Here is a 54,392-nt window from a genome sequence, read left to right as displayed (position 1 = left end):
CCGACAGCCAGGTCACCCTCCTCACCGAAGCCACACCCTGGCCCGACACCGGCCGACCCCGCCGCGCCGCCGTCTCCTCCTTCGGCATCAGCGGCACCAACGCCCACGTCATCCTCGAACACGGCGACGCCGTCGACACCGGGACCGGGACCGTTGCACCGGGCACCGCCGTGGTGCCGTGGCTGCTGTCCGGGACCAGCCGGCAGGCGCTCACCGCGTACGCGCGGCTGCTCGGGGAGGTCGACGCCGCGCCCGTGGACATCGCCGCGACGCTGGCGCTGGGCCGCAGCCCGCTCGCCCTGCGGGCGTCCGTGGTCGGCCGGGACCGCCCGGAGTTTCCCACCGCGCGGCTGCAGCCGGTACAGCCGGTGGACGGGCCCACGGCGTTCGCGTTCACCGGCCAGGGCAGCCAGCGCGCCGGAATGGGGCTGGGACTGGCCGCCCGGTTCCCTCAGTTCGCCGACGCGCTCGCGTCCGTGGCCGAAGCCCTCGACCCGCACCTGCCGTCGCCGCTGCTCGACGTGCTCGCCGACGGCGACCTGCTGGAACGCACCGAGTACGCCCAACCGGCCATCTTCGCCGTGGAGGTGGCGCTGTTCCGGCTGCTGGCCCACTACGGAGTCACCCCGCACGTGCTGCTCGGGCACTCCGTCGGCGAGCTGGCCGCCGCGCACGTCGCCGGGGTGCTCGACCTACCCGACGCCGCCACGCTGGTCGCCGCGCGGGGACGCCTGATGGGAGGACTGGCCCCGGGTGGGGCCATGGCCGCCGTCCGGGCAGGCGAGGACGAGGTACTGGCGCTGCTGGTGCCCGGTGCGGAGATCGCCGCCGTCAACGCCGACGACGCGGTCGTCGTGTCCGGTGACGCGGAGGCCGTCGCAGCGGTCACCCAGGCCCTGCGCGACGCGGGCCGACGGGTCACCCCGTTACGGGTCAGCCACGCCTTCCACTCCGCCCGGATGGACCCGGTGCTGGAGGAGTTCCGGGCGGTGGCGGCCACGCTGCGGTTCTCCGAGCCCACCATCCCGCTGATCTCCCTGCTGCCCGGTTCCCCCACCGACCCCGGGTACTGGGTGCGGCACCTGCGCGAGGCGGTCCGCTTCGGCGACGGCGTACGGTCGCTGGCCGAGTGGGGCGTACGGCGCGTCCTGGAGGTGGGTCCGGACGCCGCGCTGACCCCGGTGACCGGGCCGACGGGAATCGCCACGCTGCGGCGCGACCACGACGAGGAGAGCGCCTTCGTCACGGCGCTGGCCGCGCTGCACGACACGGGCGCGACCGTGGACTGGGCGACCTTCTTCGGGGAGCTGGGCGCTCGGCGGGTGCCGCTACCCACCTACCCCTTCCAACGCCGCCGGTACTGGCTGACGCCCACCGCACCCCGCACCACCGGCGGGAGCGGTCATCCGCTGCTCGACGCGGCGGTGGAGCTGCCCGAGGGTGCCGTGCTGTTCACCGGCCGGGTGGCCGCCGAGGACGCCGACTGGCTGGCCGACCACGTGGTGCTGGGCCAGACCGTGGTCTCCGGCGCCACACTGCTGAGCCTGGTCCTGCATGCCGCGGCCGCGGCGGGGCGACCCACGGTGCGGCGGCTGACGCTGCACGCGCCGCTGGTGCTGCCCGATGACGGCGGCGCGGCCGACCTGCGGGTCGGTGTCGACGAGCAGGGGCAGGTGACGGTGTACGCCCGGCCGGCCGGCGGCGGGTGGACCCGGCACGCCTCCGGCACGCTGGACACCGTCGAGCAGCCCGCCGAGGCGCTCGGGTCGTGGCCGCCGGCCGGTGCCGAGCCGCTCGACGTGGACTACGCGCGACTGGCCGACGCGGGTTACGCGTACGGCCCCGGCTGCCGCCGGGTGCGCGCCGCGTGGCGCCTCGGCGACGACCTCTACGCCGAGGTGGGCCCGGTCGACGCCGACGGGCACGCCGCGCCGCATCCGGCGCTGCTCGACGCGGCGCTGCACCCGCTGGCCCTGGACCTGCTCGACGACGAGCAGACCCGGGTACCGCACGTCTGGTCGTCGGTGACGGTGCACGCGACCGGGGCGACGACGCTGCGGGCCCGGATCCGCCGGACCGGCACCGACCGTGTCGCCCTCACCCTCACCGACACCGACGACCGGCCGGTGGCCACGGCGGACCTCACCGTCCGGGCCGTTGCGCGCGGCCTGCCCGACCTGTACGCCGTCCGACTCACCCCGGTGCGGCCGGCCACCGGTGGGACGGTGTGGCCGAGCGTCGGCCGGGACGTCGGGCTGCCCCGCTACGCCGAGCTGTCCACCAGCACCGACGACATCGTCGAACGGGCGCACGACCGGGTCACCGAGGTGGCGGAGCTGCTTCGCCGTTGGCTGGCGCAGGGACCGCCGGAAGCCCGGCTGGTGGTCGCCACCGACCAGGTCACCGACCCGGCCGACGGGGTGCTGTGGGGCCTCGTACGGGCGGCCCAGACCGAGCATCCCGACCGGTTCGTGCTGCTCGACAGCGACGGCGACCCCCGGTCGCGGACCCTGGTCCCGGGGGCGCTGGCCACCGGCGAGCCGCAGCTCGTGGTGCGCGACGGGCGGATCACCGTGCCGAGACTCGCCCGCACCGCCGCCGCGCCGCAGCCGCCCCGGCTCGATCCGGACGGGACGGTCCTGGTCACCGGTGCGGGTGGAGCCCTCGGCTCACTGACGGCCCGGCGCCTGGTCACCCACCACGGCGTACGGCGGCTCCTGCTGCTCGGCCGGCGCGGCGGGATGCAACCGCTGGCCGCCGAGCTGACCGCCCTGGGCGCCACGGTGCGGGTCGCGGCCTGCGATGCGGCCAACCGGGCGGCGCTGGCCCGGGTGCTCGACACCGTCCCCGCCGCGCACCCGCTCACCGCCGTGGTGCACGCGGCCGGGGTGGTGTCCGACGGGCCGCTGGCCACGTTGACGCCGCAGCGCTTCGCCGAGGTGCTGCGCCCGAAGGTGGACGCGGCGTGGCACCTGCATGAGCTGACCTGCGAGCAGGACCTGGCGGCGTTCGTGCTGTTCTCCTCCCTCGCCGGGCTGGTGGGCAACGCCGGCCAGGCCAATTACGCGGCCGCGAACACCGGCCTGGACGCCCTCGCCGCGTATCGCCGGGCCGCCGGGTTGCCGGCCGTGAGCCTGGCCTGGGGCCTGTGGGACGCGCCGGGCATGGGTGCCGCGCTGGACGAGACGCAGCGTGCCCGCATCGCGCGGACCGGTGTGGCGCCCCTGCCGGTCGAGCGGGGCCTGGCCCTCTTCGACGCCTGCCTCGGTGCCCGGGAGGCACTGTTGGTGCCCGCCGCGCTCCAGCCGGAGCGGGCGACGCGGGTCGCACCGGTGCTGGCCGGGCTGGCCCCGGCGACCACGGCGACCACGCCGCAGCAGGACTGGCCCCGACGGCTCGCCGGGCGGGGCGCCGCCGAGCAGCACCGGCTGCTGCTGGAGCTGGTCCGCAGCACGATCGTCGAGGTCCTCGGCCACTCCTCCGTCGCAGCCGTGGCACCCGACCGGGGGTTGATGGACCTCGGCTTCGACTCCCTCACCGCCGTCGAGCTGGCCGGGCGCCTCGGTGCCGACACCGGCGTCCGCACCCCGTCGACGGTGGTGTTCGACCATCCGACACCCACCGCGCTCGCCCACTACCTGCGACACGAGCTGGTGGGCGAGGAGGCGGCCGACGACGAGAAACCGCACGAGTTGGACGAGGTGTCCGACGAGGACCTGTTCGCCCTGATCGACACGGAGCTGGGAGAGCGATGAGCACCTGCGACACCACGGCCCACGCGACGACCCGACGGTCGCGGCCCACCACCGCCACGACCGGAGGAGACCGGCGATGACCACACCGAGCAAGGGGACGGACAGCATTGCCGACCAGCAGAAGCTGCGCGAGTACCTCCGGCGGGTCACCGACGACCTGCTGCGGACCCGCCGGCGCCTGACCGAGGTGGAGTCGGCCGACCGGGAGCCGGTGGCCATCGTCTCGATGGCCTGCCGCTTCCCCGGCGGGGTGGCTTCGCCGGAGGACCTGTGGCAGCTGGTGGCGTCCGGCACCGACGCGATCAGCGGGTTCCCCGATGACCGGGGCTGGCCACTGGACGAGCTGTACGACCCGGACCCGGAGCACCCGGGCACGTCCACCACCCGGCAGGGGGGTTTCCTGCACGACGCCGCCGACTTCGACCCGGAGTTCTTCGGGATCAGCCCCCGTGAGGCGTTGACCATCGACCCGCAGCAGCGGCTGCTGTTGGAGACCGCCTGGGAGGCGGTGGAGCGGGCCGGGATCGCACCGGACTCGCTGCGTGGCAGCCGGACCGGCGTGTTCGCCGGGGTCATGTACGGCGACTACGGTGCCCGCCTGCGCCCGATCCCGGCGGGCTTCGAGGGGTACGTGGGCACCGGCAGCGCGGGCAGCGTGGCCACCGGCCGGATCGCGTACACCCTCGGCCTGGAGGGGCCGGCGGTGAGCGTCGACACGGCGTGCTCGTCGTCGCTGGTGGCGCTGCACCTCGCGGCGCAGGCGCTGCGGCGCGGCGAGTGCGACCTGGCGCTGGCCGGCGGCGTGACGGTCATCGCCACGCCGGAGCTGTTCGTGGAGTTCAGCCGCCAGCGGGGGTTGTCGCCGGACGGGCGGTGCAAGGCATTCGCGGCCTCGGCCGACGGCACGGGCTGGGCCGAGGGCGTCGGCCTGGTGCTTGTCGAACGGCTCGCCGACGCCCGCCGCAACGGTCACCCGGTGCTCGCGCTGCTGCGCGGCAGCGCCGTCAACCAGGACGGCCGCAGCAGCCAGCTCTCCGCGCCCAACGGCCCGGCGCAGCGGCGGGTCATCCGGGCGGCGCTGGCCAGTGCCGGCCTGGAGCCCGCCGAGGTCGACCTGGTGGAGGCGCACGGCACCGGCACCCGGCTCGGTGACCCGATCGAGGCCCAGGCGCTGCTGGCCGAGTACGGGCAGGGGCGCACGGAGCCGCTCTGGCTGGGCTCGCTCAAGTCGAACATCGGGCACACCCAGGCGGCGGCCGGCGTCGGCGGGGTGATCAAGGTGGTGCAGGCCATGCGGCACGGGCTCCTGCCCGCCACCCTGCACGCCGACGAGGCCACCCCGCACGTCGACTGGAGCGTCGGTGACGTCCGTCTGCTCACCGAGGCCCGCGACTGGCCGGCGCGGGAGCGGCCCCGGCGGGCGGCCGTGTCCTCTTTCGGCATCAGCGGCACCAACGCGCACGTGATCCTGGAGGAGGGCGACCCCGACGGGGTCGCCGACGCGCCACCGGACGACGTGCTCGCGCGCAAGCCGGTGCCGGTGGTGCTGTCGGCGCACACCGCGTCGGCTCTCGGGCCGCAGGCGGCCCGGCTCCGCGCGCACCTCGACGCCCACCCTGACCTCACGGTGGCCGACGTCGCGCACTCGCTGGCCACCACCCGTACCCCGCTCGCCGAGCGGGCCGTCCTCGTTGCCGCCGACCTCGACGAGCTGCGCACCGCCCTGGACGCCGTCGCGGACGGCGACGAGCCGCCGGTGCGCGGCACGGCCGGGCACCCCGGCGGGGTCGTGTTCGTCTTCCCCGGCCAGGGCGCCCAGTGGGCGGGCATGGCCCTGGACCTGTACCGCGAGGACGAGGTGTTCCGCGCGGCGCTGGACGACTGCGAGCGGGCCCTGGCCCCGCACGTCGACTGGTCGCTGCGGGCCGTGCTGGCCGACGCCGACGCCCTCGGACGCGTCGACGTCGTCCAGCCCGCCCTGTGGGCGGTGATGGTGTCACTGGCGGCGCTGTGGCAGCACCACGGCGTGACCCCCGACGCGGTCGTCGGCCACTCCCAGGGCGAGATCGCCGCCGCCTGTGTCGCGGGTGCCCTGTCGCTGGAGCAGGCCGCGGCCGTGGTGGCGCTGCGGGCGCGGGCCATCACCGCCGTCGCGGGTCGCGGTGCCATGGCGTCGGTTTCTGTGCCCGCACAGCAGATCACCGAGCGGTGGGGCGACCGGATCACCGTGGCCGTGACGAACTCCGCCGACGCGACGGTCGTCGCCGGTGAACCAGAGGCCGTCGCCGAGGTGGTCGCCGCGTACGACGCCGAGGGAGTCCGGGCCCGGGTCCTGCCGGTGGACTACGCCTCCCACTCGGCGCACGTGGAGCCCGTGCGGGAGCCGATCCTCGACGCGCTGCGCGACCTCACCCCGACCGAGGCCCGGGTCCCGTTCCACTCCACCGTCACCGGTGCGGAGTTCGACACCCGGGGCCTGACCGCCGACTACTGGTACACCAACCTGCGCAGCACCGTCCGGTTCGACCAGGCGGTGACCCGGCTACGCGAACAGGGCCACCGGATCTTCGTCGAGATCAGCCCGCATCCGGTACTGACGCCGGTGCTCGGCGAGGGCGCGTTCGGCACGCTGCGCCGCGACGAGGGCGACCGTCGGCGTTTCATCACGTCGCTGGGTGCGGTGCATGCCGTGGGCGTACCGGTGGACTGGTCCGCCGCGATCGGCCCGGCGCGCCGTGTGCCCCTGCCGACGTACGCCTTCCAGCGGTCCCGCTACTGGCTGGACGCGCCCGCGCGGACCGGCGACGCATCCGGGGTGGGGGTGGGCCCGACCGACCACCCGCTGCTCGGCGGTGCCGTCGACGTGGCCGGCGACGGCACGCTGGTGCTCACCGGGCGGCTGGTGCCCGGAGCGGACCGGGCCGCCGCCGAGCTGCGGGTCGGCGGCGTACCCGTGCTGTCCGGCACCGCGCTGCTCGACCTCGCCCTACGGGCGGGCGAGCTGGCCGGTCTGGGTGCGGTCGGCGAGTTCAGCGTGGAGACGCCTTTGGTGCTGTCCGCCACCGCCGGTTGGTTGCAGGTCGTGGTGGCGCCGGCCGGCGCCGACGGCGACCGGGAGATCGGCGTGTACGCCCGGCCCGACCACGAGGCGCCCTGGACCCGGCACGGTCACGGTGTGCTCGTCCCGGCCACGGCGCAGGACCTCCCGCCGCACCGGCCGGTGCCGGGCGCACCGCTCGCCCCGGACGAGGCGGTGGAGCGGCTCGCCGCGGCCGGTGTGGAACTGGCCTCGGCGCCCACGGCGGTGTCCGGCGACGCCGACGGGTACGTCGCCGACCTCGCGTCGCCGCCGGAGGGACGCTTCACGCTGCACCCGGCGCTGCTCGACGCCGCCCTGCTGCCCGCCTTCGGCCGGGGCGACGCCCGGCTGCCGAGCCGGTGGCGCGGGGTACGGCTGCCGCAGCCGGACGGCCAGCCGACCCGCGCGTCGGTACGCCGCCGCGACGGCGACTCGTGGGCCGTGTCGCTGACCGACTCCGCCGGTGCGCCGGTGGTCGAGATCGCCGAGGTGGTGCTGGGTCCGGTGCCGGTGGTGTCGGCCGCCGGGCACCACGACCCCCTGTTCACGCTGGAGTGGGCCCCCGTGGCCCGGCCCCGGGGTGCCGCCGCAACCGAGCCGGTGCCGCACGAGCTGCCCGGCGACGCCGGTCCCGCCGCGCTGGCCGTGCTTCGCGGCGGGCTGGCCGAGCCGGACGGGCCGCGCCAGGTGGTGGTGGCCCGCGGGGCGGGCACGGTGACGGGTCTGGTCCGGTGCGCGCAACTGGAGGAGCCCGGGCGGGTCGGCCTCGTCGAGTGGGACGGGCGCGACGCCGACGCGCTGCGCGACGCCGTGGCCGCCGGGCTGCCGCAGGTGGCGGTCCATGGTGCGGAGCTGCGTACGCCCCGGCTCGCGCCGCTCACCGCGCCGGGCCGCCCCGTCGAGTTGGACGGCACGGCCCTGATCGTCGGGGAGGCCGGAGCGCTGCGCGACGCCGTGCTGCGCACGCTGGCGCGCCACGGCGTGGACCGGCTGGTGGTGGTGGACGTGGACGGCACGGCACCAGCCGACGTGGGCGTACCCACCGAGGTGCTCACCGGTGATCCCACCGACCGTGCCGTGCTCGCCGAGGCGGTCCACCGCGCCGCGAACCTGCGCACGGTCGTGCACGCCATGCAGCCCACGGCCGACGCGCCGCTGGCCGCGCTGAGCCCCGAGGACCTCACGGCCCTGGTCGAGCGGATCGTGGCGCCGGCCCGGCACCTGCACGAGCTGACCGCGCACCTGCCGCTGACCCGGTTCGTGCTGTCCGGCTCGGCGGCGGGTGTGCTGGGCGGCATCGGGCAGGCCGCCGTGGCGGCGGCCACCACCGGGTTGGGCGCGCTCGCGGCCCGCCGTCGCGCCGACGGGCTGCCCGCCCAGGTCGTCGCCTGGGGTCCGTCGGCCGGCACCCGCCGGCTCGGGCTGGTGTCCCTCGACGACGCCCGCCTGGCCGCACTGTTCGCGCAGGTCTTGGCGCACGACGTCGACGTGGTGGCCGCGCCCCTGGTCCGGGCGGGGCTGCGGGGGCAGGCGCGGGCGGGCACGCTGCCCGTGGCGCTGCGGGCCCTCGTGCCGGCGCTGCCCGGCGGTGCCACCGGCCTGGCGGCCCGGCTGGCCGGCGCCTCCCCCGCCGAGGGGCGCCGTCTGCTGCTGGACACCATCCGTACCCATGTCGCCGGGGTGCTGGGCCACGACGACGCCAGCGGCATCGACGAGCGCCGCGCCTTCAAGGACCTCGGGTTCGACTCGCTCACCGCCATCGAGCTGCGCAACCGTCTCAACACCGCGCTGGGGCGGGCCCTGCCCGCGACGCTGATCTTCGACCACCCCACTCCCGGCGCTCTGGCCGAACACCTGCGCGACGACCTGCTCGGCCGTGCCGCCGTGGCCGCCGCTCCGGTGGCGGTCGCCAGCGACGAACCGATCGCCATCATCGCGATGGGCTGCCGCTATCCGGGCGGCATCGCCGACCCCGAGGCGTTGTGGCAGGCGGTGGTGTCGGAACTCGACGCGGTGGGACCGTTCCCGACCGACCGGGGATGGCCGGCGGACCTGTACGACCCCGACCCGGAGGCCACCGGCCGCACGTACGCGCGTGAGGGCGGCTTCCTCTACGACGCCGCCGGGTTCGACCCGGAATTCTTCGGCATCAGCCCCCGCGAGGCCACCGGCATGGACCCGCAGCAGCGGCTGCTGCTGCAGACCGGCTGGGAGGTGTTCGAGCGGGCCGGGATCGACCCCACGACGCTGCGCGGCAGCCGTACCGGGGTCTTCGCGGGGGTCGTCTACACCGACTACGGCTCCCGGGCCGACCCGATCCCCGCCGACCTGGAGGGATACCTCGGCATCGGCAGCGCCGGCAGCATCGCCTCCGGCCGCATCGCCTACACCCTCGGCCTGGAGGGCCCGGCGGTCACCGTGGACACCGCGTGCTCCTCGTCGCTGGTGGCGCTGCACCTGGCCGTGCAGTCGCTGCGCCGCGGCGAGTGCGACCTGGCCCTGGCGGGTGGTGCGACGGTGCTGTCCAACCCGGACATCTTCGTCGGCTTCTCGCGCCAGCGGGGCCTGTCCCCGGACAGCCGTTGCAAGGCGTTCGCCGCCGCCGCCGACGGCACCGCCTTCGCCGAGGGCGTCGGCCTGCTGCTGGTGCAGCGGCTCGCCGACGCGCGGCGCGATGGTCGGCCGGTGCTGGCCGTCATCCGGGGCACCGCCATCAACCAGGACGGCGCGTCCAACGGGCTCACCGCACCCAACGGGCCGTCGCAGCAGCGGGTCATCCTGGGTGCGCTGGCCGACGCGGGGCTGCGCCCGTCCGACGTCGACGTGGTGGAGGCGCACGGCACCGGCACCACCCTGGGCGACCCGATCGAGGCGCAGGCGATCATCGCCACCTACGGGCAGGGCCGCGACGAGCCGCTGCTGCTCGGCTCGCTGAAGTCGAACATCGGCCACACCCAGGCCGCAGCCGGTGTCGGCGGCGTGATCAAGATGGTCGCCGCCATGCGACACGGGCTGGTGCCTCGGACCCTGCACGTCGACGAGCCGACCCCGCACGTGGACTGGTCGGCGGGTGCGGTCCGGCTGGTCACCGAGGCGCGGCCCTGGCCGGAGTCGAACCGGCCGCGCCGCGCCGGGGTGTCCTCGTTCGGCATGAGCGGCACGAACGCCCACGTCGTCGTCGAGCAGGGCGACCCGCTCGAGGTGCCGCCGGTGCGCGCCGGCCGCCTCGTACCGGTGCCGGTGTCCGCCGCCAACCCGGCGGCGCTGCGCCGACAGGCCGCCCGCCTGCTCCCCGCCGTGGCCGACCGGCATCCCGCCGACGTGGCCCGTACCCTCGCGGCCCGCACCTCCCTCGCCACCCGGGCCGTCGTGCTCGCGGACGACGCCGACGAGCTGGCCGAGGGCCTACGGGCGCTGGACGACGCGACGTTCACCGGTCCGGTGGGCGACGCCGACGAGCCGGGCAAGGTGGTCTTCGTCTTCCCCGGGCAGGGCGGGCAGTGGACCGGCATGGCCCTGGACCTGTACCGCGACGAACCCACCTTCCGCGAGTCCCTGGACGCCTGCGCCGCCGCGCTGGCACCGCACGTGGACTGGGCGTTGCTCGACGTGCTCGCCGACGAGGAGGCCCTGCGGCGGGTGGACGTCGTGCAGCCCGCGCTCTGGGCGGTGATGGTGTCGGTGGCCCGGCTCTGGCAGCACCACGGCGTCACGCCCGACGCGGTGGTCGGCCACTCCCAGGGTGAGATCGCCGCCGCCCACGTGGCCGGCGCGCTCAGCCTGGCCGACGCCGCCGCCGTGGTGGCGCTGCGGGCCAGGGCGATCACGGCGATCGCCGGGACCGGCGGCATGGCCTCGGTCGCACTCGGTGTCGGAGAGGTCACCCGGCGCTGGGGCCACACGGTGGCCGTCGCCGCGACCAACGGTCCGGACACCACGGTGATCGCCGGCGACCCGGGCGTGCTGGACCACATCGCCGCCACGTGTGCCGCCGAGGAGGTCCGGGTGAAGATCCTGCCGGTCGACTACGCCTCACACTCCGCGCACGTGGAGGCACTGCGTGAGGAACTGCTGGCCGCGTTGGAGACCGTGCAACCCCGGCCCGCCGAGATCGCGTTCTATTCCACGGTCACCGCCGAGGCGCTGGACACCACCACGCTCACGGCCGACTACTGGTACACGAACCTGCGCAGCACCGTGCGCTACGACGAGACGGTCCGCCGGCTGCACGCCGAGGGGCACCGCACCTTTCTGGAGATGAGCCCTCACCCGGTGCTGACCACCGTCACCGAGCAGGTCACCGGGGCGGTCGCGCTGGGCACGCTGCGCCGGGACGAGGGCGACCGCCGCCGCTTCCTCACCGCGCTGGCCGAGGCGTACGTCACCGGCGTGGCGGTGGACTGGCGTCCGGCCGTGGGCGCCGACGCACGGCTGGTGGACCTGCCCACGTACGCGTTCGCCAGCGACCGCTACTGGCTCGACGCGACGACGCGGCCGGTCGACGCCACCGGGCTCGGGCTGGCTGCCACCGCGCACCCACTGCTCGGCGCGGCCGTCGACCTGGCCGACGACGAGGGCGTGCTGCTCACCGGCCGGCTGTCGCTCGACAGCCACCCGTGGCTGGCCGACCACACGGTGGCGGGCGTGCCGTTGCTGCCGGGCGCGGCGTTCGTCGAGCTGTGCGCCCAGGCCGCGGAGGCCGCCGGCGCTGCCGGGGTGGCGGAGCTGACCCTGGAGACGCCCTGCGTGCTGCCCGAGCGCGGGGGCGTGGACGTGCAGGTCCAGGTCCGCGACGGCGGGCTGCGCGTGTACTCGCGCGGCGCCGGCGACGCCTGGGTACGCAACGCCTCCGGCGTCCTGCTTCCCACCGAGCCGCCCGCGCCGGCCGGTTGGGGCGCCTGGCCGCCACCAGGGGCGCAGGCCGTCGACGTCGAGGGCCTGTACCCGCAGCTGGCCGCGTCCGGCTACGGGTACGGCCCGGCCTTCCGGGGACTGCGGGCCGCCTGGCGGCGCGGCGAGGAGGTCTTCGCCGAGGTCCGGCTGCCCGAGGGCCTCAACCCGGAGGGGTACGGCCTGCACCCGGCGCTGCTCGACGCGGCCCTGCACGCGCTGGCGTTCGGGGACTTCCTCGGCGCGGGTGTCCGCCTGCCGTTCGCCTTCACCGGCGTACGGGTGTTCGCCACCGGCGCCGACATCCTGCGCGTACGGCTCAGCCCGCGGGGCGAGGACACCGTGGCGGTGGCGCTGGCGGACTCCACCGGGGCACCGGTCGCCGAGATCGAGTCGCTGGTGCTGCGCGCGGCACCGTCCCCGGAGGCCACCGCGCCGCACGCCCCCGACGTGCTGGTCCTCGACTGGACCCCACTGGCCCTGCCGGACACCCCGGTGACCGAACCGGACCTGCTGGTGGTGGCACCGTCGGATGCGCACGACCCGGTGGCGGCCACCGGCCGGCTGGTGACGTCCACGATCGCCGAACTCGCCGGCCGGCTGGCCGACGACCGGGGCGCGGTCGTCGTGACCCGCGACGCGGTGGCCGTGCGCCCCGGCGATCCTGCCGCCGACCTGGCGCACGCCGCCCTGTGGGGCCTGCTGCGCAGCGCGCAGACGGAGAACCCGGACCGGTTCACGCTCGTCGACACCGACGGGCGGCCCGAGTCGGCAGCCGTGGTGGCGGCGGCCGTGGCGACCGGCGAGCCGCAGATCGCCGTCCGCGAGGGACGCGGGTACGTGCCGCGCCTGGCCCGCGCCGCCGCCAACCGGGGCCTCGTCCCGCCGCCGGGCGCCTGGCGGCTGGAGGCGGCCGGCACCACTGTGGACGAGCTGCGCCTGACGGAGGTGACCGAAGCGCCGCTGCCGGCCGGGCACGTCCGGGTCGCGGTACGCGCCTGCGGGCTGAACTTCCGCGACGTGCTGGCCACCCTGGGCGTCGTACCCCGCGACGCCCCGCTGGGCGCGGAGGGTGCGGGCGTGGTGGTCGAGGTCGGCGTCGGTGTCACCGGCTTCGCCCCCGGTGACCGGGTGTACGGCTTCCTCCAGGGCGCCATCGGCCCGCGCGCCGTCGTGGACGCGCGGCTGCTCGCCCACCTGCCCGCCGGATGGTCCTTCGCGCAGGCGGCCACAGCGCCGGCGGTCTGCACCACCGCCTACTACGCGCTGGTCACCCTGGCGGACCTGCGCCCCGGGGAGCGGGTGCTGATCCACTCCGCCGCCGGCGGGGTCGGTCTGGCCGCCGGGCACCTCGCCCGGCACCTGGGCGCCGAGGTGTTCGGCACGGCGAGCCCGGCCAAGTGGGCGGCGCTGGACCTGGACGAGGCGCACCTGGCGTCGTCGCGGAACACCGACTTCGCCGACCGGTTCGGCCCGGTCGACGTGGTGCTCAACTCGCTGACCGGGGAGTTCATCGACGCGTCCCTGCGCCTGCTGGGTCCGGGCGGTCGGTTCGTGGAGATGGGTGTGGCGGACCTGCGGTCGTCCGAGCAGATGCCCACCGGCGTCGACTACCACGCGTTCGAGCTGCTCGACCTGGACCCCGCGCGGGTGGGCGAGCTGTTCGCCGAGGTGGTCCGGCTGATCGACCAGGGGGTCTTTCCGCCGCTGCCGGTCACTGCCTGGGACGTCCGGCGGGCGCCGGAGGCGCTGCGCTACTTCAGCCAGGCCCGGCAGATCGGCAAGATCGCCCTGACCGCCCCGGTCCCGCTCGACCCGAACGGCACGGTCCTGGTCACCGGCGGCACGGGCAGCCTCGGCGGCCTCGTCGCCCGGCACCTGGCGCGCGCCCACGGGGTACGTCACCTGCTGCTGGTCAGCCGGTCCGGCCCGGCCGCGCCCGGCGCGACGGAGCTGGTCGGTGAGTTGACCTCCCTGGACGTACGGGTGGACGTGGTGGCGGCCGACCTGGCCGACCGGGCGGCGGTCGCCGGGGTGTTGGCGGCGGTGCCGCCGGAGCACCCGCTCACCGCCGTCGTGCACACCGCCGGTGTCCTGGACGACGGCGTCCTGGAGTCGTTGACCCCGCAGAAGATCGCCCGGGTGCTCGCACCGAAGGTCGACGCCGCGTGGCACCTGCACGAGCTGACCCGGGACCTGGACCTGTCGGCGTTCCTCCTGTTCTCCTCGGCGTCGGGTCTGCTGGGCGGTGCGGGGCAGGCCAACTACGCGGCGGCCAATGCGTTCCTGGACGCGCTGGCCACGGCGCGGCGCCGCGCCGGCCTGCCCGCCGTGTCGCTGGCCTGGGGCATGTGGGCGCGGGCCACCGGCCTGACCGCCCACCTGGGCGGCACGGACCTGGGCCGCATCGAACGCGGCGGCCTGCTGCCGATGACCGACGAGCAGGGCCTGGCTTTGTTCGACGCCACCTGGACGGCCGACCGTCCGGTGCTGGTGCCGGCGCCGCTGCGCCTGGACCGGGGCCGCACCGGATCCGGTGTGGTGCCGGCCGTGCTGCGCGCGCTGGTGCGGCCGGTGCGCCGGGTGGCCCGCTCGGCGGGGACGGCGTCGCCGGACTCGCTGCGCGAGCGGCTGCTGCCGCTGTCCCCGACGGAGCGCACGGCCCTGCTGGTGGACCTGGTCCGTACACAGGTCGCGGCGGTCCTGGGCCACACCGACACCGACGCCGTGGTGGTGGACCGGGCGTTCAAGGACAGCGGTTTCGACTCGTTGACGGCGGTGGAGCTGCGCAACCGGGTGTCCCGCGCCACCGGTCTGCGGCTGCCACCCACTGTGGTGTTCGACCGCCCCACGCCGGCGGAGTTGGCCGCGCACCTTCTCGACCAGCTCGTGCCGCCTGCCGATGGGCCGGCCGGCGCGGCGACGCCCGCCCGCAAGACCCGAAAGCAACTCGACTCGGCCACGGTCGAGGAGATCTTCGACTTGATCGACTCCCAGCTCGGCCGGGGGTCTCGCAGCGACTATCAGGAGGTCGACGCCGGGTGAGCGAGACACGCGAGGAGAAGCTCGTCGAGTACCTGAAGTGGGTCACCGGTGAGCTGCAGGAGACCAAGGCCCAACTCGCCAGGGCGAGGGCGGAACGCGAACCGATCGCGATCGTCTCGGCCGCCTGCCGGCTGCCCGGCGACGTCCACTCCCCAGAGGACCTGTGGCGCGTCGTGGCCGACGGTGTCGACGCCATCGGCGACGTCCCCACCGACCGGGGTTGGGCGGTGCACGAGGTGTACGCCGACGCGCCCGCGCACCGCCCGCTGGGCGGGTTCCTGTCCGACGCGGCCGGCTTCGACGCCGCGTTCTTCGGTATCGGCCCGCACGAGGCCACCGCCATGGACCCGCAGCACCGGCTGCTGCTGGAGTCGTCGTGGGAGGCGGTGGAGCGCGCCGGCATCGACCCGACCACCCTGCGCGGCAGCGCCACCGGGGTGTACGCGGGCCTGGTGTCGCAGAACTACGCCGCGTACGGCACCCCACCGGAGCTCAACGGCCACCTCATGACCGGCACGGCCACCAGCGTGGCGTCCGGCCGGATCGCCTATCTGCTGGGGCTGCGCGGCCCGGCGGTCACCCTGGACACCGCCTGCTCGTCGTCGCTGGTGGCCCTGCACCTGGCGGCGCAGGCGCTGCGCCGGGGCGAGTGCGATCTCGCGCTGGCCGGCGGGGCCACGGTCATGGCCACCCCGGCGTTGCTGGCGGAGTTCGTCACCCAGGGCGGGCTCTCGCCCGACGCCCGGTGCAAGGCGTTCGCGGCGGCGGCCGACGGAACGGGTTTCGCCGAGGGGGTCGGGGTGCTCGTGCTGGAACGCCTGGCCGACGCCCGGCGCCACCACCGGCGCGTGCTCGCGGTGCTGCGCGGCTCGGCGGTGAACCAGGACGGCGCGTCCAACGGGCTGACCGCGCCGAGCGGCCCCGCGCAGGAGGAGGTGATCCGCGCCGCGCTGGCCGACGCGGGCCTGCGACCGTCCGACGTGGACCATGTGGAGGCGCACGGCACCGGCACCCGGTTGGGCGACCCGATCGAGGCGGCGGCCCTGCTCGCCACCTACGGTCAGGACCGCGCCGAGCCGCTGTGGCTGGGTTCGGTGAAGTCCAACATCGGGCACACCCAGACCGCCGCCGGTGTGGCCGGGGTGATCAAGGTGATCGAAGCCCTGCGCCACGAGCGCCTGCCGCGCACCCTGCACGTCGACGAGCCCACTCCGCACGTCGACTGGGCGGCGGGGAAGGTGCGGCTGCTCACCGAGGAGCAGCCGTGGCCGCGCGGGAAACGCCGCCGGGTGGCGGGGGTGTCGTCGTTCGGCATCAGCGGCACCAACGCCCACGTGCTCATCGAGGAGGGCGACCCGGAGCCGCCGCCCACGCCGCCCACGCCCTCCGCCCGCCCGGTCGCCTGGCTGCTCGGCGCCAAGACCGACAGCGCGCTGCGCGCGCAGGCCGCGCGCCTGCGGGAACGGTTCGCCGTCGCGTCGCACGACCCGCTGGACGTGGCGGTCGCGCTGGCCACCACCCGCACCGCGTTCGACCGGCGGGCGGCCGTGGTGGCGGCCGACCACGACGGCCTGCTGCGCGGTCTCGACGCGCTGGCCGCCGGGGAGACGACACCGGGACGGGCGGTACGGGGACCCACCGCCTTCCTCTTCTCCGGGCAGGGCAGCCAGCGCGTCGGCATGGGTACCGAGCTGCGGCGGGTCTTCCCCGCCTTCCGCGACGCCTGGCGGGAGGTCGCCGACGAGGTCGACCGGCACCTGGACCAGCCCCTGGACCGCGTGCTGGCCGACGAGGACCTGCTGCTGCGCACCGAGTACGCCCAGCCCGCGTTGTTCACCCTGGAGGTGGCCCTGGTCCGCTTGCTGGGCGGCTGGGGTCTGCGGCCGGACCTGCTGCTCGGTCACTCGCTCGGCGAACTGGTCGCGGCGCACGTCGCGGGGGTCCTCGACCTGCCCGACGCCGTCGCGCTGGTCGCGGCGCGGGGTGCGGCCATGCAGGCGGCCCCGGCCGAGGGCGCAATGGTTGCGATCCGGGCCGCCGCCGACGAGGTACGGGCCAGCCTCGCCGGCCGCGAGCACGAGGTGTCCGTCGCGGCGGTGAACGGCCCCCGCTCGACAGTCGTCTCCGGCGACGCCGGTGCGGTGCAGGAGGTCGCGGCCCACTGGGCGGCCACCGGGCACCGGACGTCGCGACTGCGGGTCAGCCACGCCTTCCACAGCCCGCACCTGGACGGGGTGCTGGACGGGTTCCGCGCGGTCGCCGCCGGCGTACGCCACCACCCGCCGAGCATCCCGGTCGTGTCGAACCTGACCGGCACGGTCGTCGAGGCGTTCACCGCCGAGCACTGGGTGCGGCACGTGCGCCAGGAGGTCCGCTTCGCCGCCGGCGTGTCCGCGCTCACCTCGGCGGGCGTACGCCGTTTCGTGGAGGTCGGCCCGGACGCGGTGCTGGCTGCCCTGGCCGGCGAGAACGCCCCCGGGACACCCGTCGTGGCGACCCTGCGCCGCGACGAGTCCGAGGCGTTGACCGTCGTCCGGGCGCTGGCGGCGAGCCACGTCACCGGCGCTCGGGTGGACTGGCGGGCGTTCCACGACGAGCGGACGGCGGCGGTGCCGCTGCCCACGTACCCCTTCGAGCACCGCCGCTACTGGGTGTCCCCGCCGACCGGCCCGGCGCCCACCGCCCCGCCGCCGGTGGCCGACGAGCCGCCGCGGGAGTCGACGCCGCACGAGGAGCGGTTGCTCGACCTGGTCCGCACGCACGCGGCGGCGGTGCTGGGCCACGACACGCCGGAATCGGTGGGCCCGGACGACAACTTCGTGGAGATCGGGCTGTCGTCGTTCACCGCGCTGGAGGTGCGCAACCGGCTCTGCGAGGGCACCGGCCTGGAACTGTCGCCGCTGGCGCTGTTCGAACACCCCACCCCTGCCGCGCTGGCGGAGCACCTGCGGGCCGTACGGGCCGCGCGGACGTGAGCCCGCGGCCCGGGACGCGGCCGGGGCGGGCGACCAGCCCCGGCCGGGTCGGCGCGGCCCGCCGGGGCTCAGTCTGGCAGCGGCCCGACGGCCTCGCGCGCGGGCGGGTCGGCCGGGGCGTCGGTCGGTGTGGCGAAGGCCCGCAGGAACGTGTCCACCCCGGCGGTCACCGCGCGTTCCAGGTCGTCCGGGTTGATCGGGCGGGTGCCGAGCGCGGTCATCGCGGGCAGTTCGTCGGTGAGCAGGGCGACGAATTGGCGGGCGGCGCGGATCGGGTCCTCGATCGTCAGGTAGCCGGCGTTGGCCAGCCGTGCGAGCCGGCCCGCGAGCGCCTCGGTGGCCTGGTTCGGCCCGCTGTCGAGCACGACGTCGAACAGGTCGGGAAAGCGCGCGATCTCTGCGTGCAGCAGCCGGCGCAGCGCCGAGGACTGCTCGTCGACGAAGCATTCGGCCAGCCGCAGGCCGACGGTGTTGAGGTGGTCGCGCAGCTCCTGGGGGTCGGTGGGGAACGTCTGGAGAGCTGCGAGGGTCTTGGCGTTCGACCGCGCGGCGATCTCGGCGAGGACGTGCCGGAACAGGTTCTCCTTGCCGCCCAGGTGGTTGTAGATGGTCGGCTTCGCCACCCCGGCCTCGGCCGCGATGGTGTCCAGGCTGGCCTGGCCGTAGCCCTCGCGGGCGAACACGCGCAGGGCCGCGGCGATGATCGCCTGCCGCTTGTCCAACCTGCCGCGCGGTGCGTTTCGGGTGTCGCGCTCAGTCATTCGGCCATGTTACCGTGCAGTGCGCCGAACTGAACTGATCAGTTCAATCTATCGAACCGGCCCGACAAAAACCGGAGACGGCCATGACCCAATCCCCATCCGACCGCATCGACGGCCCACTGCTTCGCCTGCTCGGCGTCATGGTCCTCGGCGGGGTGATGTCCTACTTCGACGCCACGATCATCAACGTGAGCGTCGAGACGCTGACCGCCCACTTCGACGCCACACTGGGCACGATCTCGTGGGTCGCCACCGGTTACCTGCTCGCCGTGGCCGTCGCCATCCCGCTCGCCGGGTGGGCGGTGGCCCGCTTCGGCGCGCGCCGCGTGTGGCTGGCCGCGCTGACCCTCTTCCTGGTTGCCTCGGCGCTGTGCGCCCTGGCCTGGGACGTGGGCAGCCTGATCGCCTTCCGCGTGTTCCAGGGCTTCGCCGGCGGCCTGCTCGAACCCATCATGCTCACCGTGGTCGCCACGGCGGCCGGCCCGAGCCGGATGGGCCGCGCGATGGGCCTGATCTCCATCCCGATCACCCTGGGACCGGTGCTCGGCCCGATCATCGGCGGTCTGATCCTGCAGAACCTGACCTGGCAGTGGATCTTCCTGGTCAACGTGCCGATCGCGCTGCTGGCCATCGCCCTGGCGCTGCTGATCATGCGCGACGACCGGCCCGAGCCGGGCGCCGCGCCGCCGCTGGACCTGATCGGTGTCGCCCTGCTCTCCCCCGGCTTCGCCGCCCTGATCTACGCGCTGTCGCAGGCCGGCACGGCCGGGTTCGGTGCCACCCGGGTCATCGTCGGGCTCGCCGTGGGGGTGGTGCTGGTCGCCGCGTACGTGGCGCACGCGCTGCGTTCCGCACAGCCGCTCATCGACCTGCGCCTGTTCCGCAGCAGCGGCTTCACCTCCAGCGTGCTCACCATGTTCCTGCTCGGCGGCATGCTGTTCTCGCTGCTGTTCCTGCTGCCGCTGTTCTACCAGCAGGTGCGCGGGCAGGGCGTGCTCGCCGCCGGACTGCTGCTCGTACCGCTCGGGCTGGGCACGATGGTCGGCATGCCGGTGGCCGGCAAGCTCGCCGACACCTTCGGCCCCCGCCGGCTGGTACCGACCGGCGCCCTGCTGATCGCGCTCAGCGCCCTCGTCTACACCCAGGCCGGACCGGACACCTCGCAGGTCCTGCTCACCGCCGCCCAACTCGTGACCGGCTTCGGCCTCGGCCTCGTCGGCGCACCGACGATGGGCTCCGTCTACCGCACCGTCGCGCCCGAGGCGGTGGGCGGCGCGACCGGCACCCTGTTCATCCTCAACCAGATCGGCGCGTCGCTGGGCGTGGCGGTGGTCGCGCTCATCGTGCAGAGCGGCCTCACCGACGGCCGGACGCCCGCCGACTCCTTCGACCAAGCCTTCTGGTGGACCGTCGCCGGTGGCGTGATCGTCGCACTGGCCAGCAGGTTCCTGCCCGGACGCCCGCAGCCCGTCACCCCCACACCGGCCGATGCGGAGACCGCCGCGGCCTGACCCCCAAACCCGGGGCCGGTCGGCGCCCCCGAGTCGACCGGCCCCGTACCCACCCAGAGAGGCCCCGATGACCGACACACCGCCCGTATCCGTCCTCGACGTCGTTCCGGTCTGGAGCGGCTCCACGGCGACGCGCGCCCTGCGCGACTCCGTGCAGCTCGCCGTCGAGGTCGAGCGGCTCGGTTACACCCGCTACTGGGTGGCCGAGCACCACAACACCCCGTGCCTGGCCACCGCCACGCCTCCCGTCCTGGTCGGCGCCCTGCTGGCGGCCACCTCGACGCTGCGGGTGGGCTCCGGCGGGGTCCTGCTGCCCAACCACCCCCCGCTGGTGGTCGCCGAGCAGTTCGGCACCCTCGCCGCGCTGTACCCGGGCCGCGTCGACCTCGGGGTCGGTCGCGCCCCCGGCACCGACGCCGCCACGGCCCGTGCCCTGCGCCGGGCACCCGACGGCGCCGACCAGTTCCCGACGGAGCTCGCCGAGCTGATCGACCACTTCGGCCCGGCACCGCGTCCCCGGCAGATCACCGCCGTGGCCGCTGCCGAGTCCGAGGTACCGGTCTGGATCCTGGGCTCCAGCCCCGGCAGCGCCCGCCTGGCCGGCTCGCTCGGGCTGCCGTACGCGTTCGCCCACCAGATCAACCCGACCCTCACCGCCACCGCGCTGCAGCTCTACCGGAAGTCGTTCCGCCCCTCGGCACACCTCGCCGATCCGCACGCGATCCTGTCGGCCGTGGTCGTGGTCGGCGAGAACGACGAGCACGCCGAGCGGCTGATCGCGCCGTACCTGCTCGGTCAGATCGGGCACCGCACCGTCGGTCGACTGGACCCCTTTCCGAACGCGGCGCAGGCTCAGCAGCACTCGTACACCGACGCCGAACGCGCCTTCGTCGCCGAGCGGATCACCAGCCAGATAGTGGGCGGCCCCGAAACGGTGCGCGAGCGGGTCCAGCGGTTGCACGCGGAGACCGGCGCGAACGAGCTGATGGCGCTGACCATCCTGCCCGAGCTGGAGGACCGCGTGCGCTCTTACGCCCTGCTGGCCGACGCCGTCCGGGCCAGCATCGCCGTGTAGGCGCGCGACCTGCGGGTTTAGGCCAGCTTTAGGCGCGGCACCCACAGTGGCGGCGCACCACCGGACAGCCCTGAGGAGATTCCCGACGTGCGCACGACAACCCGCTCGACAGCCATTCTGCTGCTCCTGGTCGCCGCCACCGCGGCCTGCGGCACCTCCGCGGCCCAGACCGGCGACGCCCAGCCCACCACGGGCGGCGCCCTGACCTTCGCCACCGCCGTGGAACCGGACTGCCTCGACCCCGCGGTCAGCGCACGGGACGTCACCGGCGTCATCAACCGCAACATCTTCGACTCGCTCGTGCGGCAGGCCCCGGACGGGAGCTTCCACCCCTGGCTGGCCGAGCGGTGGGAGACGGCGCCGGACGGGCGGGCCTACACCTTCCACCTGCGATCGGGAGTACGGTTCCACGACGGCACCACCCTCGACGCCGCGGCGGTGAAGGCCACCCTGGACCACGCCGTCGATCCCGCCACCGAGTCCCGCTTCGCGGCGGGCCTGCTGGCCGCCTACCGCAGCGCCGAGGTCACCGACGCGTCCACCGTCACCGTCCGGCTGAGCCGTCCGGACGCCGCACTGCTCCAGACGCTGAGCACCCCCTACCTGGGCATCCAGTCCCCCCGGTCACTGCGGGAGAACAAGGACGGGCTCTGCGAACAGCCGATCGGTTCCGGGCCGTTCCGCTTCGTCCGGTGGGAGAAGAAGGTCGGCATCGACCTGAGTCGCTACCCCGACTACGCCTGGTCGCCGAGCGGGGCAACCCACCAGGGACCGGCCCGCCTGGACACGCTACGGATCACGTTCGTGGCAGAGGACAGCGTCCGGCTCGGGTCGCTGACCAGCGGTCAGGTGCAGGTCTCCGACGTGCCGGCGAGCAAGGCGCGCACGGTGCAGGGCAGCGCCCACCTGCTCAAGACCGAGGTCCCCGGGGCCCCGTACACCATCTTCCTGAACTCCTCCCGCGACGCGATCCTGGCCGACATCCGGGTCCGCCAGGCCCTGCGTCGGGCGGTGGACCTCGACCAGCTCGTCAAGAGCATCTACTTCGGGCAGAACCAGCGCGCGTGGAGCCCACTGACCCCGGCCACCCCGCTGTACGACGACTCGACCCGGGACGCGTTCACCTTCGACCAGGCCGAGGCGAACCGCCTGCTGGACGAGGCGGGGTGGACCCAGCGCGACAGCGCCGGTTACCGACTCAAGGACGGCCGTCGGCTCACCCTGCGCTGGCCGCACACCGCCGCGATGGAACGCGACCAACGGAACCTGATCGGGCAGGGCCTGCAGTCGCAGGCCAAGCAGGTGGGTATCGAGATCCAGTACACGCTGGTCGACCAGGGCACGATCGGCGACCTGATCGGCAAGCGGGCGCTGGACCTGTTCGACGTCAGCTTCACCCGCTCCGACCCGGACATCTTGCGCTACTTCTTCGGCACGAAGTCGACGCTCGCCGAGGGCGGCGGCAACATCTTCGGCCTCGACATCCCCGAGCTGGACAAGCTGCTCACCGACGGCGTGAGCACCCTCGACCCGGCACAGCGCCAGCGCATCTACAGCGACGCGCAGCGGTACGTGGTCGAGAACGCCGTCTCCCTGCCGGTCTACGTGCCCACCAGCCTGCTCGGGGTGGCCCGCCACGTACACGGCGTCGAATTCGGCGCGAACGCCACCCCGCTGTTCGCCGGTGCCTGGATCGCCGGATGAGTCCTGCCCTCCGGTGGCTGGCGCGCAAGCTGGCCCTGGCCGTCCTGGTCGTCCTCGGGGCCGCGACCGTGGCGTTCGCGGCGCTGCACCTCGCACCGGGCGACCCGGTCCGCGCGGTGATCGGCACGCTGGCCCCGAGCGACGACCTGGTGGCCCAGGTCCGCGCCGACCTCGACCTCGACAAGCCGCTGGCCACCCAGTACGCGCACATGCTGGGTGGCCTCGCGCGCGGCGACCTGGGTGAGTCCTACCAGCTGCGCCGCCCGGTCGTCGAGGTGATCGTGGCGGACCTCGGCTGGACCGTCCAGCTCGCGGTCGCCTCCCTGCTGCTCGCGCTGGTGGTGTCGACGGCACTCGCGGTCGCCACCGCCGGCCGGCGGCCCACCCTGCGCCGGGTCAGCATCCTGCTGGAACTCGTGACCGCCTCCAGCCCGACATTCTGGGTGGGCACCATCCTGCTCGCGGTGCTGTCGTTCCAGCTGCACCTCTTCCCCGCCGCCGGCGCCGGCGGTCTGGAAGGGCTCGTGCTGCCGGCCGTCACGCAGGCGATCGGGTTGGTCGGCATCTTCACCCAGGTGCTGCGGCAGAGCATGGAGCAGGCCCTCGACGAGCCCTTCGCGCTCAGCGCGCGGGCCCGAGGCACCACCGAGACGGCCCTGCGGCTGCGGCACGCCGCGCGGCACGCCCTCATCCCGGTGCTCACCCTGTCCGGTTGGATCCTGGGGGCGCTGCTCAGCGGCGCGGTCGTGGTGGAGACGCTGTTCAGCCGGCCGGGCCTCGGGCGCACGCTGGTCACCGCCATCCTCGGCCGCGACCTGCCGGTGGTGATCGGCGTGGTGGTGGTCGCCGCCGCGCTGTTCACCGTGATCAACCTGGTCGTCGACCTGCTGTACCGCGTCGTCGACCCCCGGCTGCGGGAGTGGGCGGCATGACGACCGTCCTCACCCCGGTCACCGCGCCGGTGGCCCGTGCCCGTCCCGCCCTGGTGCTGGCCTGGGTCGGGCTCGGGTTGCTCGCCCTGGCCGCCGCCTGGCCCGCGCTGCTCGCCACCGCCGCGCCGGACACGGTCGACCCCGCCTCGGCGCTCGCGCCGATCAGCCCGCACCACCCGTTCGGCACCGACCAGCTCGGGCGTGACGTCTACAGCCGGGTGGTGTACGGCACCCGCATGTCGCTGCTCATCGGGCTCGGCGCGACCACGCTGGCCGTGACCGTGGGCGCGCTGCTCGGGGTGCTGGCCGCCGCCGCCGGGCGAGCCGTCGACGAACTGTTCATGCGGATCACCGACATCCTGTTGGCGTTCCCGGGACTGCTGCTGGCGCTGCTGGTGATCGCCGTGCTCGGTCCGGGCGCGGTGAACACCACCATCGCCCTGGCCTGCGCCGCCGTACCCGGCTACGTGCGCCTGGCCCGGGGGCAGGCGCTGGTGGTCCGCCGGTCGGGCTACGTGTCGGCGGCGGTGGTGATGGGCCGGTCCCGGGTCGGGATCTTCTTCGGTCACGTGCTGCCGAACGCGCTGCCGCCGGTGCTCGCCTTCGCGGCGGTGGACGTCGGTACGGCGCTGATGGCCAGCGCCTCGCTGAGCTTCCTCGGCCTGGGCGCGCAGCCACCCGCGCCGGAGTGGGGCTCGATGCTCGCCGAGGGACGGGACTACCTGGACAGCGCCTGGGGGCTGACGGTGTTTCCCGGCCTGGTGGTCACCGCCGCGGTGATCGCCTGCTACGTCGTCGGCGCCGACCTGCGCGCCCGGTTCGAGGGACGGGGCACCGGTGGACGATGAGGTCGTGTCCGTCGCCGGGCTGCACGTGACGTACCGCGTCGGCCGCGCCGAGGTGTTCGCCGTGCGCGGGGTGGACTTCCACCTGCGCGCCGGGGAGTGCCTGGCCATCGTGGGCGAATCCGGGTCGGGCAAGAGCACGGTGGCTCGCGCGTTGGTCGGCCTCGCCGGACCCGGCGCACGGCTGCGCAGCGACCGGCTCGTGGTGTCCGGCCAGGAACTCAGCAGGCTGGGCGACCGCGAGTGGCGGCGGATACGCGGCGCCCAGGTGGGGCTGGTGTTGCAGGACGCGCTCACCGCGCTGGATCCACTGCGTACCGTCGGCGCCGAGGTCGCCGAGGCGGCGCGCAACCACGGTCTGGTCCGTCGGGGTGAGGTGGCGCGACGGGTCCACCGACTGCTCACCGACGTCCAGGTGCCGCAGCCCGAGCTGCGTGCCCGGCAGTACCCGCAGCAGCTCTCCGGTGGTCTGCGCCAACGCGCGCTGATCGCCGCCGCGATGGCCGCGGATCCGCCGGTGCTGGTGGCCGACGAGCCCACCACCGCGCTGGACGTCACCCTGCAGGCCAAGCTGCTTGACCTGCTGGCGGCACGCAAGGCAGCCGGTACCGCCGTGCTGCTGATCAGTCACGACCTGTCCGTGGTGGCCCGGCTCGCCGACCGGGTCGCGGTGATGCGCGACGGAGAGTTCGTGGAGACCGGCTGCACGACCGACGTGCTGCGCGCGCCGGAGCACCCGTACACCCGGCAGTTGCTCGCGGCCACACCCTCCGCGCACGCCCGCGGCGCCCGACTGGCCGGGCCGCGCAGCACACCGGCGCGAACCCGTACGCTGCGTCCGTCCGGTGTCCTGGCGCGGGTCCGGGAGGTCTCCAAGACGTTCCGCGGGCCGGGCGGGGCACGGCTCGCGGCCGTGTCGGAGGTGTCGTTCTCACTTTCGGCCGGTGAGATCCTCGGCGTGGTCGGCGAGTCGGGCTCGGGCAAGAGCACCCTCGCGCATCTGCTGCTCGGGCTCCTCGAACCGGACACCGGCACCATCGAGCTGTTCGGGCAGCCCTGGTCGGGGGTGCCGGAGGCGCGGCGGCAGCGGGGCCGCGTGCAGTGGGTGCAGCAGGACCCGCTCGGCTCGTTCGACCCGCGCTACCGGGTGGGACGGCTGATCGCCGAGGCGGGGGTCGACCGGGCCCGGGTCCGCGAGCTGCTCGACCAGGTCGGTCTCGACCCGGCCATGGCCGACCGGCACCCGCGCACATTGTCCGGCGGGCAGCGGCAGCGGGTCGCCATCGCCCGCGCGCTCGCCCGCGACCCGGAGGTCATCGTGTGCGACGAACCGGTCTCCGCGCTGGACGTCTCGGTGCAGGCACAGATCCTGGACCTCTTCGCCGACATCCGCGCCGACCTGGGTACCGCGCTGGTGCTGATCAGCCACGACCTCGCGGTGGTGCACCACGTGGCGGACCGGGTCCTGGTGATGCGGGCCGGGACGGTCGTGGAGAGCGGGCCGGTGACCGAGGTCTTCGCCCGGCCGACGCACCCCTACACCGCGCAGCTCATCGCCGCTCTCCCCCGGCCGGGGGACGCCTACGCCGCCCACCCCGAAGGAGTCGCATGATCGAGATCCCGTCTGCGGCGACCGCGTCGCCGCAGTATCCGCAGCGGCGCGCCTGCCCCTATCGTCCGGGAGGGGGTTACGAGCGGCCGGTGACCCGCGTGCGGCTGTACGACGGTCGGCCGGCGTGGCTGGTCACCGGCCACGAGACGGCACGGCAGGTGCTGCTGGACGCCGCGACCTTCTCCTCCGACCGGCAGCACCCCGCGTTCCCGGCGCTCGCCGCGCGGTTCGAGGCCGCCCGCGCGGTCCGCAACTTCATCGGGATGGACCCGCCCGAGCACACGGCGCAGCGGCGCATGCTCATCTCCGGTTTCACCGCCAAGCGAGTGGCCACACTCCGGCCGGCCATCACCGAGATCGTTGACTCCCTCCTCGACGAGGTGGTTCGGCGCGGGCCCGGAGTGGACCTCGTTGCGACCTTCACGCTCCCGGTGCCGTCGGTCGTGATCTGCCGCCTGCTCGGCGTCCCGTACGCCGACCACGAGTTCTTCGAGCACCAGTCCCGGCGCATCGCGGCGGGCACCTCGACGGCCGCCGAGAGCGCGGACGCCTTCGGCCAGCTGAAGCGCTATCTGCTCGGTCTGATCGAAACGAAGGGCAGAGGCGGCGAGGACATGCTCGACGTGCTCGTCGACGAGCAGGTGGCCACCGGCACGGTCACGACCCCTGACCTGGTCGACCTGGCACTGTTGCTGCTCGTGGCGGGGCACGAGACCACGGCCAGCACGTTGGCGCTCGGAGTGGCTCTCCTGCTGGAGCAGGACGCCGGCGCCGTCGCCGCCGACCCGACGCGGGTCGGCGCGGTGGTGGAGGAGATCCTGCGGCACACCGCCGTGGCCGACGGCGTGGCCCGCTTCGCCACCCGCGACACCGAGGTGGCCGGCGTCCGGATCGCCGCCGGCGACGCGGTGGTGGTCGCTCTCGCGGCGGCCAACCGGGACCCGGGCCCGTTCCCCGACCCGGACCGCTTCGACCCTCGTCGTGGCGGTCGCCAGCACGTGACCTTCGGGCACGGCCCCCACCAGTGCATCGGTGCGAACCTGGCCCGCGCCGAGTTGGAGATCGCCCTGTCCCGTCTGTTCACGCGGCTGCCGACGCTGGCGCTCGCGGTGCCCGTCGAGGAGCTGGGCGGCAAGGAGGCGGGGGGTGTGCAGGGTGTCCAACGCCTTCCGGTCACCTGGTGACCCGGTCCACGTCAACGTCGACGCGGCACGGTGCGTCGGCGCCGGGCAGTGCGTGCGGACCGACCCGACGGTCTTCGGCCAGTCCGACGAGGGCACCGTCCGGCTGTTGCGCGGCAGCCTCCCCGGCTCCCTGCGGTCCGTGGTGACCGAGGCGGCGGCGCTGTGCCCGGCCCAGGCGATCACCGTGACCGGCACGGCCGATCCGCCCCACTGATCAGCGCATTCCCGGCCGCCCCGTGCCGTCCGGGGGCGCGCTGGTCACCGCGCGGTGCAGCGCCGCCGCGAACCGGTCGACGACCTCGCAGAGCGCGTCGGCGGCAGCCGGCGCGACGACAAGTGTGCCGTCGTCGCCGACGACCAGGTCGGTGTCGAGGGTGAACCAGCCGGGCAGGACGTGCCCCGCGCCCATCGCGGTCAGGACGGGACGCAGCGCGTAGTCGATGGCCAGCACATGGGCCCTGCTGCCACCGGTGGCCAGCGGCAGCACCGTCTTGCCCGCCAGGGCGTACTGCGGCAGCAGGTCGAACAGGCACTTCAACAGGCCGGAGTAGGCGGCTTTGTAGATCGGTGTGCCGATCACCAGCCCGTCGGCCTCCGCGATCAGCGCCGCCACGCCGGTGATCGCCGGGTGGCGTGGGTCGGCGCCGACCAGCACGTGCGCGGGCAGGGTCCGCACGTCCAGCGGGATCACCTCGTGCCCGTCGGCGACCAACTGCCGGTCGAGGTGACGAAGCAGGCCAGCGGTACGCGAGGTCGCCGACGGGCTGCCGGAGACGGAGAGCACGGTGGGCATGCCAGACCTCTCGTGATTGCCGGTTCCTGCGATCCTCGCCCAGCCGGCGTGAGCGCACATCCGAGAAACCACGTACGTCCGCGTGCTTGGTGTCGCTTTACCGGGGTGAGCCACGATGACGCCCATGGGGCGGACAGCGCGGGCGGGCACGCAACGATCGACCGGTTACCTGGACCGGACGCCGGATCCGGCGGACCGGGTGCGGCTGTTCTGTTTCCACCACGCCGGCGCCGCAGCGTCCACCTTCGCCGGCTGGGCGGAGGCGTTGCAGCCACGGGTCGCGGTCTACCCGGTGCAGCTGCCCGGCCGGGAGAACCGCGTGCGGGAGGCGCCCATCACCGATTTCGGCCGTCTGCTCGACGCCGTCGTGGACGCTGTCGAGCCGTCACTGGAACGTCCGTACGCTCTCTATGGACACAGCATGGGTGCGGCCCTGGCCGCCGCGGTGGCCCGACGGCAGGTCGAGCGGGGACGACCGCCGGTGGCGTTGTTCGTCGGCGGCTACCCGGACCCGCGCTGCGGGCCACCGCTCGCGGTGTCGGCGCTGTCCGACGACGAGGTCGCCGACCTGCTGGTGCGCATCGGGGGCATGTCCGAGGTGGTACGCCGGTATCCCGCGTGGGTGCGGACGGCGGTCCGGCTGCTGCGCGGCGACCTCGCGGCCCTGCACTCCCAGCCTCCGACCGGGCCCGATCCGGTGCCGGTGCCGGTGCGCGCCTACGTCGGCGACTCCGATCCGCTGGTGGGGCGCGCCGACGCGGTCGGGTGGGCGGCGTACACCTCGTCGTCGTTCCGGCTGCGGGTGCTGCCCGGCGGTCACCTGTTCCACCTCCGGTCGGGCGATCGGCTCCGGGCGGACATCGCGGCCTGCCTGGGCGAGCTGACCTCGCTGCCGGGCGGCAGGCCCGACGGTGGGGCGTCAGTCGATGTCGAGGACCGCCTTGCCGGCCACGCGGCGGCCGAGCAGCGCCTCGATCGCGTCGTCGACGCGCTTCCAGGAGTCCCGCCAGCCGACCGGTAGGGAGATGTCCCCGGCGGCCACGAAGGCCAGGAGGGTAGCCAGGTCGGCTCCGGGGCGGGAGGTGTCACCGAAGGACTGCAGACGCCGGGGTTCGCCCAATGCGAAGGTCGAGTTGGGCGCGAAGACGGCCGCCGCACCCGACGCCCAGCCGATGCTCTGGCAGATCCCGCCCGGCTTGAGCAGCGACCACGCGCGGGTGAGGTGGTCACCACCGACTGTCTCCACCACCACGTCGACCGGCTCGTGGACGTCGTCCAGCCCGACCACCACCTCGGCTGCGCCCAGGTCGCGCAGCCCCTCCCCCCGCGCCGGCGAGCCGACCGACGCCACCACCGTGGCTCCGCCGAGGCGGGCGAGTTGGACCGCCAGCCGTCCGACGCCTCCGGACGCGCCGGTGACCAGCACCCGACGGCCCAGCAGTGGGCCGGCGCCTCGCAGGGTCCGCAGGGCGGTGAGGCCCACCATCGGCAGGGCCGCCGTGGCGGCGAGATCGAGCCCGTCGGGGATCCGCGCCACGCTGTCGACGTCGAAGACGGCACGTTCGGCCCACGTTCCCGGACCGAAGGCGACCACCCGGTCGCCGACGGCCGGACCGCTGCCGTCCTCGGCGGCTCGCACGACGTAACCCGCGGCGTCGTAACCGAGCACCGTGCCGGCGGGCATCCCGGCACGGAAGCGGGCCTCGCCGAAGTTCACCGAGGACTGTCTCACCTCGACGAGCAACTGGCCGGGTGCCGGGACCGGCTCGGGCACCTCGGCCAAGCGGTGTCCCTCGGCGGTGTCGGGGGCGGCGATCAGGGCTTGCACGGTACGACCTCCAGAAACACGATCCGGACCAGCGGCCCGGTTGTCCCCGCTACCGTAAGTCCGACTCGTCCAATTTTCTGGGGAAATGCCATGACGACTGAACGCGCCGACGCGGCCCGCAACCGGGCGATGATCCTGCGCGCCACCGAGGATCTATTGACGTACCGCGAAGCTATGCCGATCTCCGTCGACTCGATCGCCGCCCGGGCGGGCGTCGGCAAAGGCACCGTCTTCCGCCGCTTCGGCAGCCGGTCCGGCCTGTTCCGGGAACTCCTCGCCGAACGCGCGACGCGAATCGGAGAGCAGATCAGCCACGGTCCACCACCGCTGGGGCCCGGAGCACCGCCCGGGGACCGGCTCCTGGCCTTCCTCGATGCACTGGCCGACCTCGCCGCGACCAACGCGACCCTCCTCGCCGCCCACGCAATGGCCTGCGCCGCCGGACGGCACGACGACCCCACCTACCGACGCTGGCACGAACACCTGCGCCAGCTCGTCGGGCAACTCCGCCCGGACCTTGACGCCGGATACGTCGCCCACGTCCTGCTCGGGGCATTCGACGCCGAACTGGTCCGCCGAACCATCGCCGACGGCGGCGTCGACCGGCTCCGCGCAGCCGTAAGGGCACTCGCACGGTGCCTGCTGCCACCCGGGCCCGAGCGATCATGCCGCCCGGGCCCGTAACGAGTGGTTGTGGCCCACGCCCGCCCGGTCCGACCTGCTCGACAATCCGCTCGGCAAGATCAGTGAACGGGGCTTGACCGGTTTTTGCGAACCTGTGGGCCGACGCCCGCGATCTCTACCAACTGCCCCCTTTCGAGGTCATCGGAGCCGGCACGCCCCCTGATAGAAGGCTCGCCGGTTCAGCGACGCGCTGCCGCCCGACTCGACGTCACGATCTCCCGCAACCCGCGCAGAAGCCGGTCGACGTGCGCGACGGTCGTACCGATGCCGATGCTGGCCCGGATCGCGTACCTGTCGGTCGGGCAGCCGAGCCGCTCGGCCGCGTCGGTCAGCAGTTTCCGGGCGAGCGGGTGGGCGCAGAACAACCCGTCGCGCACGCCGATACCGTGATCAGCGGCGAGCCGGTGGGCGACCTCCGTTGCTCGCTGCTCGGCGACGGCGAAGCTGACGATGCCGACCCGGTCGTGACCGACGTCGAACGTCCGCAGCTCTGCCACCCCGGGCAAGGCCGCGAGCCCGTCGCGCAACCGCTTCAGCAGATCCTGTTCGTGCGCCAGCACGGCCGGCGAGGCGGCGAGCGTGGCGCAGGCGGCGGCGAGCGCGACCGCGCCCAGCAAATTCGGTGTGCCGGCCTCATGCCGAGCGGGACCAACATGCCACTGCACCTCGGCCGCCTCGTCACCGACGTGCCTGGTGGCCCCGCCGCCGGCGAGATACGGGGCGGCGGCGTCGAGCCAGTCGGCCCGGCCGGCCAACACTCCTGCGCCGAACGGCGCGTACAGCTTGTGCCCGGACAGCGCCAGGTAGTCGATGCCGGCGTCGGTCATGGAGACCGGACGGTGCGGGGCCAACTGGGCGGCGTCGACGGCGATCCGCGCGCCGTGCCGGTGCGCGATCTCGGCGAGTTCGGCTATCGGCCAGACCTCTCCGGTGACGTTGGACGCGCCGGTGACCGCCACCAGCACGGGGCCGGCGCTGCGCAGGTCAGCCAGTGCGCGGGTGAGCCCGGACACCACCGCCGGCAGGTCCGCGGGCACCGGCAGGCAGTGCACCCGCGGCCAGGGCAAGAGGTTCGCATGGTGCTCGCCCGCCCAGGTCACCACGGTGGTGTGGGATGGCAGTGCCCGGGCGAGCAGGTTCATCGCGTCGGTGGTGTTCCGGGTGAAGATCACGTGGTCGTCGGGCCGGATGTCGAGGAAATCCGCCACGGTCTGGCGGGACTGCTCGTACGCCAGTGTGCAGCGACGTGACGCCGCGCCGGCACCCCGATGCACACTGGCGTACGAGGGCAGGAGTTCATTGACCGCATCGGCGGCGGCAGCGAGGCACGGTGCGGTAGCGGCGTAGTCGAGGTTGGCGTACGTGACGGTGGTGCCGTCGGAGAGACGGACAGGCAGATCCGCGCCGAGCACCACAGGAGCGATCGTGGGCACACTGGTCCTTCATGACGGTGGACCCGCACGGGTCCGCGCTTGCCTCTCCGGCGGACGCCGGCGGCCTGGTCCTCACCCGGAGGCACCCCACCGCGGACGCACGAGGGTTGCCGGCCAGCAGGCCGGGGCCTTGACGCTGACACTCATGACCGCCGCCGATATTGCCATACGGACCGGCCTTGCCGCCAGTACGCTTCGCGCACTATCCGACCCGGTGCAGGTACAGATAGCTGCCGCGCGCCGCACGGCAGTGATAAGCACTCCGGCGTGCACATCTGCCTGGCGGGCACATCGAACGTGACCATAGTCGAGTGTCCCTTGTTCCCACTGACATCACATGGATGCTTGTTATCGCCGTGTCGGTCCAGGCGGTCACGACGACAATGCCAGTTTCATCGTGGATAGCGGGCGTTCGGCGCCCCGGTCGATCGGGACCAGCGTGCCGTCGAGGATCGCGTACGCCAGTCGAGCGGCCCGCGGTGCCAGGTTATGCCTGCGCAGCACGGTGTGTGCCGCACTTTGCGGTAGCAATGGAAAGCCACTGGCAGGAACGCAGGCGGCTCGGCGCACTGTCCTACTTCGTCATCCGAGACGAGCCGGACGCCCCTTCTTCGGCGGCAGCATTCCTTGTTGTCGACGTGGCGGAACATCTGGTCATCTTCATTCTGGTGCCCGTGTTCGTTGGCGCGATGATCGGCATCCTGGTCGCTGGGCTTCCGAACAGGTGGCACGTTCTTGCGTCTATCGTGACGCCGGCCGCGACCTCGACGGCCGGCGGGTCGTTGGTTGTCGCCACAACCTTCACCAACCAGGTTTCGGCATTTCCCTGACCGATAATCGCCCGTCATCTCATTCTCGCGCTGCACATCAGCCGCCTTCACCAGCCTCGGCTTCGCCCTGGACGACGTCGCTCGGATGCTCGAGTCGGAGGAGCGCGGCCAGGAGTCCCCACACGGGCTACACGCGCCGGAGAACGAGCGCCTCTCTCGCCGACCGGGCGGCCACCACGCTCAGGGGGTCTTCGCCACCCGCCCTGACACGCTCCTCGGCATCGACAACAGCTGGGCGGGACAGCCAAAGGCCGACGTGCTCCATGACTACGAAACAGCGTGGGTACGTAGCCGGCCGTCCCGCCCTGTGATCTCCACTTGCCCATTACCTACTTTCACTATAGGAAAAGTGGGTGACCACCACAGTCTCCGCGTCACCCACCGCGGAAACCTCGATCGGTGCATCGACGGCCGCCCGGAGGGCTCTGGCACCCCGTGGCGGGCGCCGCCGTCGGATCCTGCTTCGGCTCCTCGCCCTCGTCGTGCTCTACGGGCTCTGGGAAGTCGCCGCCCGGACCACCGGCAATCCGACCTTCATCCCCTCACCCGGCGCGGTGTGGCACCAACTGGTCCAGACGTCGACCACCCACGACGGCATCCGCGGCTACAGCGGGCATCTGCTCATCGAACACCTCGGCGTCAGCCTGCGGCGCATCCTGATCGGCTCCATCATCGGCATCGCCGGTGGGGTGCTCCTCGGTGTCGTGATGGGAACTGTCAGCGGGTTCCGGGTAGTGATCGAACCGGTCGTCACCTTCGTCCGCGCCCTTCCGCCGCTTGCCTACTTCAGCCTCTTCATCATCTGGTTCGGCATCGACGAGACGCCCAAGCTCTGGTTGCTCTCCATCGCCGCGTTGCCGCCCGTGGCGGTCGCGACCGCCGCAGCCGTCCACTCCGCACCGACCGGTCTGGTCGAGGCCGCGCGGGCGCTGGGCGCCGGTCGTGTTCACGTGATCCGCGACGTGGTGCTCCCCCACGCATTACCGGAGATATTCACCGGCATCCGGATCGCGGTGGGGGTCGCGTACTCCTCGGTGGTCGCCGCCGAGACGATCAACGGCGTACCCGGCATCGGTGGCATGGTCCGCGACGCCCAGCGCTACTCCCAGACCGACGTCGTCATTCTCGGCCTCTTCGCCATTGGCCTGTCCGGCCTCATCATCGACGCCCTGCTACGGACCGCCGAAAACCGGCTCATCCCGTGGCGGGGCCAGATCTAGGAGACAACAGATGCGCAAGACACTCGGTCTGCTGGCAGCCGTGTCCCTGCTGTTGAGTGCCTGCGGCGACGGTGCCGCCAGCGGCGGCGATCCGGGCCGCAAGACCATCCGGATCGCCTACCAGGCCTTCCCCAGCGGCGACCTCATCGTGAAGAACCAGAGACTGCTTGAGGATGCGCTACCCGACTACCAGATCACCTGGACCAAGTTCGACTCCGGCGCGAGCATCAACACCGCCTTCGTCGCCGGCAGCGTCGACATCGCGGCGATCGGGTCGAGTCCGGTGGCGCGCGGTCTCTCCGCGCCGCTGAACATTCCGTATCAGGTCGCCTTCGTCCTCGACGTGGCCGGCGACAACGAGGCGTTGGTGGCCCGCAACGGCGCCGGCGTCACCGACATCACCGGCCTGCGCGGCAAGAAGGTGGGGACCCCCTTCGCCTCCACCGCCCACTACAGCCTGCTGGCCGCCCTGGATCGGGCCGGCGTCAAGGAATCAGAGCTCACCATCGTCGACCTGGAGCCCCAGGACATCCAGGCCGCCTGGACCCGGGGCGACCTGGACGCGGCCTACTCCTGGTTGCCATCACTGGATGAACTCCGCAAGACCGGTACGGTGCTGATCACCAGTCGCGAACTCGCCACCGCCGGCAAGCCCACACTGGACCTCGGCGTCGTCGCCACGGACTTCGTTGAGGCGCACCCTGCCGCAGTCGACGCCTGGCGCAAGGCCCAGTCCCAGGCCCTGAACCTGATCCACGACGACCCCGCCGCGGCAGCGAAGTCGGTCGGCGCCGAACTCAACCTCAGCCCGGAGGAAGCGCAGCGGCAACTCTCGCAGGGCGTCTTTCTCAAGCCCGAGGACCTGGCCAGCCCCGAATGGCTGGGCACCTCCGCGGCCAAGGGCAAACTCGCTGACAATCTCGTCAGCGCCGCACAGTTCCTCAAGGACCAGCAGAAGATCGACGCTGTGCCAGACCTGGCGACCGTACAGGCAGCGATCTATACCGTAGGACTGCCCGATGCCCTCGGCTGAATCCGGCCACACCGCGGCGATCACCGTCACCGACGTCGAGCACAGATACGGCGAAGTCGTCGCCCTCGGTCCCATCGACCTGACAGTGCCGCCGGGCGAGTTCCTCGTCCTGGTCGGCGCGTCCGGGTGCGGCAAGAGCACACTGCTGCGGCTGATCGCCGGCTTCGAGCAGCCCACCACCGGCACGGTCCTGACCGGCGGCGTACCACCGATCCCAGGGCGCAGCGCCGGCCTGGTTTTTCAGCAGCCCCGGCTCTTCCCGTGGAAAACCGTCGGCGGCAACATCGAGTTGGCACTGCGGTACGCCGGGCAGCCCACCGATGGCGTCGACGCGCTCCTCAACCGGGTCGGGCTGCACGACGTGGCAAAGCGCCGCACCTGGCAGATCTCCGGCGGCCAGCAGCAGCGAGTCGCCATCGCCCGGGCCCTCGCCGCCGACCGCCCACTGCTGCTCCTCGACGAACCGTTCGCGGCGCTCGACGCGCTCACCCGCGAGCGCCTCCAGGAAGACCTTCGCTCGGTCAGCACCGCGCCCGGGCGCACCTCGATCTTCGTCACCCACAGTGTGGACGAGGCAGTCTTTCTCGGCAGCCGGGTCGTGGTGCTCAGCCCTCGCCCCGGCCGGATCGTCCTGGACCTGCCCATCCACCTACCTCGCACCGGCATCACCCCGGACGACCTGCGAGGCCTGCCCGACTACGCCGCCCTGCGCGCCGAGATCGGACACGCCGTCCGAAGCGAAGGAGCATCCGCATGACCACGGTTCACACCCCGCTCGACCTCGAACCGCTGGGACCACACTTTGGCGCTCTGGTCCACGGTCTGGACCTGGCCATCGCCAGCGACGAGGAGGTCACGGCGCTGCGCGCCGCGCTGGTCGACCGCAAGGTGCTCTTCCTGCGCGATCAGCGCCTCGACGACGATGGCCAGGTGCGTCTGGGACGCAGAATCGGAGAACTGACAGCATCCCACCCCGTGGTCGGCGGCGTCGATGACGCACACCCCGAGATCTACGCCCTCGACAGCACGGACAACGGTTTCGCCGACGTCTGGCATACCGACGTCACCTTCATGAAGCGACCACCACTCGGCTCGATCCTGCGCGCCGTCATCCTCCCGCCCACCGGAGGCGACACCAACTGGGCCGACGCGCAACTGGCGTACGACTCGCTCAGCGAACCGGTACGTCGGCTTGTCGATCAACTCACCGCCATTCACGACGGCGCTCGCGAGTTCGGCTACTACCTGGCCCAACGCGGAGGCAACGTGTGGGAGGGCCAACAGGTGTCCCGACTGGATCCGGTCGAACACCCGGTGGTCCGGGTCCATCCCGAGACCGGCCGTCGAGGGATCTTCGTGAATCCGGGTTTCACCTCGCACATCGTCGGCGTATCGGACTTCGAGAGCCGGGCCATCCTGGACCTGCTCTACGCCCACCTCACCAAGCCGGAGCACATCGTGCGGCACCGATGGCGCCCCGGGGACGTGGCGCTCTGGGACAACCGCAGTACCGCCCACTACGCCAACCGGGACTACGGATCCGCTCGACGGGTCATGCACCGCATCACCCTGCGCGGCGACGTCCCCCGCGGACCGAAGGACTAGGTGCACTGCCGATCCGGTAGTGGTTGATCGTTGACGATGTGCCGGTGGTTCGTCGTGGCGAGCGCCTCCCACCAGGCGGGGTCGGGGGCATTCAGCTCCGAAAGCACGGCCGGCCGCACCTCCCGGTCGTAGTATGGCGCGGTCTCCGGGACGCTGCTCGGCATGGCAAGGCCGAGCAGCACCGGCGGTGGGCGCTCCTCGAGCACGAGCGCGGCCACCCGATGCGGTGCGAGCGCGGCGTAGACGTACCGGTCGACGTTGAAGGTCGTGAGAATGATGATCCGCGGTGGCCTCGCCATGCCGTCGACCATTCGGCGAGTCGCCTCGATGCCGTCCATCACGGGCATGCGGATGTCCATGAGCACCACGTCGGGCTCGTTACGGCGGACCACGGCGACCGCCTCCACGCCGTCGGCGGCCTCACCGGCAACCTCTCAGAACCGGTCCCGGGTTCCGAGGAGGACGTTGTGTGCGGCGCGGCGCCATGGCGCGAGCTCGGTGTCGATATCGGCCCAGCGCCTGGTGTCAACACAGAGAGCTCCGTCGACAGCAGGCAGGGCCTCGATCAGCCGCATCCGCTGGTCTTCGCCCGGGTGGGAACTCCACAGGTCGGTGGTCCGCCGGCTGAGCTGACGAGCCAGCGGCAGACGAGCAGCCAGGCTTTCCCGGGCTTCAGCAGCCGCCGCCTCCAACTGCTCGCCGTCGATACGCGGCGCCAGGTGCCACAAGTCCTGCCAGATCCGGCCAGCGAGCAGGACCGTCTCGGAGGATCGGAGGAAGGCCGCGCTGCCGGCGACCCGGCGGGCGACCAGATCCGCCCGGTATTCGGCGCGGCGGCTGTCGGGCATCGCCACGCTGTCGACGAGCAACTGCGCGGTCGCGCCAGCGACATTGGCGAGAGCGACGATTCCATGGACGATCATCCCGAGGAGCACAACCGGCCCCGACCCCTGCTCGGCCAGCGAGTCAGCCGCGTGAACGGCACGCCGCCAGGGGTTCCGCCCACCGGTGGCCACTACCGCCCGGGCGCCGAACGTCCTCGCCAGCAGGGTCCTCCGCACCCGAAGCGGATCGCCGTTGGCCAGGTGCCCCAGTTCGTGGGCCAGCAGCGAAACCCGGGCCGGCCGCGGCAGCATCACCCACAGGGGAATCCCGATGACGAGCACCGACCGCTGACGCCAACCCAGCCGCGCGACACCGGCGTTGAGACTCAGATCTGCACAGATCACGTCGGGAACCGGTGTTCCGGCGGCATCAGCGACTTCCCGCACCAGCCGGTGCAACTGCGGGGCCTCGCGCTCAGTGATCACGCCATACCTGGGCACCCGCCCGAACGACGGCTTGACCAGCAGCAGGACGAGCACAGCCGGGATCGCCAGGGCCAGCCTGACCCCCTGCGGCAGGTCGCTGGCCACGACGAGCCAGGCGAGGTAGCCCACCGCCGCCACCCCCAGCAGGGCCAGCAGCACGGAGACCACCGACAGCCAGACCTCCCCCGACGACGTCCCATCCGGGCGGGCCTCCGGGTCGGCCAGCACCTGCTCATGCGTCGCCCGGTCGATCTCCAACCCTCGCCGGAACCCCCACCGACCGATCATCCTGGTGCCGCGCCACGGGGCCAGGGCGGGGTCGTACACGTCCAGGTTCCACTGACAGGCAGGGCACCACGAGGGCGTCCCCGCCTCCAGCAGGACCAGGTCGTGGGCACAGGCCGGACATCTGCTCAGCGTCGTCTTCGTCGGCACGAGGGTGGAGTCTAGATCGAAGTGACAGCAGTGCATGGTCCGGCTCGGGCGCCGCCGGGCGCCATCGGACCGCCTACCTGAGGAAGGCCCGTCACTGAGCCTTTTCCAACCTGATCTTGCAGGTCAGCGCAGGTAGGCCGGGGCTGCTGATCGATGAGGGCGAGGCTCCAGGTAAGACAGCAATCTGTGAGTGTGGTTTGTCAAGGCCACCCGCTACGACTCGCCGTGCGCTACGAAGCCACCCTCACCATCGCCGCCATCAACCAATGGCTCCGCGCCCTACGAAACACGGCCTAGCCCAGTGCGAGGCGAACGCCAAGCGCGACGAAGGCGAACGCGCAGAGTCGGTTGATGCGCCGTGACCAGAGTCCGTCGGTCAATCGATGCGCCAGGCGTCCGACGCCCGCGCCGAGGGTGACGTCAACTGTGAGCTGTACGGCGACGAACAGAGCACCGAGCAGGATGAGCTGGGCGGTGGGGTCGCCGGCAGCTGGATCGACGAACTGGGGCAGAAATGCCACGCTGAACATGATCATCTTCGGGTTGAGCAGGTTGGTTACCAACCCGCGCAGAAATGCCTGGCGAGGCGTTGCGCCGCGCTCGGGGTGGCTGTGGTTGGCGGTGCCGCTGTGGCGTACGGCTCGGATTCCGAGGATGACCAGATACACGGCGCCGGCCCAGCGGATGGCGGTGAACAGCACCGGCGATGCGGTGATCACCGCGGCCAGGCCGCAGACCACCGCCGCGACGTGGATGGTTTCTCCCGCGGCGACGCCGAGTGCAGCGATGACGCCGGATCGGGCGCCGTAGCGGGTGGCATTGGTGAGGACGAACATCATGTCGGGACCGGGTGTGATCATGAGAACGGCGATCACGGCAAGGTAGCCCACGAGGGTCGTTACTGACAGTCCGAGCAAGGCTCAGCCCTCCTCGGCACCGTCGAGCAGAGCGCGGCGTAGCGCGAGTCGGTGTTCGCGGCGGATCTGTGCCTCGCGGTAGCGTCGCCGATCCCCGTCGGTCTCGGGTAGCAACGGCGGGACGGCGCGAGGATGTCCGTCGTCGTCGATCGCCACCATGACCAGGTGGGCGGTGGCCACGTCGGTGGGGGGCACGGCCCGGTCCCACCGGTCTGCGGTCACCTTGACGGCCACCTCCATGGAACTGCGTCCGGCCCAGGTGATCCGGGCGTCGACGTGGACCACATCGCCGACCCGTACCGCGCGGAGAAAGGCCGTCTCGTCGATGGCGGCGGTGACCGCCGGCCCGTCGGAATGCCGGGCGGCAACCACCCCGGCTACGGAGTCGATGAGGTTGAGGATTCGGCCTCCGTGAACTGTGCCCATCAGGTTGGTGTGGTGCTGGTCCATGATCTGCGACAGGGTCAGGTGCGATGCCGATGATGGCCGACCGGCGAGCGTAGTGGTGTCGTGCATTGCGTGGTCCGTCCTCGGGAAGCACACCGCCGACTCGGCTGGGTGCACGTCGAGGACACGCCGGACCGTGGCGTGTCACCCGCTCGACCCACCCGCGAGGTCGACGGCAGCGCACACACGTCGTGTACGCGGCGCGGGCAGGTCTTCGGACTCGCGGGCGTGACCGGGCAGTACCGGTCTCCTACTGGCCATCGCTTCCCAGGCAGGTGCGCCCAGTGCTGTTGACGGCGGTCGTTCCCACTCACCGCTGCGGGGCAGTCCCGGACTCTCACCGGGTTCCCTCTTACGACGCCCGTCCTGTCGAGGTCGGGCGAACCAGCGCCGCGACCATCGTACTCAGTCCACCAGGCGGTGCTGGCGTGTCAGGTGTCGTTGGTGACCGCCGTCTCGTTGTCCTGATGGTTGGTGGGGCCGACGATGACGAACACCCCGGTATCTGCGGTCTCGGCGATCTGCCGTTGCGCGTGGGTGATGGGCCCGGCCGCCAGGGCCGCGTTCGCCGCCCCGAAGGTCAGCGGTGGCTGCTGTCTGAGTTCACCGCTGCGCTTCGCCGCCCCACCCGCCGCCGTCGCGGCATTCCTGGCCGACGCCGTCGGCTGGCGTTGGGCATTCTGGCTGCTGGCTCCCCCGCCCGATGCTCGGGACGCTGGCCATGCGAGCTTTCGCTCGGCGATCGGTGCCGGCCTGAGCACGTAATCAACCGGTGTGGCGTGTCCGATCCAGCTTCCAGCGCACTTGGAATGTCAGCGCCGCAGCCATCAGCACCGCCGGGACCACGGTGAAGCCGATCAACAGGGCGGTGTGGGCGGACTCCGGCTGCGTCACGGTCTGCCCCTCGGTGGTGGAGATGAAGCCGCCCAGGGCGAGCACGGCCGAGTACACGTACGGGCCGATTGCGGTGCCGGTGGCTTCGGTGGCAGTCCAGACACCGGTGTAGGCGCCAGCCCGGACGGTGCCGCGCTGCTCGGCGGCCGCGACCGCATCCGGGACCATCGAGAACGCGAACAGCTGCAGCCCGGCGAACGCGATGCCCAGGACGCCGACCACCGCGACAGCCGGCCCGGTGCCGTAGCCGAGCAGCGGCGCCAGCGAACCGGCCACGAAGACCGCCTGGCAGATCAGCAGGCCACGCTGCTTGCCGATGCGCCGGGACACCTGCATCCACACCGGACCGGCGATGACCGCTGGACCGAGGAACGCCCCCATGAACACGGCGGTCAGCCCAGAGTTGTCGAAGACGTACCTGGTGTAGAACGGCAGCGCTGCGAGGAACAGGTGAGTAGTGGTGCCGGTGAACAGGTAGGACAGCACCAGCGCGCGGAAGTCGGGGTCCCGCCAGGCGACCGCGATGTCACCGATGGTCGAGTGGGCCGCCTGCTGATCGGGCATCCGGAAACCGGCGTGGGCGGTGAGACGCCGTACCCCGGTCAGTGCGACCAGCCCGGAGATCACCATGACGCCGGAGAGCAGCAGGGCCATCCAGCCGTAGTCGCCGCGCCGTCCCGACTCCACCAGCGCCGGTGCAGCCACACCGGCACCAAGCAACCCGAGGGTGAGGAAAAGCATCCGGAACATGAACACCCGGGTGCGCTCGTGGTACCCGACTCGAAGATCGGACGGGGTGGTCAGGTAGGGCACCTGGAAACACGCGAAGAGCAGGTTGCCGGCGATGAACCAGCCGCCCACCCAGAGCGCCGCCGATGCGCCGGAGAAACCGGCGGGCACCGAGAACATCGCCACCATGGCCACCGGAAGCAGCAGACCGACCCGCAGCATGCCGAGCCGGTGTCCGCTGCTGCGCGCTTCCCGGTCGGATCGGCTGCCCAGCATCGGGTGCACGATGATGTCGATGATCTTCGGCAGCAGCAGGGTGAGACCGGCCAGGAACGGCGAGACACCGAGCGTATTGGTGAGGAAATAGAGCAACAGCAGGCCGGGAACGGTCACCCAGACGCCCATCCCGACCGAACCGGTGGCGTACGCGGTCAGGTCACCTGCCCTGGTCCGCACCTCGCCCGCCGCCCCGCGCAGCGCCGTCATCGGGTCGCCTCGTGGCGTGCGACCACGCCCGCGGCCAGTTCGGCGCCCTGCAACGCGCCGGAGCGGACCCGGCCGGCGAGGGTGCGCGCCACGATCCGATCGGTCAGCGCGGGCAGGTGACGGGCCAGGAAGAACTCGACCGCGCCCCGCCGGGTGGTGGGTAGATCACGGCGAGGACGGCGACTGAGCGCGGCGCGCAGCACGGTCCGGACCACCCCGTCCAGCGGCTCGTACTGGCTCATGCCCTCCAGCGAGAGCCCGGCCGCGGCCGTCGAGTCGTGGATCGGGCTTCGTACCGCCGACGGGTACACGCAGGTGACGCCGACATGGGTGCCGAGCTCCAGACGCAGCGCGTCCGCGTACGCGACCAGGGCGCGCTTGGAGGCGCCGTACGCAGCGGCCAGCGGCAACTGCATGACGGCCATCCGCGAGCTGAGCATGACTATCCGGCCACCAGAGGCGACCAGTGCGTCCACGCATGCGGCGGTGACCCGCCAGGTGCCCAGCAGGTTGATGTCGAGCTGGCGGCGTACTTCCGTGCCCGGCGCCAGTTCGGCCGGGGCGGGCCCACCGATCCCGGCGTTGTTGATCAGCAGGTCGAGTCCACCGAGGTGGTCAATTGCTTCGCGTACCACCGCCGGCACCGCGTCGTCGTCGGTGATGTCGCAGGCCAGGACCCGGACCGGGTCATCGGCACGGGGGGCCAGGTCCAACCCGACGACCTGGGCCCCGAGTTCGTCCAGCCGGGCACAGATGGCCCGGCCGAACGTGCCGGAGGCACCGGTGACGAGGACACGCAATCCGCGGGGGTCTCGGGCGCTCAAACCACACTCTCCTCGGCGGTGAAGGTGCGTCCGCCCCGGGCGATGCGATTGCGGCCAGCCGCGATCTCCCGGGGCAGGTCGGCGACGTACCTGTCGAAATCGATACGCATGTGCGGCCGCGCGTTCGCGCCCCACCGCTCGATGGCGGCGCGCAAGGCTCGCTGCACGGCGTGCTGCTGTTCGTCGATGCCGGGCAGGGCATAGCCGCCGGACAGATACGCGGCGACCAGTTTGGCCTGGACCTCCACGACCGGCAGAGCGGCACCGGTGGACTGCATCAGGCCGACGAATGCCAGGCTGGGGTCGTCGAGATGGAAGACCCGCTGGTACAGCGGCAGCTGTTCGGGGTCGGGGCCCAGCCATTGCGGGGACAGGAACGGGATACTCACCCGGTACCCGGTGGCCCAGACGATCACGTCGACCGGGTCGACGCTGCCGTCGGTGAACATCACCCGTTCCCCGTCCAGCCGTTCGATGCCGGGACGTGGGGTCACCTCACCGTGGGTGAGCCGGTGCAGGATCGTGTCGCTGATCGTCGGATGGTTCTGGAACAGGCCACCGGCCGGGGCGGGTAAGCCGTACCTCTGCGGGGTCCCGACGGCGAGCCGCAACAGGGTCTCGGCGATACGCTGCCGCAGCCGCCACGGCAGGGCGGCGAGGGCACCGCCGGTCGCGTCGGCCGGGCGGCCGAACAGGTACTTGGGAACGATGTGGACGCCGCGCCGGGCGGAGAGCAGGACCGGCCCTCGAGCGACGTGCGAGGCGTCCACCGCGATGTCCATGGCCGAGTTGCCCATGCCGACGATCAGCACCCGCCGATCCCGGAAGACCTCCGGAGTGCGGTAGTCGTGGGCGTGCATCTGGATACCGTGGAACGTCCCCGGATAAGCCGGATCCGGGTAGCGCGGATCCCAGTTGTGGCCGTTCGCGACCACCACGGCGTCGTACCGCTCGGTGTCACCGGACTCGGTCGTCACCGCCCAGAGCCGGTCACGCTCGACGCGGGTGACCGTGCTCCCGAACCGGATGTGCGGAATGAGCCCGAACGACTGCGCATAGTCGGCCAGGTAACTGGCGACGCGACTGGCCGACGGATAGTCGGGCCAGTCCGCGGGCATCGGAAAATCCGCGAACTCGGTGCGCCGTTTGCTGGTGTTCAAGTGCAGGGAGGCGTACGCCGCAGACAAGCCGCTGCTGTTGTCCCTGACCCACAGGCCACCGGGCCGGTCACCCTTCTCGTACGCCACCACCGCACAACCGGCGTCGAGCAGCGCCTTCACCGTGGCGAGACCGGCTGCTCCCGCACCGATCACCGCCACCCGACTCGAAGAAACGGCCACGGTGCTCCTCGACGGTTGTAGCTTCCGCCAAACCGTAGGGCCTGGCACAGGGCGAATACATGGCGTGGAGCACGCAGTTTCGGGTTCTTGTTGTAGCGCACCACAACGGCGGGGAGCATGACAGGATGACGCATCCGGACGGCTGGACGACGATGGTGGACCTGATCGAACGCGTCGTGGGCGATGACGAACTGCTGCCGTCGGTGGTCGCCGGAGTTCGTACCACCGTGCGGGAGGTCTCCGCACTGCCCACCTCCGACATCGCCGGACACACCCGCGCTCTGCTGGTGGCCGCAACCCGCGCCTTGGCCGCACGGCGCGGCCCCACCGAAGCTGAGCTGTCGTTCGTCGCGGACCTCGGTGTCACCCGTGCCCGGCAGGGCGTGCCGATCGAATCAGTGCTGGGCGCGATCCACTTCGCCGAGCGCGCGATCTGGGCCCGGGCCCGGGAACTCGCCCGGGACCAAGGCGTCAGCGCCGAGCAACTGCTGGACGTCCGGGACCTTTACGACGACTGGGCCGAGGCCGTCCGGGCCCGGCTGATCAGCGCGCATCGGGCTACCGGAGCCAGCACGGATCCGCTTCCCGGGCGCCGGGACACGGCACTGCTGCGGCGGCTGCTCCAGGGTGGTTCGGCGGCCACGCTGGCAGCCGCCGAGGCCGGCCTTCCGGTCACCGACGGGCTGTGGGTGCTCGTCGCCCGGCCCGGGGAAACCGCCGCCGGCATCGAACGAGCCGTACGCGAGCACCCGCCGGTGCTGTGCGCAACCGTGGACGACCTGATGGTCGGAGTTCTGTCCCGGGCTCCGTCCACCCGCCTGGAGGGGATCGGGGCCGTGGCCGGGCTCGCCGGTCCGGCCGAACCGGAGAAACTCGCGCCGGTGCGGCGGCTCGCCACCGCGGCCCTGACCGCCGCCGAGTCCACCGGCCGCACCGGACTGATCCACATTGCCGATGTGGCCTGGCTGGCGGCGTTGACCGAGCGGGCAGACCTGGCAACGGTGCTGCTCGACCGGTACGCGCCCGCTTGGGCGGCACTCGGACCGACTGCCGAATCGGTGGCGCACGCCGTGCTCGCCTGGCTGGAGAGCGACCGCGATGTCGACCTCGCCGGGGCGAACCTTTTCGTGCACCCCAACACGGTTCGCAATCGGGTCCGACGCTTCGCCGCCGTCACCGGCATCGACCCGGCGGGCACCTTCGGTGCCATGACCGCCTGGTGGCTTTGCCGAACCTGGCTGCGCGACGCGACCTGATCTCGCACCGTACGACGTGTTGTCCAGGCGGTTGTCCCACTGCGAGGTCGTACCGCATCGGCACGGTGTCGCCCAGACGTCCAGTTGCTGCCGTCGTACGAGTACGCGAACGACGCCGTATCGACGGCATCCCGGAAGTCGACGTCCGCGCGCAGGTAGACGACGTCCGCCCGCAGCGGGACCGGTGCGCTGGTGAAGGCGATGACGCCGTCGCCGCCTGCCCGGCGCATCACCAGGCTCCTGGTTCCGCCCTCCATCGTCACGGCGATGTATCCGTACGTGCGCTGGTAGGCGGAGGTGCCTGCGACGTTCCCGTCCTTCATGTGCGAGACGTCCAGCGAGATGGTGCCGGAGCTCGTGGGTCCGAGCGTGCGTTGGGTGAGCGTGTTACGCGCATCGAGGATGCTCGACGCGACGCTGCCCGTGGCCAGCCGCAGGTGTCCGGGCCGGTCGGTGAGCGACCAGAACCGGTTGTCCGGGTTGTGGTTTCACTGCCACTGCGGCCCCAGGTTCGACCCGTTCCATGCGTTCTCGGCCGACTCTGTCAGAAAATCCGCGTTGGTGGTGTTCCAGTAGCCCGCGCGCTCACGGAGGTTGTCGACGTCGTCCGAGGCAACGACGGCGGCCCCGTCGCCGGCCGTCCGTGCGCCGCCGCGGGCGCTTGCGGATTGAGAGTGAAAATCCGGCCACCTGTCGTCGTCCCAGGTCACGCCAACGAGCTGAGGCGAACGACCCAGCGGGCCCTCGTCCTGGAACAGCATGGCGTACCACTGCCCGTCGTACGTCTGGACGACTCCGCCCTGGGCCACGCCGGTTCCGGGCCGGCCCCCGACCGTCACGCCCTGGCTCAGCACGACCCGGCCCTCCCACGCGCCGCCCGCCGACTGCGGCGTGAGGGACGGCGACCGCCACAGCACCTCCTGGCGGACGCCACCCGACGGCCACTCGATCATGAAGACGTAGTAGTAGTCCCCGATCTTGTACGCGTGAGCGCCCTCGGCGTGCAGACCGCTGGTCTGGTCGACGTTGGCGTCCTCGACGAGCCGCGTCGCCGGGCCGTCCCACCCGAGGGTCCCGTCGTCGTGCCGCCGCAGCCTGCGCAGGTCGATCGACCCGCCACCGTAGACAAGCCAGACGTCGTCGCCGTCGAACAGCAGCGACTGATCGTGGGCGTACCCGTCGAGCACCGACCTGCTGCGCGGCCCGCGCTCGATGTTGGGAGTCGAGTAGACGTACGTCTGCTGCGTGGTGAGGCTGCCGACCGACACGTAGTAGGTCCCGTCATGGAACCTGATGCTCGCTGCCCTGGCCGTACGCGTCTTGGCCGTTGCGCAGCGCCAGCGCGTCCGCGTCGTCGAGGATCGCCGCAGCGTACCCGGCGATGGACCAGTGCACCAGGTTGCTCGAGCGCATGATCGGGACGCTCGGCGCGAAGTACATCGTCGTGCTGACCATGTAGTAGTACCGGCCGTCGAAGACGACGTCCGGGTCGGGCACGTCCGCGAAGATGACAGGGTTGGTGAAGTCTGCCCCGCCCCGCCGTCGCGGATGTTCACGTTCGGTCGGTCCATCAGCGCAGCTCGAGCGCCACGGTGACGTAGGAGTGGGCGGGCAGGTCGACCTCGAGCCCCCGGGGGTGGGGGCCCACGCCGGCATGGTCGGTGGGGGCGACGGCGTCGAGCTGCTCGGGGGTGTTGTGCGCGTCGAGCGCGGTGGCGGTCAGCACCCGCGCGGTGTGCCCGACGACGTCGCGGCCGCGCAGGTCCAGGACGAGGGTGCGGTCCGTCTCGGCGTCGAGGTTGGACAGCGAGACCAGGGCGGTGTCGCCCTTGACCGACGCGGACGCCGAGACCAGCGGCAGCTCGGTCGCGTCGACGGCGCGAGTCTCGACGTCGCGCAGGTGAACCGCGAGGGCGGCGGCATCGTGGTGGCCGGTGTTCATAGCGAAGACGTGGTACGTCGGGGTGAGCACGAGCGCCCCCGTGTCGGGGTCGGTGAGGATCATGGCCTGCAGCACGTTGACGGTCTGGGCGATGTTCGCCATGACCACCCGCTCGGCGTGCCGGTGGAACGCGTCGAGGTGCACGGAGGCGACCAGGGCGTCGCGCAGCGTGTTCTGCTGGTACAGGAACCCGGGGTTGGTGCCCTTCTCCACGTTCCACCACGTGCCCCACTCGTCCACGACCAGGCCGACCTTGCGGTGCGGGTCGTAGCGGTCCATGACCGTGGAGTGCCGGGTGAGCAGCTCCTCCATGCGCCGGGCGCGGGCCATGGTCGCGTACCACTCGTCGGTGCTGAACCCGGTGGCGTCGCCCTTGTCCGACCACGACCCGGCCATCGTGTAATAGTGCAGCGACACGGCCTGGAACGGGCCCGCCGACCCGGCCGGGTCCGCCGCCAGGTCGTCGAACGAGCGCATGAGCGTCTCGGTCCAGTGCAGGTCGGCCTCGTTCGCGCCCGCCGCGATCCGGTACAGCAGGTTGCCGCCGTGGTTGCGGCAGTAGGTGGCGTACTGCCGGGCCAGAGACGCGAACTGCTCGGCGCGCAGGTTGCCGCCGCAGCCCCACGCCTCGTTGCCCAGGCCCCAGAACGGCACCCGCCACGGCTTCTCGCGCCCGTTCGCCCGCCGCAGCGCCGCCATCGGTGAGTCGTCCGCCCGGGTCAGGTACTCCACCCAGTCCGACATCTCCGCCACCGACCCGGACCCCACGTTCCCCGACACGTACGGGTCGGCACCGAGCAGCTCGCACAGGTCCATGAACTCGTGCGTGCCGAACGCGTTGTCCTCCACCACGTCGCCCCAGTGCGAGTTGACCATCCGCGGGCGGCTCTCGCGCGGGCCGATGCCGTCACGCCAGTGGTAGTCGTCGGCGAAGCAGCCGCCCGGCCAACGCAGGTTCGGGATCGAGATCGCCCGCAACGCCTCGACCACGTCCGAGCGGATGCCCCGCACGTTCGCGACCGGCGAGTCCTCACCCACCCAGAACCCGCCGTAGATGCACCGCCCCAGGTGCTCGGCGAAGTGCCCGTACACGTGCCGGCTGATCGTGGCGCCGGGCAGGTCGAGGTCGATCACTGCGGTCGTGGTCGTCGTCATTGTCTCCCCATCAGTTGCGTGTTCCGTCATTGCATGCCTCAGCGAGGAGCTCGCGGAAGCCAGACCCGCATCGGGCCGGGGGCGCGGTTGCCCCAGGTCGAGAACGGGATCGCTGTCACCGTGTGCTCGTCGACGAGCTCGGTGGCGGTGTCGGGGTCGTAGAGGCCGGTGCCGCGTCCCGGTGATCGGGGATGCGGGGACAGGCGCGCAAGGCGGACGTGCGCCCATAGGTGCTCGACATGTTTTCTTCGACCGAAACGGGCTAAACGGCGCGGGTGGTTGCACGGCCCTAAGCCCCACCGCGGGTGGAGCCACGTACCACGAGACGGACGGGCGCGACGACGTGCTCGGCCGGGCCGGTCCAGCCCGCCATCTGCCGGTGCAGCAGACCCACCGCGGTCTCAGCGACACCTTCATGGTTCGCGTCGACGGAGGTGAGGCCGGGCGGGACGAAGCTTGACATGTCGAGGTTGTCGAACCCGGCGAGCTGGACGTCGGTGGGCACCCGGAGCCCGCTCTCTGCCAGGGCCGCGACCGCGCCGAGCGCGACGACGTCGGTGACGGCGAAGACGCCGTCGAAGGGCAGACCGGACGCGATCACATCGAGCAGGGCATCACGTCCGGCCGCCGACGTGAACGTGGAGATGGGCACCACATAGCGTGCGTCGACATCGAGGCCGGCATCGCGATGTGCGCGCTCCCAGCCAATGCGGCGGTCCGACGTCATCATGTGCGCGGTGTCGAACGTGCAGCCCAACCCAACGATGCGCCGCGAGCCGTGCTCGATCATGTGCGCCGTCGCGAGGCGGGCGCCCTCTTCGTTCGCCAGCCGCACGTGGTTGAAACGGTCGGGCACGTCACGCTCGCCGAGCAGCACGATGGGCTTGGCGGTACGCACGCGGTCCAGCTGGTCGCGGTCGAGTCCGACGACGGACAGCAGGACGCCGTCGTAGAGCTGGAGTCGCGCGACGCTCAGCGCCGCCATCTCATGCTCGGGGCTGCCGCTCGTCCGCTCAAGGACGAGGTGTCGCCCCTCGGCCTCGATCAGCGGCGCGATCTTGTCGGAGACCTCACCGAAGTAGTCGTGGAAGCTCGGCACGATGAAGGCGACGGTGTCGGTCCGTCCCGCGCGCAGGTGGCGCGCGGTCAGGTTGACCTCGTACCCCAGCGCCTCGACGGCGGCCATGACACGGGCGCGCGTCGGTTCGTTGACCGGGAGGCGCTCATTGACGACGTTCGACACGGTCATGACCGAGACGCCCGCCTCACGGGCGACGTCCGCCATCGTTACCACATATCCTCCTTATCGCGGCATTCTGCCAGCTCAGCAACGTCGTCTGGCGAGAAGCCCGCCACCCATCCACCCGCCGGGGCGGGCCTTGACGCAACACGATCGACTCTTTACTTTAACGCTAAAATCCCGCTCGATATGAGGACGCCAAGCCCCAACTCGCGTCGATATGCCCACAAATTCCAGTCAAGGACGACCGGAACTGTTCTCAAGGGAGAGCCCTCGGTGCGTACCACAAGAACGAAGTTGTCAATTGTTGTCCTGGCTGCAGCCGTGTTGGTAGGACTTGTCGGATGCACCTCTGCCGACAACCCCGAAGACGACTCGGGAACGCTGACCCCCAGTGACCCCACGACGTTCACGGTCTGGATCACGTCGGCCCAGCAGGCCCCGGCACCCGAAAACAAGATCACCAAGCTGCTCAAGGACAAGCTCGGTGTCACCCTCAAGTACGAGATCGTCACGCCGGACAACGAGGACCAGAAGATCGGTGTCATGCTCGCCGGCGGTGAGTTCCCCGACCTCATCGGCACCGGCGACCTGAAGCAGCGTCTCCTGCAGGGCGGCGCTCTGCGGCGCCTGGACGACATGCTGGCCAAGGGGGACTACCCCAACCTCGCCGAGCACGTCAAGGACGACATCAAGAAGATGAGCTACTCGGGCGACGAGGTGGACAAGGGCCTGTACATCCTCCCGAACTACAACCGCTTCTACGGCGACGTCACGGGCGGCGTCTACTACGGTCCCGCGTTCTGGATCCAGAAGCGTGTGCTCGCGGACGCCGGCTACCCGGACCTCAGCAACATGACGCTCGACCGCTACTTCCAGCTCATCTCGAACTACAAGGCGAAGCACCCCCAGACCGCCGGCGCCCCGACCGTCGGCTTCGAAATTCTGGCGTCCACGGGCCGTGAGTGGGGCATGACTAACCCGCCGGCACAGCTGGCAGGCTTCCCGAACAACGGTGGCGTCGTCGTCGACAGCAACAACAACGCGTCGATCTTCGCCGACAAGGACATCGCGAAGAACTTCTACAAGGTCCTCAACCAGCAGTACAACTCGGGTGTCGTCGACCCCGAGTCCTTCACCCTGACGTTCGACCAGTACACCGCGAAGCTGGCCACCGGCACCGTCCTCGGCATGCACGACCAGGGCTGGAACTTCCAGACCGCCACCCAGTCACTGCAGAGCGCCGGCAAGGACGAGTACACCTACGTGCCCCTCATGCCCGTCTACGACGGGGTGAAGCCCTGGTACGCCGACCGCCCCGTCATGAACACCAACCAGGGGTTCGGCGTCTCGGTCTCCAGCAAGCAGCCGAAGAAGGCACTGAAGTTCCTCGACATCATGCTCAGCGAAGAGTGGCAGAAGACGCTCTCCTGGGGCATCGCTGGCGAGGACTACCAGGTCGGCGCCGACGGCGTCTTCTCCCGCACGGACGAGCAGCGGAAGAACTACAAGGACCTCACCTGGCGTGCCTCCAACCGTCTCGATGCGCTGCTCGACATGCTGCCCAAGCGCAACGGCCAGTTCTCCGACGGCAACGCCTACAGCCCCGACGACCAGCCCGCCGAGTTCTACGCGACGCTGAGCGACTACGACAAGGACTTCATGGCGAAGTACGGCAAGAAGACCTGGCTTGACTTCGTGAACAAGGCACCGGACAACCCCAAGTACTACCCGGCGTGGAACCTCACGCTCTCCGACGACGCCAACCAGGTCAACCAGCAGCTGACCGACACCAGCGTGCAGAAGCTGCCGGGGATCATCGCCGGCCCGCCCGCCGACTTCGACAAGAACTGGCAGGCCTACGTCGACTCCATCCGCAAGATCGACGTCAAGGTGTACGAGGACGCAGTCACCGCTGGCATCAAGGACCGTCTGGCCAACTGGTAACAGTCTGCGAGCAGTCGTGGTGGGGGGCGTGCGCCCCCCCACCACGACGCGTTCTCGATTACCACCCACTGCTCCTGACGACGAGGTTGGACAGATGACGGACGCCCCGGTCGGCATCCCCGTGACCGCCACCGGGCTCGAACCGGCCCCGGAGCCCGCGAGCAGTTCGCGTGCCCGGAACCGCAAGGCCCGAAAGAATGCCGCGAAGGATCCCAAGCGCAAGATCACCTGGGACCTGGTCTGGGCGCAGCGAGCCCTGCTCGCGATGGCCGTCCCGCTGCTGCTGTACCAGATCCTGTTCAAGTACGTCCCGGTCTACGGCTGGGCGATCGCCTTCCAGGACTTCAAGCCGGCTCGCGGCAGCAGCCCCTGGCCGGGTCCCCGCAGCCTCTGGAACCAGCAGTGGGTGGGCCTCGAGAACTTCCACAACCTGTTCACCGGTGTCATGGGTGAGCGGTTCATCCGGGTCGTGATCAACACGATAGGACAGTCGCTCCTGACCCTGACCGTCGGTACCCTCGGGGCCATCGTCCTAGCGCTGCTGCTGAACGAGGTCAAGAACCTGCCGTTCAAGCGAGTCCTTCAGAACATCACCTACATGCCCCACTTCCTCAGCTGGGTGATCGTGGCGAGCATGGCATCGGTGGCGCTCTCGCTGCCCTCCTCCGGCGGGTTCATCAACCAGGGCCTCATGAACCTGCACATCATCGACCAACCGATCCTGTTCCTGACCGAGCCGAACTACTTTTGGGGGATCGTCGCCGGGACGAACCTGTGGAAGGAACTGGGCTGGAACACGATCATCTACCTGGCCGCGATCACCGCGATCGACCCGAGCCTGTACGAGTCCGCCGAGGTCGACGGAGCAGGCCGCTTTCGCAAGATGTTCAGCATCACGCTCCCGAGCATCAGGCCCACGATCGTCGTGCTGCTCATCATCAACAGCGGCTGGATCCTGTCCACGAACTTCGAGCTGCCGTACTTCCTCGGCAACGGCCTGGTGTCCGACAGGTCCGAGACCATCGACGTCTTCGTGCTGCGCTATGGCTACGAGCTGGGCAACTACAGCCTCGCCATCGTCGCGGGCATCTTCAAGACCATCGTCGCCGTCATCCTGGTGGGCGCGGCGAACCAAGCGGCCAAGCGCCTCAACCAAGAGACGCTGGTCTAGGAGGACTTCATGTCAAGCACCACTGTCGCGAAGCCTCTGGCGCGGCGCGCATCACGGGGCGGGTCACGGCGTCGCAAGTGGACGACCGAGCGGATTATCTTCACGACGCTCAACACGACCTTCCTGCTGGCCCTCGCGGCGGTCATGGTCTACCCGCTGCTGAACACGCTCGCCATCTCCCTGAACGACGGCATGGACGCCGTCCGTGGCGGGATCGGCATCTGGCCTCGGGACTTCTCGCTGCAGAACTACAACGTCGTGTTCAACATGCACACGATCTACCAGGCGTTCTTCATGAGCGTCCTGAAGACGGTCGTGGTGGTGGCGACAAACCTGCTCTTCACCTCGATGCTCGCCTACGCGCTCAGCCGCACAGAGTTCATCTTCCGCCGCCCGATCACCGTGATCTTCGTGCTGACGATGTACTTCGACGCCGGGCTGATCCCCAACTACCTGCTCATCAAGGACCTGGGCATGCTGAACACCTTCCAGGCCTACTGGGTGCCGACGATCATCAGCGCGTTCAACCTGATCATCCTGCGCACGTACATCAAGTCGATCCCTGAGGAGATCATCGAGTCGGCACGGATGGACGGTGCGGGCGAGTTCCGCACGTGGTGGCAGATCGTGATGCCGCTGTGCAAGCCCGCGCTGGCCGTGGTGGGTCTGTTCGTGGCGGTGGGCAGCTGGAACGCCTGGCTGGACACCCTGCTCTACGCCTCGGGCAATCCGGCGTTGACCACCTTGCAGTACGAGTTGCAGAAGCTGCTGTCGAGCTCGATGAACGCCGGCGTGAACTCCGTGGCCGCCACGGGCGCCGCGTCCTCTGGCGGGCAGGTCACCACACCGATCGCGCTGCGGTCGGCGATCACCATGGTGGCGGCCGTCCCCATCCTGTTCGTCTACCCGTTCCTGCAGAAGCACTTCGTGTCCGGTCTCATGATCGGCTCCGTGAAGGGCTGATCGCGTCGGCCTCCCGCCCACCGCAGGAGGCCGACCCCGTCCCCAGGACCCGCAACTGCGCACACTGAAAGGCCCCGACCATTCTCCGTTTCAACCCCACGTCGCGACTGTGGCGCATCCTGGACTCACTCGGCTCCATCATCGTGATCAGCCTGTTCTGGCTCCTGAGCCTCGGCCTTGTCGTGACGGCGGGAGCGGGAACGGTGGTCGCCTACGAGGTGTGCCGCCGGTACGTCCTGGGCAAGGACGGTGGCGTCCGGGCCATTGCTTCGAAGGCTTTGCGGCAGAGCTGGAGGCAGGCGACCGTCGTCGGTCTGCTGGCCGTCCCGGTCGCGGCCGTCGGCATCCTCTCGCTCTCCTACGTGCCCACTCGCGGGCTGGCCGAGGTCTGGGTGCCGCTCATTGTCGTCGGACTTTTCCTCCTGCTCCTGGTCTTCTGGTGCCTCCCCCTCGTAGCCCGCTTCACCAACCCCACCTGGCGCCAGGTGCTCAACGGGCTCACGTTGGGGCTGACGACGCCCAGCCTGACGTTCCTGCTCGGG

At 71.9% G+C, this 54,392-nt stretch carries 39 protein-coding genes, 2 pseudogenes and 2 riboswitches (1 of these 43 only partly in view); of the genes and pseudogenes, 23 read left to right on the top strand and 18 right to left on the bottom strand.

All coding sequences use genetic code 11. The features are described 5' to 3' along the window. The 3 genes and pseudogenes from EG812_RS26350 to EG812_RS26340 all read left to right on the top strand — a co-directional run. On the top strand, window positions 1–3,755 hold a 3,755-nt coding region (locus tag EG812_RS26350; RefSeq protein WP_126713148.1), incomplete at its 5' end, for a type I polyketide synthase. Between the two features lie 76 nt (window positions 3,756–3,831). Continuing rightward, window positions 3,832–14,769 carry a type I polyketide synthase gene (locus EG812_RS26345; protein ID WP_199743957.1) on the top strand — a complete coding sequence of 3,646 codons (10,938 nt, stop codon included), beginning with the start codon at window positions 3,832–3,834 and terminating at the stop codon, window positions 14,767–14,769. Window positions 14,770–14,783: 14 nt separating this feature from the next. Further along, window positions 14,784–17,744, top strand: a pseudogene (locus EG812_RS26340) (type I polyketide synthase); the annotation flags it as partial. A 68-nt stretch (window positions 17,745–17,812) separates the two neighbouring features. On the opposite strand, the gene EG812_RS26335 reads toward EG812_RS26340, so the two are convergent. Beyond that, window positions 17,813–18,505: a TetR/AcrR family transcriptional regulator gene (locus EG812_RS26335; protein ID WP_126713146.1), complete on the bottom strand. Its 693-nt coding sequence runs from the start codon at window positions 18,503–18,505 to the stop codon at window positions 17,813–17,815. An 83-nt stretch (window positions 18,506–18,588) separates the two neighbouring features. On the opposite strand from EG812_RS26335, the gene EG812_RS26330 reads away from it, so the two are divergent. The 8 genes from EG812_RS26330 (at window position 18,589) to EG812_RS26295 (ending at window position 27,582) form a co-directional block, all read left to right on the top strand. After that, complete coding sequence (locus EG812_RS26330; protein ID WP_013733049.1) at window positions 18,589–20,016, top strand: DHA2 family efflux MFS transporter permease subunit; 1,428 nt, start codon at window positions 18,589–18,591, stop codon at window positions 20,014–20,016. 67 nt (window positions 20,017–20,083) lie between these two features. Next, a complete protein-coding gene (locus tag EG812_RS26325) occupies window positions 20,084–21,091 on the top strand; it encodes an LLM class flavin-dependent oxidoreductase (RefSeq protein WP_013733048.1) in 1,008 nt (335 codons plus the stop codon). A gap of 87 nt (window positions 21,092–21,178) precedes the next feature. Further along, complete coding sequence (locus tag EG812_RS26320; RefSeq protein WP_013733047.1) at window positions 21,179–22,795, top strand: ABC transporter substrate-binding protein; 1,617 nt, start codon at window positions 21,179–21,181, stop codon at window positions 22,793–22,795. Then, window positions 22,792–23,727: an ABC transporter permease gene (locus tag EG812_RS26315; protein ID WP_013733046.1), complete on the top strand. Its 936-nt coding sequence runs from the start codon at window positions 22,792–22,794 to the stop codon at window positions 23,725–23,727. Before EG812_RS26320 ends, EG812_RS26315 begins: the two co-directional genes overlap by 4 nt. Further along, window positions 23,724–24,575, top strand: a complete 852-nt coding sequence (locus EG812_RS26310) for an ABC transporter permease (protein ID WP_233579644.1) — start codon at window positions 23,724–23,726, stop codon at window positions 24,573–24,575. Before EG812_RS26315 ends, EG812_RS26310 begins: the two co-directional genes overlap by 4 nt. Beyond that, complete coding sequence (locus tag EG812_RS26305) at window positions 24,565–26,184, top strand: dipeptide ABC transporter ATP-binding protein (RefSeq protein ID WP_126713144.1); 1,620 nt, start codon at window positions 24,565–24,567, stop codon at window positions 26,182–26,184. Before EG812_RS26310 ends, EG812_RS26305 begins: the two co-directional genes overlap by 11 nt. An 89-nt stretch (window positions 26,185–26,273) precedes the next feature. After that, entirely contained in the window at window positions 26,274–27,368 is a 1,095-nt protein-coding gene (locus EG812_RS26300; RefSeq protein WP_233579643.1) for a cytochrome P450, read from the top strand. After that, window positions 27,340–27,582, top strand: a complete 243-nt coding sequence (locus EG812_RS26295; RefSeq protein ID WP_126713142.1) for a ferredoxin — start codon at window positions 27,340–27,342, stop codon at window positions 27,580–27,582. Before EG812_RS26300 ends, EG812_RS26295 begins: the two co-directional genes overlap by 29 nt. On the opposite strand, the gene ssuE is transcribed toward EG812_RS26295, so the two are convergent. Then, complete coding sequence (ssuE, locus tag EG812_RS26290; RefSeq protein ID WP_126713141.1) at window positions 27,583–28,161, bottom strand: NADPH-dependent FMN reductase; 579 nt, start codon at window positions 28,159–28,161, stop codon at window positions 27,583–27,585. Between the two features lie 124 nt (window positions 28,162–28,285). Here ssuE and EG812_RS26285 point away from each other — a divergent pair, with 124 nt between their 5' ends. Then, window positions 28,286–29,182 (top strand): thioesterase II family protein, encoded by an 897-nt coding sequence (locus tag EG812_RS26285; RefSeq protein WP_013733040.1) that lies wholly within the window; start codon window positions 28,286–28,288, stop codon window positions 29,180–29,182. Here the strand turns inward: EG812_RS26285 and EG812_RS26280 are convergent. Beyond that, entirely contained in the window at window positions 29,081–29,989 is a 909-nt protein-coding gene (locus EG812_RS26280; protein WP_126713140.1) for a zinc-binding dehydrogenase, read from the bottom strand. The two genes, EG812_RS26285 and EG812_RS26280, sit on opposite strands and share 102 nt — an antisense overlap. A gap of 90 nt (window positions 29,990–30,079) precedes the next feature. Here EG812_RS26280 and EG812_RS26275 point away from each other — a divergent pair, with 90 nt between their 5' ends. Beyond that, a complete protein-coding gene (locus tag EG812_RS26275) occupies window positions 30,080–30,673 on the top strand; it encodes a TetR/AcrR family transcriptional regulator (RefSeq protein WP_126713139.1) in 594 nt (197 codons plus the stop codon). Between the two features lie 179 nt (window positions 30,674–30,852). On the opposite strand, the gene EG812_RS26270 is transcribed toward EG812_RS26275, so the two are convergent. Continuing rightward, window positions 30,853–32,088, bottom strand: coding sequence for an aminotransferase class V-fold PLP-dependent enzyme (locus tag EG812_RS26270; RefSeq protein ID WP_233579646.1), 1,236 nt, complete (start codon window positions 32,086–32,088; stop codon window positions 30,853–30,855). A 48-nt stretch (window positions 32,089–32,136) separates the two neighbouring features. Further along, window positions 32,137–32,257, bottom strand: a riboswitch (SAM riboswitch). A gap of 379 nt (window positions 32,258–32,636) precedes the next feature. On the opposite strand from EG812_RS26270, the gene EG812_RS26265 reads away from it, so the two are divergent. From EG812_RS26265 to EG812_RS26245, 5 genes are all read left to right on the top strand, one after another. Next, complete coding sequence (locus EG812_RS26265; RefSeq protein WP_126713137.1) at window positions 32,637–32,936, top strand: hypothetical protein; 300 nt, start codon at window positions 32,637–32,639, stop codon at window positions 32,934–32,936. A gap of 353 nt (window positions 32,937–33,289) precedes the next feature. After that, window positions 33,290–34,156, top strand: a complete 867-nt coding sequence (locus EG812_RS26260; RefSeq protein ID WP_126713136.1) for an ABC transporter permease — start codon at window positions 33,290–33,292, stop codon at window positions 34,154–34,156. A gap of 10 nt (window positions 34,157–34,166) precedes the next feature. Next, on the top strand, window positions 34,167–35,189 hold the full coding sequence (locus EG812_RS26255; protein ID WP_126713135.1) for a taurine ABC transporter substrate-binding protein: 1,023 nt from the start codon (window positions 34,167–34,169) through the stop codon (window positions 35,187–35,189). Beyond that, window positions 35,176–35,946 (top strand): ABC transporter ATP-binding protein, encoded by a 771-nt coding sequence (locus EG812_RS26250; RefSeq protein WP_126713134.1) that lies wholly within the window; start codon window positions 35,176–35,178, stop codon window positions 35,944–35,946. The genes EG812_RS26255 and EG812_RS26250 overlap by 14 nt, the downstream gene beginning before the upstream one ends. Further along, complete coding sequence (locus EG812_RS26245; RefSeq protein ID WP_126713133.1) at window positions 35,943–36,794, top strand: TauD/TfdA dioxygenase family protein; 852 nt, start codon at window positions 35,943–35,945, stop codon at window positions 36,792–36,794. The genes EG812_RS26250 and EG812_RS26245 overlap by 4 nt, the downstream gene beginning before the upstream one ends. Here EG812_RS26245 and EG812_RS30340 read toward each other — a convergent pair. The 8 genes from EG812_RS30340 to EG812_RS26205 form a co-directional block, all read right to left on the bottom strand. Beyond that, window positions 36,791–37,201, bottom strand: coding sequence for a response regulator (locus tag EG812_RS30340; protein WP_126713132.1), 411 nt, complete (start codon window positions 37,199–37,201; stop codon window positions 36,791–36,793). The two genes, EG812_RS26245 and EG812_RS30340, sit on opposite strands and share 4 nt — an antisense overlap. A gap of 27 nt (window positions 37,202–37,228) precedes the next feature. Continuing rightward, entirely contained in the window at window positions 37,229–38,362 is a 1,134-nt protein-coding gene (locus EG812_RS26235) for a M48 family metallopeptidase (protein ID WP_158632548.1), read from the bottom strand. A gap of 470 nt (window positions 38,363–38,832) precedes the next feature. Beyond that, the gene (locus tag EG812_RS26230) at window positions 38,833–39,414 is read right to left on the bottom strand and encodes a LysE family translocator (protein WP_233579641.1); all 582 of its coding nucleotides are present in this window, start codon (window positions 39,412–39,414) and stop codon (window positions 38,833–38,835) included. Between the two features lie 45 nt (window positions 39,415–39,459). Then, window positions 39,460–39,972: an acyl-CoA thioesterase gene (locus EG812_RS26225; RefSeq protein WP_013733028.1), complete on the bottom strand. Its 513-nt coding sequence runs from the start codon at window positions 39,970–39,972 to the stop codon at window positions 39,460–39,462. A gap of 119 nt (window positions 39,973–40,091) precedes the next feature. After that, a riboswitch (cobalamin riboswitch) is annotated at window positions 40,092–40,307 on the bottom strand. A 27-nt stretch (window positions 40,308–40,334) separates the two neighbouring features. Then, on the bottom strand, window positions 40,335–40,664 hold the full coding sequence (locus EG812_RS26220) for a hypothetical protein (RefSeq protein WP_126713129.1): 330 nt from the start codon (window positions 40,662–40,664) through the stop codon (window positions 40,335–40,337). Between the two features lie 4 nt (window positions 40,665–40,668). Then, window positions 40,669–42,012, bottom strand: coding sequence for an MFS transporter (locus EG812_RS26215; RefSeq protein WP_126713128.1), 1,344 nt, complete (start codon window positions 42,010–42,012; stop codon window positions 40,669–40,671). Continuing rightward, window positions 42,009–42,836, bottom strand: coding sequence for an SDR family NAD(P)-dependent oxidoreductase (locus EG812_RS26210; protein WP_233579639.1), 828 nt, complete (start codon window positions 42,834–42,836; stop codon window positions 42,009–42,011). Before EG812_RS26210 ends, EG812_RS26215 begins: the two co-directional genes overlap by 4 nt. Beyond that, a complete protein-coding gene (locus EG812_RS26205; RefSeq protein WP_126713127.1) occupies window positions 42,833–44,176 on the bottom strand; it encodes a flavin-containing monooxygenase in 1,344 nt (447 codons plus the stop codon). Before EG812_RS26205 ends, EG812_RS26210 begins: the two co-directional genes overlap by 4 nt. A 125-nt stretch (window positions 44,177–44,301) precedes the next feature. Between EG812_RS26205 and EG812_RS26200 the strand changes: the two genes are divergently transcribed. After that, window positions 44,302–45,432 (top strand): PucR family transcriptional regulator, encoded by a 1,131-nt coding sequence (locus EG812_RS26200; RefSeq protein ID WP_126713126.1) that lies wholly within the window; start codon window positions 44,302–44,304, stop codon window positions 45,430–45,432. 74 nt (window positions 45,433–45,506) lie between these two features. Here the strand turns inward: EG812_RS26200 and EG812_RS30140 are convergent. The 6 genes and pseudogenes from EG812_RS30140 to EG812_RS26180 all read right to left on the bottom strand — a co-directional run. Beyond that, window positions 45,507–45,908, bottom strand: a pseudogene (locus EG812_RS30140) (beta-xylosidase family glycoside hydrolase); the annotation flags it as partial. A gap of 12 nt (window positions 45,909–45,920) precedes the next feature. Then, window positions 45,921–46,700: a family 43 glycosylhydrolase gene (locus tag EG812_RS26195; protein ID WP_199743960.1), complete on the bottom strand. Its 780-nt coding sequence runs from the start codon at window positions 46,698–46,700 to the stop codon at window positions 45,921–45,923. A gap of 13 nt (window positions 46,701–46,713) precedes the next feature. After that, window positions 46,714–47,088, bottom strand: a complete 375-nt coding sequence (locus EG812_RS30000; RefSeq protein ID WP_126713124.1) for a family 43 glycosylhydrolase — start codon at window positions 47,086–47,088, stop codon at window positions 46,714–46,716. Next, window positions 47,003–48,529 carry an alpha-N-arabinofuranosidase gene (locus tag EG812_RS29995; RefSeq protein WP_126713123.1) on the bottom strand — a complete coding sequence of 509 codons (1,527 nt, stop codon included), beginning with the start codon at window positions 48,527–48,529 and terminating at the stop codon, window positions 47,003–47,005. The genes EG812_RS30000 and EG812_RS29995 overlap by 86 nt, the downstream gene beginning before the upstream one ends. Window positions 48,530–48,567: 38 nt before the next feature. Next, window positions 48,568–48,648, bottom strand: coding sequence for a hypothetical protein (locus EG812_RS30135; RefSeq protein WP_353505311.1), 81 nt, complete (start codon window positions 48,646–48,648; stop codon window positions 48,568–48,570). Window positions 48,649–48,818: 170 nt separating this feature from the next. Beyond that, window positions 48,819–49,814 (bottom strand): LacI family DNA-binding transcriptional regulator, encoded by a 996-nt coding sequence (locus EG812_RS26180; protein WP_126713122.1) that lies wholly within the window; start codon window positions 49,812–49,814, stop codon window positions 48,819–48,821. Between the two features lie 279 nt (window positions 49,815–50,093). Here EG812_RS26180 and EG812_RS26175 point away from each other — a divergent pair, with 279 nt between their 5' ends. From EG812_RS26175 to EG812_RS26160, 4 genes are all read left to right on the top strand, one after another. Continuing rightward, entirely contained in the window at window positions 50,094–51,716 is a 1,623-nt protein-coding gene (locus EG812_RS26175; protein ID WP_013733019.1) for a type 2 periplasmic-binding domain-containing protein, read from the top strand. Between the two features lie 94 nt (window positions 51,717–51,810). Continuing rightward, window positions 51,811–52,887, top strand: coding sequence for an ABC transporter permease (locus EG812_RS26170; protein ID WP_013733018.1), 1,077 nt, complete (start codon window positions 51,811–51,813; stop codon window positions 52,885–52,887). Window positions 52,888–52,896: 9 nt separating this feature from the next. Then, window positions 52,897–53,850: a carbohydrate ABC transporter permease gene (locus EG812_RS26165; RefSeq protein WP_013733017.1), complete on the top strand. Its 954-nt coding sequence runs from the start codon at window positions 52,897–52,899 to the stop codon at window positions 53,848–53,850. 143 nt (window positions 53,851–53,993) lie between these two features. Beyond that, window positions 53,994–54,392 carry the 5' portion of a YesL family protein gene (locus tag EG812_RS26160; protein WP_126713121.1) on the top strand. The gene runs 156 nt beyond the window's last position, so only the first 399 of its 555 coding nucleotides appear in the window; the start codon lies at window positions 53,994–53,996; the stop codon falls past the right edge of the window.

The sequence above is a fragment of the Verrucosispora sp. FIM060022 genome, assembly GCF_003977705.1.
GTDB classification, from domain to species: Bacteria; Actinomycetota; Actinomycetes; order Mycobacteriales; family Micromonosporaceae; genus Micromonospora; species Micromonospora gifhornensis.
This window is presented reverse-complemented; position numbering and strand designations above follow the sequence as displayed.

Bases quoted from the DNA above. Each gene is read 5' to 3' on its own strand.
- EG812_RS26345 (WP_199743957.1), top strand. From the start codon at position 3,832: ATGACCACACCGAGCAAGGGGACGGACAGCATTGCCGACCAGCAGAAG.
- EG812_RS26335 (WP_126713146.1), bottom strand. From the start codon at position 18,505: ATGACTGAGCGCGACACCCGAAACGCACCGCGCGGCAGGTTGGACAAG.
- EG812_RS26330 (WP_013733049.1), top strand. From the start codon at position 18,589: ATGACCCAATCCCCATCCGACCGCATCGACGGCCCACTGCTTCGCCTG.
- EG812_RS26325 (WP_013733048.1), top strand. From the start codon at position 20,084: ATGACCGACACACCGCCCGTATCCGTCCTCGACGTCGTTCCGGTCTGG.
- EG812_RS26315 (WP_013733046.1), top strand. From the start codon at position 22,792: ATGAGTCCTGCCCTCCGGTGGCTGGCGCGCAAGCTGGCCCTGGCCGTC.
- EG812_RS26310 (WP_233579644.1), top strand. From the start codon at position 23,724: ATGACGACCGTCCTCACCCCGGTCACCGCGCCGGTGGCCCGTGCCCGT.
- ssuE (WP_126713141.1), bottom strand. From the start codon at position 28,161: ATGCCCACCGTGCTCTCCGTCTCCGGCAGCCCGTCGGCGACCTCGCGT.
- EG812_RS26285 (WP_013733040.1), top strand. From the start codon at position 28,286: ATGGGGCGGACAGCGCGGGCGGGCACGCAACGATCGACCGGTTACCTG.
- EG812_RS26275 (WP_126713139.1), top strand. From the start codon at position 30,080: ATGACGACTGAACGCGCCGACGCGGCCCGCAACCGGGCGATGATCCTG.
- EG812_RS26265 (WP_126713137.1), top strand. From the start codon at position 32,637: ATGGAAAGCCACTGGCAGGAACGCAGGCGGCTCGGCGCACTGTCCTAC.
- EG812_RS26255 (WP_126713135.1), top strand. From the start codon at position 34,167: ATGCGCAAGACACTCGGTCTGCTGGCAGCCGTGTCCCTGCTGTTGAGT.
- EG812_RS26250 (WP_126713134.1), top strand. From the start codon at position 35,176: ATGCCCTCGGCTGAATCCGGCCACACCGCGGCGATCACCGTCACCGAC.
- EG812_RS26245 (WP_126713133.1), top strand. From the start codon at position 35,943: ATGACCACGGTTCACACCCCGCTCGACCTCGAACCGCTGGGACCACAC.
- EG812_RS26225 (WP_013733028.1), bottom strand. From the start codon at position 39,972: ATGCACGACACCACTACGCTCGCCGGTCGGCCATCATCGGCATCGCAC.
- EG812_RS26215 (WP_126713128.1), bottom strand. From the start codon at position 42,012: ATGACGGCGCTGCGCGGGGCGGCGGGCGAGGTGCGGACCAGGGCAGGT.
- EG812_RS26200 (WP_126713126.1), top strand. From the start codon at position 44,302: ATGACGCATCCGGACGGCTGGACGACGATGGTGGACCTGATCGAACGC.
- EG812_RS30000 (WP_126713124.1), bottom strand. From the start codon at position 47,088: ATGCCGGCGTGGGCCCCCACCCCCGGGGGCTCGAGGTCGACCTGCCCG.
- EG812_RS29995 (WP_126713123.1), bottom strand. From the start codon at position 48,529: ATGACGACGACCACGACCGCAGTGATCGACCTCGACCTGCCCGGCGCC.
- EG812_RS26180 (WP_126713122.1), bottom strand. From the start codon at position 49,814: ATGGCGGACGTCGCCCGTGAGGCGGGCGTCTCGGTCATGACCGTGTCG.
- EG812_RS26170 (WP_013733018.1), top strand. From the start codon at position 51,811: ATGACGGACGCCCCGGTCGGCATCCCCGTGACCGCCACCGGGCTCGAA.
- EG812_RS26165 (WP_013733017.1), top strand. From the start codon at position 52,897: ATGTCAAGCACCACTGTCGCGAAGCCTCTGGCGCGGCGCGCATCACGG.